Here is a 57,671-nt window from a genome sequence, read left to right as displayed (position 1 = left end):
CACACACTATAGGATACTAGTGATTGTATACAGAATAAATGCAGTTTAGATAAAGTTCAGATAAACTTTATTTTCTTTATAAAAAATTTAGAAATTATCATATACTGCCATTGCATTCAAATTTTGATCGTTCAACTTATCATTTCTATAACTAAATATGTTTTATTGTTACTTTTTCTTTCACTTTAGCTGGTATTTCATCACCTTGCACTTCTTCCCATTCCATACCATAACTTCCTTTAGATCTAATCTTTAAATATGCTCCTATTCTTAAATGTTTTGAAGCAGTCATCGCAATCTTTTGCTCTTGACCAGATTCATTATATCCTTTGAATTTATATTCCCATCTAGCAAAACCTTTGTTTTCGGCTCCATATTTACCATCATTATCAACAACAGCATAATAAATACCTTCTTTAATAAATGGATTGAGTTGATCTACAATAGATCCACCCTTCACTATAAGTAATGTAACTCCAACTATAATCAATGCGATAAACGCGCTTATTTTTTTCATGAAACTTTCTATTCTCCTCTTCTCAGATACTTCCACTTAAAAGACTTCCTCTAAATCAATTGTGGCACTATTACTTATTAAAATGTAACCAAATTTCCTAATGCTCTTCTAATTAAATTGGCAATAATATAATAAATTGAATAACCCCATTTTCATGTTTTTCTCGAATTTCTCCTTTGTGCAATTCAACAATGCTTTTTGCAATTGCAAGCCCCAAACCTGAACCTTCTACAGCTCTACTTCTCGATTGATCTTTTTTATAAAAACGCTCAAACAAATTCTCTAATTCTTTTTTTGTAAATTCTTCACTATGATTAGCTATAGAAATTTTGATATGCTGCTCTTCTCTTTGAAGTAAAACCCGAATTTCTGCTTTATCTATACTGTATTTAATTGCATTTATTAAAAGATTTTCAAACACACGCACCATTTTTTCTGAGTCCACCACAGCATATATACGATCTTCCTGAAATTCTTTTACAAAAAAAAGATTATGCTCCTCCGCTTGTGGTACTAGCTCTTCTATTAATTGATCAAGTAGTTCATTTATACACACTTCTTGCGAATCTAACGCCATATTTTCATCTGTTAGTTTTGTATACTCAAACAAATCTTCTATTAACATCTTCAACTGCTCTGATTTTGAAAAGGCAATTTTTATATACTCATCATGCTGTTCTTTATTTTCATATTTCGCATCACCTAGTAAACGTAAATACCCCATAATAGAAGTAAGTGGTGTTCTTAAATCATGTGATACATTTGTAATCAATTCACTTTTTTGCTTCTCTATTTGTTTTTCCTTTTCTATATTAGCCAAGAGCTTTTCTGCCATTTGATTAATATTAGAAGTTAATAAACCTATTTCGTCTTGACCTGCCTGTTTGATTTTATATTGTAAATTACCTTTCGAAAATTCCCTTACTCCTTCTGCCATCGCTTCAATCTGATTCATTTTCCTTTTCGTTATATAAAAGAAAGATAGTATAAAAGTGATAAAACCTAGTAAAGATGGAAATGGACTGCTATCATTCACTATATACTTCACATTTCCTTGTGGTATACCACTTGCAATAATATACATATTTTTCGTATTAACAGTAACCGGATAAAAAGTTGTAAACTCCTTACGCTTTTGTTCAGTTCCATCTTGAATTAAATTTTGCGCCTCTACATATCGTACTTGATCCATTTTAAAATCCATCACATTACGCATCGTCTCATGAAGATTGATTTGTTCTTCCGGCGCTCCCTTTGTTTTATAAACGACTTTCCCATCCTCGTCTATTATTAAAATCTTTAGTTGATTTTGTTCATTCAATTGATCAAGCAGTTCTTGTATATTAATTTCCTTACCTTCCTCGGTCATACTTTCAACAAGCCTTTGTGTCTGTCCATCAATGGCTTCCATACCTGATGCATAATCAATGATAGAAATTTTATTCGCATCCTCAAAAAAAGAAGATGAAGACCATCCTACTAATACACCGAGTAACGTACAAAAAGTAAATGTAGCCATTAGCTGTATCCGTATGCTCTTTTCCAAATAACTCACTATTTTACCTGTCATTTTTTTTAAAACTTGATTCATCCATATTATCGGTTCAAATATCTTTCTCAATCTTGTAGCCAACTCCCCATACTGTTTTAATGTACCGAGGATTCCTTGGAATCGCCTCTATCTTTTCACGTATTTTCCGAATATGTACCATCACAGTATTATCAGATTGGAAAGCTTGCTCTTTCCATACTCTTTCATAAATTTGTGCTGCATTTAATACCATTCCTTGATTTCGTACAAGCAATTCTAATACCTCAAACTCTCTCGGTGTCAATTTCACCTCTTCATTTGCAATAATGACCTGCCGTGTTACTATATTAACTTTCATATCTCCAATCTCTATTTCATTTTCATCTTGTACACTTGTCCCACTCATTTTCATATATCTCCGAAGTTGTGATTTAATACGAGCAATGAGTTCCAGTGGATTAAATGGTTTAGCTACGTAATCATCTGCCCCAGTTGTTAATCCTAAAATCTTATCCATATCTTGCGTTTTTGCCGACAGCATAATAATAGGCATTTCCGCTATTTCTCTCACTTTCATACACATATGAATACCATCTATTTTCGGCATCATAATATCAAGGACGATTAGATGCACGTCTCTTTTCTTTACTATTTCTAAACCTTCTTCACCATCTCCAGCTTGTAATACTTCATAACCTTCATTCTTTAAATAGATAGTGATAAGTTTTCTAATTTCCTTCTCATCGTCCACGATAAGTATCGTTCCTTTACTCACAAAATCTCCTCCAGCATCATTTACCAAACTATGAATGTTGCTTTATTTCACTCACTACGGCATTCTTCTTATGCATATACATATAAGAAATACTACAAACTACAATAACAATGCCACCAAAATATATACCGTACTCGGTCGCAAGTGTTACTATTACTTCTATATGCTTTCCAAATATAGAACCTAGTAAGAAATAAACTAACGTCCATACAAATCCTGTTACATATGAATAAATCGCATACGTTTTAAAAGACATGTTATTCATTCCTACTAAATACGGTACGATATGCCTCACAACAGGTATAAAATAACTTATAACTAATGTATAATGACCATATTTTGCTATCATCTCTTGCGATTTTAAAAGATACTTCGTCTTTTTCTTTTTCATCAATTTATTAAGTATTTTTATGCCAAAAATTTTCCCGAGTATATACCCTAAAGAAAGGCCGGATACAACGCCTAAATACGTTAGTAAAAAGGCGGGAATCAAATCCAATATACCCATCGATGATACTAATCCACCGCTCATTACAATCATTTCATCTGGAATCGGCATACCGATAATACCTAACCATAAACAGAAAAATAAAGCCCAATAACCATACTGCTCAATGTATGACATTAATTCATTTAGCTCCATTATGCATATGCTCTCCTTAGCTCTTTTTTACAGCTAAAGACGTAAGCTGGCGGGAAATTGAACCACACTTTTTCTAGTGTAATTTCAGGGAAGAAATGCTGTATAAATCCTTTTTTCACAAGTGAATATTGAAATGTAATAAATTCTCCATTCTCATGTATCGTTTCCATTACGCTGTTTAAAATGCGCTTTGAAACCTCTTCTGGTAAAGAAGTGAAAGGCAATCCTGATAAGATATAATCAATACATTCTATATTCAATTGTTCCCTATACTTCTTTATATTTTCCGCTGAGCCATGTATAACAATCACATTCTGCTCATCTTTAAATTTTCTCTTTAACTCTTTGAAAAATACTTCATTAATTTCAATAAGAAGAAATAATGTCTCCTTCTTCTTTCTCTTCATAATTTCTTTCGTAAAAGCTCCTGTACCCGGCCCTAGCTCTACAATGCATTTCGCTCTATTAAAATCAATTACATCTACCATCTTCTTTGCTAATATTTTTGAACTTGGCGCAATTGCACCAGTATGTTTCGGATGTTTAATAAATTCATGTAAGAATGTTATGAGTTGCATGTAACCTTCTCCCCATTCGTTCAATAGTTTTTAACTTGTTTCTAAGTATAACTATCGTTTCTTAATAAAAATTGAGGAAGTTTCTTAAGATTTTATGAAGAATAAAAAAACAGCTATCCCTATTACGATAGCTGTCCCTTTATTACTTCGCACTCACGATTTTATAATAAGAACGAACTGTGATGAAGTAATATCCAATATAAATAACACTATATACTCCAATACTAATTAAAAGCGGAATCATAATTTCAAATGGCAGTATGTTCCCTAAACCTTTTAATGCAAACAAGCTGTGCAGAATTCCGATTACTAGTGGAATTGCAAAGATAAAGCTCACTTGTTTTGCAATAGCTTTTTTCATTTCTTGTTTCGTTACCCCGACTTTATGAAGGACAATGTAACGATCACGGTCAGCACTTGCTTCTGTAAGCTGCTTAAAGTAAATGATTGAGCCTGTCGCTAATAGGAAGACTAAACCTAAGAATAGTCCGATGAACATCATTAGTCCAGTTGCTTCCAGTCCCATATGGAAACCAGTATAGAAGTCTCTAAATGGTGGTGCCATTTCTGATACACCAGTTGGCATCACTTTTGCTAATTTTTCCGTTAACACTTTACTGTTTCTTTCATCTTTTACATCAATATTTTTTACAATACGTGTTCCAAATGCTTGTTTCGCTTGTTCATACATTTCATCTGAAACGACAACAACTAGTTCACCTAAGTTTGTAATTGCATTATTATTTGCACCTTGGATTTTCAACGTCTTCGTTTCATTTTCAATTTGGAATACCGCTTTATTTCCTTTATATTCGGGGCTAAACTCATACCCTTCCATATAAGAACTATCATATATAAATGCTTCGCCAGTAGCTACATTCACTGTTTCCGCATCAATTTTTTTAGCAAGCTTGTTAAATTCAGATTGAGACATAAATTGATATTTCTCTGAAATCGTGTAATTCATATTAAGAATGAAATCAACTTTATCTCCTTCAAACTTCCCTTTTACAGGAACTGTCTCAATTTCAACTTGATCTTTGATCGGATGATCTTTCTTCTCTTCTGCAAAAATCGCATTTACTTTCTTATCAAGCTCTGCATCTTTTTTCTCGTAAGAATAACTGTATGGCATAGCTGCTTTTGATTGTGTAAATGTGTTGTAATACATCGTAACTGACGTACCAACCGCTGTTAATGTTACCGCACTTAAAATAGAAATCGTCGCAAGTGACTTTGCATTTCCTTTAATACGATATAGTAACTGTGACGTCGTTACCATATTCATACCGTTATAAAACGATGATTTATTATTTCTTGCACGTTTCAATACGAATACTGTAAAGAACATAAATAGTAAATACGTACCTAATACTGTCGCAAGTAATATATAAAGTGCGACTGCCATAAAGTTTGCATACATAACTGCTTTCATAAACATTAACGCTAAGAAATAACCTGAGCCGATTAAGAAAACTGAAATTAACGCCATAATGACAGATCCTTTTGGCATTGCTTCTCCTTCACGTTCTGCGCGGAAAAGTTCAATTAACTTAAAGCGATAAATTAAACGATATCCTTGGAGTGATGTATATAAAATAATCACAAAGAAAATAATTGCTGTATCAATAATTGCTGCCATTGGTACTTCAAAATGAACGTTTAAATTTAATCCCATCATATTTACTAATAACTCAAGGAATAATTTCGAAAGGACACTACCGATCGCAATCCCAATTACTAATGACATTAATCCCATTAACATATTTTCATAAAAGAGCATTTTACCAATTTGTCTTTTTCGAATACCTAATAACGAATATAAGCCAACTTCTTTTTTACGTTTACGTGTAAAGAATCCGTTCGAATATATAATAAACACTGCTACGAAAATGATAAGCATCACACTGGAAACTTGAAATGCACCACTAATCTTTTTAGAAGCTTCTGCTGCTTTTTCCATTTGTGAATTATATTGCAGTGCTTTAAATGTAAAATAAATAACAATACTAAAAATCATAGATGCGAAATATACAAAGTAGTCTTTAAAGTTCCGCTGTATGTTGCGGAGGGCAATGCTAGATAAGGTCATCAGCCATACCTCCAGAAATAGAAGACATTACGTCCACGACTTTTTGGAAGAACTGTTTACGCGTTGATTCACCGCGGTGCAATTCTTTATATAGTTCACCATCTTTAATGAAAATAACTCGTTTACAATAACTTGCTGCAAATGCATCATGCGTTACCATTAAAATTGTTGAGTTATCATATTCATTTAATGACTTCATACTTTCAAGTAAATCTGTTGCAGATTTAGAATCAAGCGCTCCAGTTGGCTCGTCTCCGAAAATCATACTTGGATTCGTAACAATTGCACGTGATGCTGCGCAGCGCTGCTTCTGTCCACCCGACACTTGATATGGGAACTGACTTAAAATATGATCAATACCGAATTTCTTTGAGATTTCAAGAACGCGGCGATCAATCTCACTCGCTTTCACCTTTGATAACGCAAGTGGTAAAGCGATATTCTCTTTCACTGTTAACGTATCTAATAAATTATAATCTTGGAAAATGAAACCTAAATGATCGCGGCGGAATAACGCTAACTTATCATCATTCATCTTCACAATATCTTTTCCATCAATTAAAATTTCACCGTTCGTCGCATTATCAATTGTAGAAAGAACATTTAGTAAAGTCGTCTTACCAGAACCAGAAGGTCCCATAATTCCAACGAATTCACCTTCTTTTACTTGTAAGTTAATACCTTTTAACGCTGCAAATTTATTACCACCCGTGTCATACACTTTTTCGATATTTTTTGCTTCTAACACTGTTTTCATCTCGACATCCCTCATTTCTTCTATTCTCTATTTTCAACTATATACACTCTCTACTCTTGCCACTATCGATGTTTCTTACACAAACATGACAGTTATGTAAGGCACATAAGTAAAGACATCAAAAAGTTAACATAATGAATTAAAGTACTTTGCTACTATAACATTGGGATATCATACCATCCATTCATTCTCCTTACAGGAACATTACAATTTTGTAAGGTAAAAAATGCACCTACAAAGTTGTGCACGAAATGTCGGATGGGGTTATTTCGTTCCTGTTATTCTATGTACAGAGGAGGTCATAATATGGATTCACTTAAAAATATGAATAATGCAATGCACTATATTGAAGGTAACCTTACGAATGAAATTGATTTTAAAGAAGTTGCGAGGCTAGCTCTCTGTTCTGAGTATCACTTTAAAAGAATGTTTTCGTTTTTAGCAGGCATATCACTATCTGATTATATTCGCTGTAGACGTCTTACTCTCGCTGCCTTTGAACTAAAAAACAGCAATGTAAAAGTCATTGATGTCGCTATAAAATATGGCTACAACTCACCAGATTCATTCGCTCGTGCATTTCAAAACTTGCACGGTATAACACCTTCAGAGGCCCGAAATAGTAGCCATTCTTTGAAGGCTTATTCACCAATGACCTTCCAGTTATCCATTCAAGGAGGAAATGAAATGAATTATCGAATTGAAGAAAAAGAGCCATTTCGAATTATAGGTATTACAAAACGAGTATCAATCGTTTTCAATGGTGTAAATGAAGAAATCGCTTCTATGTGGAAAAGTTTAAACCCAGACTCCATTCAAACATTAAAGTCCCTTTCAAACATTGAACCTACTGGAATTATTAGTGCCTCTACTAATTTTTCTGAAGGGAGAATGGAGGAAAAAGGAGAACTTGATCACTATATTGGAGTAGCCACAACGAAAGATTGTCCAGAGCAATTCGCGCAACTTGAAGTCGCAGCTTCAACATGGGCTATATTTGAAGCTGTCGGTCCATTTCCTGATGCATTACAAAATGTGTGGGGACGTATTTATTCTGAATGGTTCCCTTCTTCGAACTATGAACTAGCGGAAGGACCAGAGATATTGTGGAATGAAAGTAAAGACGTATCCTCTCCGAATTTCAGAAGTGAAATATGGGTACCTGTTTTAAAAAAGTAATATAAGAATCTAACCTTTCCAAAATAAAGAAGCTACTCTTCCTTTTTAAAGGAAAAGCAGCTCCTTTATTTTATACTTCTTCTCGACTCGTTCTTATACAAGAAAATAGTAATAATCGTAAGCACTATAATAACTGCAAAAGTAAATACTCTGTAGTTCGAGATAGTAGCAGTACCAATTAACAAGGCAGGTATAACCGCCACAATTAAGCCGCCAAACATACCAACAAACGATCCTATACTTTGTTTTACTACTTGAGTTTCTGATATCCAATCATAATAACCAAATCGATTATTAATGAAAATCCCCCATACTGCTGAAAATAATGAATATATTATCGGTGTTATGACGATGAAAAGAGAACTCCAAACATCTAGCTTTAACCCGATTATTAGTAATACAGCACTAATAAGTGATGCAGGTATACTCAATGAAAGATTCATAAGAATCTTACTATCATAAATCACCTTTGGCGCTATAGGCAATGATTTAATAATCCATACATTTTTTCCTTCTAAAGACAATGACACACATGTTGTACATGTCATCGAAATCGCTGCTGCAATAGCAAATGGGGCAATTTTTTGCAACAGGGGCTCAATTCCAGGATACGCTATTAATTGGCTTGGTCCTACTACAACTATAGCTAGCGAGAAAGCTAGCGCCATCACGACTCCCATTCCACTATTTATAACATACACTGTAGAAGAGAAGAAACGTGTCAGCTCTTTTTTATACAATGCGACCAATACACTCTCTTTTTTCATGCTATTAATCTCATAATTTGAAAGCATATGATAAGTGGTGATCCCTGTGTTTATTTGCTTATATTTTAACGAAAGTATTTTTATAAAAAGATAATACCAAATCACTGATATCCCCACAAATAAGATGAAAGCTAACATATCAGCATTAACAATTGCTTTTTGAAACATGTTAGCTAATGGATACACTTTAGTTAATTGCTCCGAAACAATTGCACCAATTCCGTTCATATCATTAAGGCTATATTGAGCATTTCCGTTTTTTAGCATAAAGGAACCGAATGTAATAATTACTATAAAACTTAAAATCGTAGTTATTTTATTCGTATTTTTAAATTTAGAAGCGATTGCCGTAATCGAAGCTCCAAAGATTGCTGCGATTGTTGTTGGGATTAAAGATGCGATAAACATACTGATGAACCACATAAAGTAAAAAGAAACTGATGGATTTTCATGTATACAATACACAACTCCCATTGGTAGCATGATTATGATTGAAAAGATTGTATTCAGCAGGTATAAATACAAAAATCTACTTGCAATAACAGTACTTACGCGAATCGGCAATGACATTAAAAAGTCGTAATCCTTAAAAGCAAAAATTTCTCCATTTGCCTTAAATATAGTGAAAAACAACGTTAATACACTGCTAATAACTAGTGCATAGACGGGAATAATTTCACTCATTCCTAGTTTTACCAACCCATATGCCGAAGCTCCGCAATATAACATTAACATGACACCAACTAGAGCAATAGATGCTGTCAGCAAAATCTTATTCTGCTTCTTTTTCTTATCTTTTTCGTATTTAAAGGTGTTTAAACCGAGCTGCGTTATCAACCGAATTTTCAAAAGACCTAAACTATTAGTATTCATTAGCAAGCTCCTTCATAAAGAGCTCTTCCAATGAGCCTTCCTTAATTAAAGAATTTACTTCTCCTGAAAGTGCTAATTTCCCTCTATTAATCATCGCTACTTTATTACATAACTTCTCAGCTACATCTAAAACGTGCGTAGAAAAGAAAATCGCACTTCCTTTTTCACAAAGCTCTTTCATAATACCTTTCAATACTACGGCTGCCTTTGGATCAAGACCAACGAAAGGTTCATCTAAAACTAATAATTTTGGTTTATGTAAAACCGCCGATATAATCGCTACTTTTTGTTTCATACCGTGTGAATAAGAAGATATTAAGTCCCCTAAGTACGGTGTAATCTCAAAAGCATCCCCATACTTCTGTATCTGTTCTTCCCGATCCCTCGCAGGCACTTTAAACACATCCGCAACAAAGTTCAAATATTGAATTCCTGTTAATTGCTCATATAAATCTGGATTATCAGGAATATACGCCATTACTCTCTTACATGCAATCGGATCCTTTTTTACTGAATGTCCATCAATAAAAATTTCACCCTCTTCAAAATCTATAACTCCTACTAACGACTTAATTGTTGTACTTTTCCCCGCACCGTTATGTCCAATAAATCCAAAGATATCCCCTGCTTTAACAGCAATATTCAAATGATCAACTGCTTTCTTACCGTCTTTATATGTCTTGCTAAAATTTATAATTTCTAACATGTAAATCCCCCCAAAATCACCTTTTCGATTGAATTTTCAGACCTTAAAACGAAAAATTTACTCAGTGAGCTTTTCATTATTCCCACTGAGTATTAAAATCCCTTAACACATAGAAACTATAAATATAAAATTTGACTAATATAACTCACATTTGTATTTCTTTTTTATACAAAACGTAAGAATATAAATTCGTTATAATGACAGCAACTACTATAATCCCAAGCATTATATAAGTTCTCCAATCAGCCGGAGCGAAAACACTTATAATCATAATAACTCCTAACGCCACAAATACTTTTCCGCTAAACCGATGTGTTTTCCGCCATACTTCTTCATTACTTAACGTCCATGGATTACGCATCCCGACAAAAAAGTTTGGCTTACACTGTGGTAAATAATTACCCATTACTAAAAATAAAACACCAACTAATAATTCAGGTACCCGATTAATGAATAAGTTATATCCTAATCCACTTGTAATAATATCTATATTTCCTACAAATAGTAGCAATAGTACCCCATTATTCATCATCATAAAGGCTTTAGAAAATTTCTCGTAATTTGCTTTCCTTGGATCAATCTTTGGTATCACATTTAGAAATATATATAATGCAATCATAATTCCGACCATAGAAACCATTCCGTAAAATTTAGACGAATAGCCATCTACCTTACCGCCGCTCCAATGTGTCGCAATTGTATCCGGCAAATGCGGCCAAGCAAACGCCCAAGCTAAACAAGTTATAACGATTAATAAGATTGCAAAAAGATGTTTTTTCATTTCCCCTCTTCCCCCTTATTCGTAAATGTAAACACCCAAGTCAACAAATCTTGAAAGACCGTTGTGTTTAAAGAGTACACAACGAATTGCCCTTTCTTTTCATCTTGAATAAGTTCAGCATTTTTAAGTGCGTTTAAGTGGTGTGAAATACTTGGTTTTGTCATATTGAAATGTTCAGCGATCTCACCAGCGGTTAGATCGCCTTCTTTTAATAAATCTAAAATTTTTCGCCTTGTTGGATCTGCTAATGCTTTGAATGCTTGATTCAATGTCTTTCTTCCCCTCATTAATTAGACATTTAGATATTTATCTAAATGTTAAAATGATTTTAGTTAATTGTCAATCATCTATACGCCCCTTTTTATTTGGTACCCTACGCCAATTACTCTATATTGAATAAAATCTAAAGATTACGCAGGTTAAAAAGGAAAGCAGCTCTTCTGTTTCTTTTCTTAATAATACTTTTTCTGGAACTTCTACAACTGTCTCATCACTTAGTTGTTGTTTTTCAAATAAGCGCAGCCTCTTCCATATGTGTTTTCTCCATTGACTAATCTGTTTGTAAACAATTCCATTCAACCAAAATAGAAACGGTCTAGATTGATCATATGTTGAAATAGATTTCCAAAGTTGAAAGTAGATTTCATTTACGATTTCATTTGTATCATGCCGATTTTTAACTATAGCAAAGACGGTTTCATAGACTCTCTGACTCGTTAAGTTAAATATAAATTCAAAAGCCTCCTCGTCACCTTTTAGTAAACGCTCTATCCAAATATGTATATCTTCATTACTTGCCAAGTAGTGCCCCCTCCTTAACGATGTTCTCACTATATATTGGACGGTAAGCAAAATAAAGTTCCAAATTTCATAAAAAATATAATACTTTTTATTCATTCATATATTTAAAAGGAAAATATATTGAATTATTCCTATAATACTTTTTACTTTTCTAACTTTTAACCTATACTGTTTACTAGCTTATCTTTCAACATAATGAAAAGACTTGAAACACATGATACACTATAGCTACAATTGTTTTTTTTGAGGAGGAATATACATATGTATAAAATTTTAATCGTTGAAGACGATCCAAATATTTCATCATTACTGCAATCTCACATTCAGAAGTACGGTTATGAGGCTGTTGTAGCGGAGAATTTCGATGATATTATGGAATCGTTTAACGCTGTGAAACCACATCTTGTTTTACTTGATGTAAACTTACCGAAATTCGATGGTTTCTACTGGTGCCGTCAAATTCGTCATGAATCTACTTGTCCAATTATTTTCATTTCAGCGCGTGCTGGTGAGATGGAACAAATTATGGCGATTGAAAGCGGTGCGGATGATTACATTACAAAGCCGTTCCACTACGACGTTGTAATGGCGAAAATCAAAGGACAATTACGCCGTATTTACGGTGATTATGCACCAAATATTTCTGAACGTATCGTTGAAGTAGAAGGGTTAAAACTATTTCCAGAACGTCCAGAAATTCATTTTGGATCTGAACAAGTTCTTTTAACGAAGAAAGAAGCTATTTTAGCAGAAATGTTATTATCAAAATTCCCTCGTACAGCGAGCCGTGAAGATTTATTAGCTGCGCTTTGGGATGATGAAAGTTTCGTTGAGGAAAATACATTGAACGTAAACATTACGCGTCTTCGTAAAAAGTTTAATGAGCTTGGTATTGAGAACTCTATTGAAACAGTACGTGGACTTGGATATCGCTTTAACGCAACTTGGAGTGAATAAGCATGAAGCTATTTTTACGTGATCATTTTGCATTTTTCCTACTGTACGTATTAAACTTCGGTATCATCTTCGTTCTTTATGATGCAGTAGATGGATTTCAAAACAATAAATTTTACTTCGTTGTTTTAAGTTTATACTTATTTATTTGTTTCCTCGCTTATCGTTACGTTCGCAATCGTAGAATGTACCATAGATTAAGTGAGCAACCAGAAAAAATGGAAGATGCGTTTATTGAAAGAGCGACTGCTCCGATGCCTCACGGTGTCAATGAACTCGTGCGTACGCAGTACCGCCTCTTCCAAAAAGAACTACAATCGTATGAAGTAAAACAACAAGAACATCAATTATTTATTAACCATTGGGTACATCAAATGAAGACACCTGTTTCTGTTATGCAGCTTATGGTGCTAGAAATGGAAGACGAGCATTTAATTCCAAAGTTTAAAAAAGAATTAGAGCGTCTAAACCAAGGGCTTGATATGGCTTTATACATGGCTAGGTTAAATAACTTCCATGAAGATTTCCATGTCGAGACGATTTCATTAAAAGATACGGTAACAAAAAATATTAACGGATTAAAAGAACTATTCATTCGTAATGGTGTCTTCCCTGTTTTAGAAGTCCATTCTGATTTAAAAGTTGCTTCTGATGCGAAATGGCTAAAATTTATCATCTATCAGTTAATGACAAATGCTGTTCGTTACTCTGGTGAACGCGGAAAGAAAGTTTTCTTATCTGCTTATCGAAACGGAAAAGATATTATTTTAGAAGTTCGTGATGAAGGTGTTGGTATTCCGCAAGAAGATATTCGAAGAGTATTTGAACCGTTTTACACTGGGAAAAACGGTCGCGCATTCGGAGAATCTACTGGTATGGGACTTTATATTGTAAGTAAAATTTGTGATTATTTAGGTCACTCTGTCAAACTAGATTCTGAAGTTGGTAAAGGAACGACGATTAAAATCATCTTCCACAACGCTGCAAATAATCAAGCAGAACATACGGAGAAGGTGACCGAAGCATGATCGTAACATATGCAAGCAAAATGTATGAGAACTCAATCTCATACATTTTTTGCAATACAACTACTTCTATATCTTCTAGCCGGAGGTATAATCTATGACATTTTGGCAATTTGCATTTAAAAATGTAACGCGTAATTCAAGAGCTTATTTTGCTTACTTTGTAAGTAGTTCCTTTTCCATTGCTGTGTTCTTTTCATTTGCTGTTTATTTGTTTCATCCGAAATTACAAAATTTTAGCATGACCTCTGAAATTTCAGGATTAATGATATTTTCAGAAGTAGTAATTGTATTTTTCTCTTTCTTCTTTTTACTATATTCTATTGGTACTTTTTTTAAAGTTAGAAAAAAACAATTTGGTATTTTGACCATTTTAGGAATATCGAGAAAACAATTACATCGTCTTGTTTTTATGGAGAATATGTTAATCGGGATTTTATCTATCTTTTTCGGCATGCAGTTTGGAGTTGTTTTTTCTCAATTTTTTTTATTAGTAACAGCCAAACTTACGCATGTTCCAGGAATATATTTATACGGTCCTACTAACGCGTTTATTCTAACAACCATTGTTTTCCTTAGTCTTTTTATCATTGTATCTGCATTCACACCAATGCTTATTCGTACAAAAAAAGCGGTACACCTTTTAAAAACAAATGGTGGAAAACAAAAAGAAAGAAAACCCTCCATACTTGTTTCATTATTTGGTGCGATTTGTTTATTTGGTGGTTATGCGTTAGCTGGAAATCCTAAATATTTCGTATCAGTAAGCCCGCAAATCGGTGTTATATATATGGTTTCAAGTATTTTCGTTATCCCAATGCTTGTTACAATCGGAACATATTTCTTCTTTTCACAAATTAGTTTCTTACTGATTTATATTTTAAAGAAAAGAAGGAAGTTTTATATGAAACGGATTAATATGCTTTGGATTTCGGATTTAGCGAGCCGTATTCGAACGAATATTAATATGCTTTTTATTGTAGCGATGCTATCTACGATCGCTTTCACAATGATTACGTTTCTATATGGATTCGGGAAATTTATTAAGCTAGAAGTTAATAGAACTTCTCCTTTTCCAATTTCTTATTTTTCTTATGATGCGAACCCTTTTGTTACAGAGCATTTAAATTGGCTTGAGCAACAATTACAAAAAGAGCATTTCCCTTATCAAAAAATAGAAGCTGATATATATGAAACACCACTAAAAGAAGATAAAGATATAGCCATTTATAATGACGTATACGCAATTAAGCAAAGTGACTATAACAAACTTGCAGATTCTTTACGAATGAAACAACTATTTATGGATGATAACGAAGCATATGTGCTAACAGGGACATCTTATATCACCATATTCAACGAATTTGAGCAAAGCTACAAAAGAGATTACATTACACTCTCTAGTACAAATACGAAATTACGAGTGAAAGGCTATGAGCATGTAAACGCAATCCCATCTGACTTTTCATATCAAACGATAGTGTTGCCTGATATTATCGTAAATAACTTACCTAACACCGTAAAACATATATCAGCATACAATTACAAAATTCAAAACTGGGAACAGACATATGAAATTGCTGATAATTTTATAGAAAAGGTGCAAAAAGATCGAAATAAATCCCAGTATGAAGGACCTCTTATTCGATCCTTTGAATCAGCAGGATCGTTATACAAAATAACATCTGGTAGTGCCGCATTCTTCTTAATCGGGACATTTTTAGGAGTTATCTTCTTCATTGGAGCTGGTAGCGTTCTTTACTTTAGAATGTATACGGATTTGACGAACGAACAAGAGAAATATATAACGATTTCTAAAATCGGTGTAACAGATACAGAGATGAAACGATCTGCAACCATTCAACTTAGTATTTTATTTTTCATTCCGTACATTATGGCATCCATTCATACAATGTTCGCAACAAAAATGCTACAAGATGTAATTGGTTTATCTCTGTTCAAAGAAGTTTCAGCCGTTCTTATTATTTTTGGATTCGTTGAAATCGTATTTTTCTTATTTATTCGTTCACTTTATATGCAAAAATTATCACAGTACACGAGTGGACAAAATATTTAAAACAAACTTGATGAAAAGAGTATTTCTTATGCTCTTCTCATCTTCACCCCATTAGGAGGCTAGGTGAATGACATTTTGGCAGTTTGCATTTAAAAACGTGACGCGGAACGCCAGAGCTTATTTCGCCTATTTTGTAAGCAGTGCGTTCTCCATCGCAATCTTTTTCTCATTTGCAGTTTATTTATTTCATCCTAAATTGCATATGACAGACGTGAATTATTCTCTGAACATATTAATGACAATTTCAGAAGTTGTCATTGTGTTCTTTTCATTTTTCTTTTTACTGTATTCAATCGGTACGTTTTTAAAAGTACGAAAAAAACAGTTCGGGATTTTAACAGTACTTGGCATATCTCAAAAACAATTAAAACGACTCATATTTATAGAAAATATGTTAATTGGTGCTCTTTCTATATTTTTTGGCATTCAACTTGGAGTCGTCTTTTCACAGTTCTTTTTATTAGTTACCGCCAAAATTACACACGTACCTGGTTTATATTTATATCCGCCTACAAGTGCTATCGTTTTAACTATCATCATCTTTCTTGGGCTCTTCATTCTCGTATCATCTTTTACACCCATGCTCATTCGTACGAGAAAAGCCGTACGTCTTTTAAAAGAAGGAACAAAACAAAAAGAAAGAAAAGCATCCGTTCTCATCTCTCTATTTGGTGCGATGTGTTTAATATGTGGATATGCGTTAGCCGCAAATCCGCTGTATTTTATGTCGCTAGGTGACATCATTGGGCTTTTATATGCCATCTCTAGTATATTTGTCATCCCATCGCTTATTGCAGCTGGAACATACTTTTTCTTTTCACAAATTAGTTTTTTACTTATTCGTATTTTAAAAATGCGAAGAACGTTTTATATGAAACGAATTAATATGCTTTGGATTTCTGATTTAGCATCACGCATTCGTACGAATATTAATATGCTCTTTATTGTGGCGATGCTATCGACGCTCGCTTTTACAATGATTACATTCTTATATGGATTCGGGAAATTTACAAAGTTTGATGCGATTAGACAAAACCCTTTCCCGTTTACTTATTTATCACATACTGAAAATACATTAGCTGATGAACATTTAAACTGGTTAGAGCAGAAATTTAATGAAGAGCACTTTACTTATACAAAATTTAAAACAGATATATATGAAGTATCTTCAGCTGAAGATAACACACAGCTCTATTACGCAATTAAACAAAGTGACTATAATGTACTTGCTAAGGCGTTAAATTGGGAAAAACTCACGGTGAATAAGAATGAATCTTATATCCTTATGAAAGACTTAGATGATCAAGTTATTGGAACACTTCACAATAAAGACAAGAAAAATACTCTTACACTTACTCAAAACAATTTACAACTACAAGTGAAAGAATATAAAAGTTATAACCCATTCCCAAACAGCTTAATATACCAAGTACTCATACTATCTGATGAAAATGTAGAAGCCTTATCCACCGTTTCCAAACAAATGAGTGTATATAACTTCAAGGTTACAGATTGGGAGAAAGCACATAATATCGGTTCAGCGTTTATAACAAAAATCGATAACGACAATGCAGCGATTCAAGCAGAGCATCCACCGTTCCATGCAAGTGAAGCGAGCGATTCTCTATATAAAACAAAACTAAATGTCGCTTCGTTCTTCTTAATTGGTACTTTCCTAGGGGTTATTTTCTTTATCGGTGCTGGCAGTGTTCTTTACTTCCGAATGTATACAGATTTAACAAATGAGCAAGAAAAATATATAACGATTACGAAAATTGGCTTAACTGAGACTGAAATGAAACGTTCAGCGACAATTCAGCTTGCGATTCTTTTCTTCGTGCCTTACATTATGTCATCGATCCATACGATGTTTGCGACAAAGATGCTACAAGAAATATTACATCTCTCGTTTTTCGCTGAGATTACAGTCGTACTTATGATTTTTGGAACGGTTGAAATTCTATTTTTCCTTTTAATTCGTTCCTTCTATATGCAAAAATTATCACAACACATTAAGTTTTAGAGAATAGAAAGGTGATTATTATGGAAGAAGTATTACACATAAAAAACGTCTCAAAAGTGTATGAGGGAAAAGTACCTCATACCGCTTTAAAAAATATAAATTTACACGTAGATAAAGGTGAATTTGTTGCTATCATGGGGCCATCTGGTAGCGGTAAATCTACGTTTTTAAACGTTATTTCTACAATTGATTCCCCTACTTCTGGTGATGTCGTTATTAATGGAAAAAAACCGCACACATTTCGTAGAGAGAAGTTAGCCATTTTCCGCCGCCAAGAGTTAGGATTTGTTTTCCAAAATTTTAATCTACTAGATACACTAACAATCGGTGAAAATATCGTACTACCTTTAACATTAGATAATGTTCCGTTAAAAGAAATGGATGAAAAGCTTGATAACATTTCAAAAAAGCTTGGAATTGATCATATTTTGGACAAACGTATTTTTGAAGTTTCTGGAGGACAAGCACAGCGTACCGCAGTAGCACGTGCTGTTATCCATCATCCCTCACTTCTACTTGCTGATGAACCAACAGGGAACTTAGATTCAAAAGCAGCAATTGACGTAATGGAGCTATTTACGAAATTAAATAAAGAGGAAGATGCAACGATTTTAATGGTTACGCACGATCCGTTTGCAGCAAGTTATTGTAACCGCGTCATTTTCATTAAAGATGGCGAGCTTTACAACGAACTACACCGCGGATTATATCGCGAGAAATTTTATCAAGAAATATTAGATGTTCTAGCGTTATTAGGAGGAAGACGTGGATGACATTTTGGCAATTCGCATTTAAAAATGTCTCGCGTAATTCGAAAGCATATTTCGCCTACTTTGTCAGTAGTGCCTTTTCTATCATGGTTTTCTTTTCATTTACTGTATACGCGTATCACCCGCGGTTACAGAGTGTACAAAACTTTCAAGAACGTGATCCTCTAATGAACTTAGCTAGTACAGCACAGCTTGTGATTGTTATGTTCTCGTTCTTCTTTCTCTTATATTCAATTGGAACATTTTTAAATGTACGGAAGCAGCAATTCGGGATACTCACAATTCTCGGTATCTCACAGCGACAATTAAAAAGACTGTTATTTACTGAAAATATGATAATCGGGATATTGTCTATCTTTATCGGCATTCAAGGTGGCCTTGTATTTTCTAACTTTTTCTTATTAGTCACTTCGAAATTAACAAGTGCTAAAGGTCTCTATTTATATTGGCCAACAGAAGCGATTATCGTGACAACCGTAACGTTTATCATTTTATTTTTAATCGTTTCTACGTTTACACCAATGTTTATTCGTACTCGAAAAACAGCCCACCTTATTAAAGGGAACAAGAAAATACCAGCTGAAAAAAGACCATCTATACTCATCTCTTTATTTGCTTTAATTTGTTTAGGGCTATGCTATTATATCGCTGGTTATCCGCGAGGCTACGTAACGGAAAAAAATGTGCAAAATGGATCTGTCTTTTTTATTATGTTATCTATTTTACCGCTCGTAGTAGTCGGGACATATTTATTCTTTTCACAAACATTTCTTCTTTTTATCTATATTTTAAAGAAGCGTAGAAAGTTTTATTTGAAACAAATAAATATGTTATGGATTTCGGACTTAGTTGCTCGTACCCGTAGTAATATTAACGTACTCTTTATCGTTTCTATGCTATCTGCACTTGCATTTACAATTATTATTGGGTTATTCGCCGCTAATAACAATACGAAGGCATCAGTACTAGAGCGATATCCCGTCCCCTTCACTTATACATCAGAAGGTGACAATTCCCTTGAACAAAAGCATATTTCTACAATTGAAACGGAGCTTACAACTAGTAATTTTCAGTACAAAAAATATAAGTTTACAGTATTAAAAGATACAGCTTCCAAAGAAGATATTATGCTTATGAAGATGAGTGATTATAACGCAATTACTAAACAATTGAAAAGACCGGAAATAACAATCGATTCTACAGAAGTTTATATTATTTCTCGGCACTCACCAGAACTTCTCGATCTCGTATCTAATCCATTTGCAAAGCAAAATACGATTACACTCGGGTCTAATAAAAAAGAATTTCATATTAAAGGGTTTATTAATAAGGGAATCGAACCATCCTTTGCATTCCCACATTTAGCTGTCGTACAAGATTATGTATTTGATAATATGATTCCTCATATTGAGACAACCGTAATCTATAACTACTTCGTAGAAAACTGGGAAAATGCAATAGTTCCAACCAAAAATATGTTACGTGTTATTAGTGGTGATGCACGTGAGTTCTACAAAAAGCATACAGAAGAGAACGCTCAAGTTCCTTTCTTCATACATACGGCTACGGATGAACTCATTTACGGTAAAGGAAATGCAGTTGCTCAATTCTTTATTTGGGCATTTCTTGGTTTTATCTTCTTTATCGGTGCGGCTAGTGTCTTATATTTCCGTATGTATAATGACTTAACAACTGAAAGACAAAAGTATATTACGATTACAAAACTTGGCTTAACTGAATTAGAAATGTTTCGCTCTGCAACCATTCAATTAGGAATTTTATTTTTTGTTCCTTACATCGTTGCTGGTGTTCACACGTTATTTGCGGTTAAGTTTTTACAAAGCATGTTTTCTTTCTCCTTACTAAAAGAGACATGTATCGTACTCACCTTTTTCGGGATTATCGAGATCATTTTCTTCTTCTTAATCCGTTCTCTGTACATTAATAAATTATCACAGCATATAAAAATATGAATAAAATGGCCTTGTGCGTATTGCACAAGGCCATTTTCAATAGTTTTTAATTAGCAGCAATATCCACCATAGCCGCCAGCATAACCGCCGTAACCACCGTATCCACAAGAGCCGCCTCCGCCGAAGCAGCTAGCACCGATGATAATTAATAAAATAAACAATACGATTAGAAGCGCAAAACCGCCTCCGCAACCATTTCTGCGGTTACAATCATCATGTCTGTGTTCACACTTTTCGCTCATTACCCTATTCCTCCTTTAGTATCATTCATAACAAGTTCCTCTTGTTCTAAATGAGGGGATTCCATTTATATTATGTTTTCAGGGCGAATAGGAAGCTTGGCTTACCTAAAAACGGGCTTGTTTTAGCAATTGGGCTTAATCAAAAAAAAGATACCTATTCAGGTATCTTTTAAAGAAACATATTCAACAAAAGGGCAAAACCGAATGCAATAAATGACAACAATGTTTCCAGCACCGTCCACGTTTTAAATGTTTCCTTCACCGTTAATCCTAAATACTCTTTTACAAGCCAGAAGCCTGCATCATTTACGTGAGAAAACATTAATGAACCTGCACCGGTTGCAATAACGAGAAGCTCTAAATTCACACCAGACATGTGCTGAATAACCGGTGAAACAATTCCTGCTGCTGTCGTTAGTGCGACTGTCGCTGAACCTGTTGCAATTCGAATTAATCCAGCTACCATGAAAGCTAATACAATTGGTGATAACGAAATATGTTCTGCCATTTGTGCAATAGCCGTTCCAACGCCGCTTTCAATTAATATTTGTTTAAATCCACCGCCTGCACCAATAATTAAGATAATGGAGCCGACCGGTAATAAACTTTCATCCGTTAATTTTTTAATTATCTTTTTATTAATTCCTTGTCTTATTCCAAGTAAATAAAATGCTGCGAAACATGAAATAAGTAAAGCGATTACTGGACTCCCTATAAAAACAAAAAATTCAGTTAACTTTTCCGGTAATGAAATATATGGTGCAACTACTGATAAAATCATCAATACAACTGGTAATAAAATAATAAAGAATGATACTTTACGACTTGGCAAATCAGTTGATACTGTCGTAACTCGAACAAGCTCCGGTTCATTTTCCGGTATAACCCTCTTATGTACCCACTTTGCAAATATTGGCCCTGCTATAATAGCCGTTGGTAACGCGATAAGTAATGAATATAAAAGTACCTTTCCTAAGTTCGCGTTATAAATACCGATTGCTGTCATGGCACCTGGATGTGGTGGTACTAGCCCATGTACGATAGATAATCCCGCAATAACAGGTAACGCAATTAATAATATATTTTGCTTCGTCGTTTTTCGAATGGAAATAACAAGTGGTAATAAAATGACGATCCCTACTTCAAAAAAGACAGGAATCCCTATAACAAACCCTGCAAATAACATAGCCCAAGGTAATTTTTTTACGCCGAAAAATCGAATAAAGAAATCTGCAACTTGCATGCCTGCCCCTGAATCAGACATCATTTTCCCTAATATAGTTCCAAGTGCCAAAATACCAACTAAATGTCCTAGTACACTACCAACACCAGTTTCATAGGCAGCCACTATTTTCGTTAAGTTCAGTCCAGACATAATAGCTAAAAACAAACTCGCAACTGTTAAACTAATAAATGCATGCCATTTCCACCATGATACCCCTAAAATAACAATTGTGATCGCAAGTAACGTGACGATTAATAAGTATATATCCATCTCTCATTCTCCTTACTTTTATCCCGATTGGTGTGGGCTAATAATTAGTGGGTGATGCCCTCCTCCACTAATTAAAGTTTTACTTTATAAAAAAAGAGGGAACATCCCCTCTTTTTATACGTCATAATTCACTACATAATGCTGCATTTCTGTATTGTAGTAGCCTTCGCTATATTCAATTACTTCGCCAACTTCATCATAAGAATAGCGCATACGTTTTAATAACGCTGTCCCCTCTTTTTCACCTAGCGCTTCTGCAACGAAGCTAGGCGCAAGCCCAACAGCGAATTCATCTCTGAAGTTTTCTAAATGTATACCTCGGTCTTCAACTAAATCATAAAGCGATTGTAAATCAAAGTCCGATAAATCTGTACTTGCCATGTGTGCTGAGAAATAGTGCGTATAATGAATGTACGGTGTATCATTTAACGTATATAAACGTTCGATACGGAAACTCTCTTTCCCGAATAATCGAAATGGCACTGTTCCTTCCTCATTATGTACGACTTCTGCTTTTAGCAATTTCTTCTGTACTTTATATCCTTCTTCCACTAACACTTCTGTAAATTTCTTACCCTTTGACAACTTTGTCGCCGAAGTATTACGAATTACTTTCGTTCCTTTACCGCTTTTTTTTTCCAAGTATCCTTCTTGAGCGAGTTCTTTAATGGCATTTCGTACTGTAATCTTGCTAACTTTGAACTCTTCCTCTAATTGCGGTTCTGAAGGAATATTCGTATGAATCGCATATACACCATGTAATATGCGATCACGAATAATATTTTTTATTTGTAAATATAATGGTCCTTTTTTCCTCGTTACGTTCACTGTTACACCCACTACCTTTCTACATCACCTACTGATGCCGTCATTGCCCGAAGTATATCTTTCTCTGATGACATTGGCGTATCACCGACGATTGTATGTACTAGCATTCCAGCTGCTGACGCAAATGAAACAGCTTTCTCTGGTGCGAACTCTTTTATCTCGCCATGAATAATTCCGCTCGTATAAGCATCTCCAGCACCTATTCTATCATATACAGAAAACGTAAGTGTTTTTGCAAAAGTGAACGATCCATCTTTACATATAAACCCGCGAAGCGAATGTGTATTATCACTGTTAATAGAGCGATGAGTACCAGCGATTGTAGCAATATGATACGTTTCAGCTACCTTTGGAATGAGATCCAGCAGCTGCGCCTCACGCTCCATCTCTTCTGTTTTCATCCCAAGAACGAACATCGCATCTTTTTCATTCATCATAACGATATTAGCAAGCCCTAGCATTTCTTCATAATGCGGTTTTGCCTGTTCATATCCGTCTTCTCCCCAAAGTGAGGGACGATAATTACAATCAAAAACGACGGTTCCTCCGTTTTCTTTAACTGCTCTCGCTAAAGATTTCATATGATGACGCACAGTATCATTCATTGCAAGTGTAATACCGCAAAAATGAACGATATCAATTTCCTTTGCGATTTCTTCAAATTGATACATTTCTTCACATGCCGTATTGAAGCTACTTTCTAATCGATTCGAATATGTAACGCGGCTTGCACGTGCACCGAATCCATTTTCTAAAAAATACATACCTACATATTTACCACCTCTTGAAACAAGAGAAGTTTGAATCCCTAACTTTTGAATGTAAGATACAGCTGCATCTCCAACCGAATTTTCCGGTAAAGTTGAAATAAGAAGCCCTTCATGCCCTAAGTGAGAAAGTGCCGCTACAACGTTCACACCTGTACCTGAAAATGAGTAATTTAACGTGTTAGCTTGCGACAACAATTCATATCCAGGTACTTGCAGGCGCATCATTACTTCACCGAACGCTGCAATTTTCTTACGCATATTGATCAACTAGCTTTTTCACGACTGCTAATAATTCACGAACATCTTCTACTTTCGTATTACCAGTTTCTTTATCAATAATAGAAGAGTATACGTGCGGGATAACTTGCTCTACATTTGCCTCAAGCGCAATACGTACAATTGTTTCAAAGTTTTCTTTATCAATTCCACCTGTTGGCTCTAATGCGAATCCTTCTTCTGCACAAGCTTTCGCAACTGCGCGATATTCTTCTTCGTGAGCTAGCCCTTTCATCGGGAAGTATTTCAATGAATTTCCGCCCATATCACGTACAAGTGCGATCGCTGTTTTAATTGGAACGATTGCTTTTTCTTCTCCAGCCGCACTAATTGGGCCAGTAGAAATATTTACGTAACCTACTTTTCCTGTTGGTGATACTAAACTATTAATCCAGCTATCCTTTTCGCCGAGATTTGCTCGCGTTGCTCCAACTGAAGGGAACACTTGGTTAATATGGCTACCAGGATAATGCTTCGCAATTTCAGCTACAACTGCTGCTTGGCGATTATCTCCTGCGCCTAGTCCGATTGATACAGCGTCATCAATTTCTTTTCCGTATGCTTTCATAGCTGTAACAGCTTCTTCTACTGTTGGGTAGTCTTTTGATAACACTCCCACTACTACATAACCTTCTGCTGCTTCAAAAATATCTTTTGCATTTTCTATATTGTTTGCTAATACATTTAATGCTACGTGGCCTTTATAAAAACGTTTTTGAATGTTTGTCATTTTAGTTTCCCCCTACGATTTCTCTCAATTTTTCTTCAATCACATGTATGTCATCACCTTGAAGTGGACGTGGATCAATATCAAAGAATCCTTGTCTTACTCCGTAATCACGTGTATAAATGGCGATTTCCCCTTCGCGTAATGCAGTCACAACTTCTTTTGCTGATTTGTTTAACTCTTTCTCGTTAATATGAATACGAGCTCTAAAGATTGCTCTTCCTGCTTCATCTTGAACGATCGTTACATTTACACCATTTAATTCTTTTAGCGGCATAAGTACTTGTAATAGCTCTTTTTCTTGCTCGCTCTTATCTTCTTTTACTCCGTACTCATCAAGCGCTTGAAGTAAACCGAAAGTCGTCTCTTTCCCAACTTTCATACTTCTTCCGATGCAATGTAATTGTACTTTCAGCCACTCGATGTATTTTCGTTTCCCGCCAACAATACCAGAAGTAGGCCCTTCAATCGCCTTTGAACCGCTATAAATGGCAAGATCTGAATACTTCACATATTTTTGAATATCTCCTTCAGCTGCTGCATCCACGATAAGCGGTACGTTATTTCGCTGCGCAACTTCCCATGCTTCTTCAACAGAAATCATATTTTTTTGCACTGCATGATGTGATTTCACATACAGAATCGCTGCTGTATTTTCACCAATTGCATCTTCAATATGCTCTGCTTTCCCTTCATTTGCATAGCCAACTTCAACGAGTTTACCGCCGCCTAAGTAAATCATCGTTTCAACAGGTGCACCGTATTGAACGTTATGACCTTTTAACATAATCACTTCGTTTTTCGCGATTACTTCCTGATGAAGTCTTTCACTTTTACGGCGATTTCCTTCCGTAACGATACCAGCGATAGAAAGCGCAATTCCGCTTGATGCTGAATTTACAACAACTGCTGCCTCTGAATCTAGAATTCTCGCAATATGGTCTCCTGCTTTATCTACTAAATCAGCAATTTCTACATAATTTTGTCCACCATGTTTCATCGCATCCATCACTGTATTTGCCGGAGCGGATACACCTAAAATACTCATTCTACCGCTCGCATTAATCACTCTTTTTAATCCGTACTTAGCATTCAATGAATGACCCATTAATTACAACCCCTTTTGTATCAATTCTTCTTTCAGCAATGCGCTGATCCCCTTCTGAATCAATTAACGTAACCTTCTCATCTTTCACCGTAAATAAAGTTAAGTTTGCAATATCTCCTTCTTGAATGCGGCCAAGCTCTGGTTTCTTAAGCCATTCTGCTGCATTTTTCGTAACCGCATCAATCACTTCTTCTAGCGGATAACCTAAGTAAAGGAATTTCGAAAGAACGTGAGCCATACTGTAAACTGGACCGTGTATACGGTTCTTCCGGTAAATATCTGTACTAATTGTACGAAAGGCAATACCGTAACGCTTCGCTGCTTCTGCTACTTTAAAAGAAAAACTAGCGTTACCGTGACCAACATCTAAATGCACACCGCGATTCACTGCATCTAGTAACACAGGTAGTGGTTTACCTTCTTCATCAAATAAATTATTTTCTTTCCCGTTTAAATAATGTGTAATGACATCATCTTTTTCTAAAAGAGGTACAACTTCCTCAATGCGAGGAGGCGCTGAACCGATATGTACCATAATCGGTAATGATGTTTCTCGAGATAAAGCGCGCGCTACATGCAGCGGTTCAATTCCACTATCACAAACGACACTTTTACTCATTCTCGCCTTTAACCCAACGATTACATCTTTATACTTTTCTACTGCTTCTATCGCTTTCTCTTTATCTATCCATTCCATATTGGATAATTCATCAATTCGTTTCAAACCGATGCGAGAAATATTTAAAAAGGCAAATAAATTTGTCTTTGCCTGCTCTCTACTTTTTACTAAATCTGCAATGCGATCAGCACCGCAACTACCCGCATCAACAATTGTCGTTACCCCTTGCTTAACGCCAATTTCATCCACCTCATCGCCATACGGATCAAACTCTGGAAAAGCATGAACGTGCAAATCAATCCAACCACTCGATACGTAAGTACCAGAGTAATCAAGAACCTTTCCACCCTCGCCAGCACCAGCTTTCGTCACCTGTGCGATTTTGTTATTTTCAATTACAATGTCAATCTCTTCCCCGTTCACACGTTTCACATTACGTAGTACGAATCGTTCTGTCATTGTATTTCCACCCTTTTCTATAAGAAGCCATAAGAATACGCTTACATTTAAGTTTCATTTTTTATATCTCTTTCACACGCTTAGCGTAGCACAAAAAAAGGGAGAAGTAAATATAACGTTATAATGTTTAAAAGTAAATAAAAAGATGCTCCTCCAAAATGTTGATAGTACAGGAAATTATATCAACGATTTTTCGAATATATCTATCATAACTTACAATATATCAACGATTTTTTAATTATATCTATCGTAACTCAAAATATATCAACGATTCGACAAGGAATATCGATTTACCGACAAAAAACGTCAATTCCTTTCTTATATAAGAAAAGGCTGTCCCAAATGGCACAGCCTTTTTCTCTATTCCTGAACCGTCACAATAACCCCATCCATATTGTTACCGGAAATTTCATACTGCTTGTTTGCTGGAACGTTCACTTTCGTATTCTCAGAAACTTTATAATAAGAAACAGTATATTTCTTACCTTCTACTTCAGTTGAAACCTCTTTTTCCTCTTTTAAAAACTCTAAATATTCCTCTAGTGTAAAATTCTTTTTTTGCATAATTGCGCTATGAGGTAGGCCGACATAACGGATATGCCATGGCTCATATTGAATTCCAGTAATGTTACTTTTATTTTTCGGATAACGTAATACAAAGCCATGCTTCCATACGTTCTCTTCAATCCATTTTCCTTCAGGCGCTTTCTCCATTTTTTTTTGAGTAGACCCAATGTCCAGTGATAATCCTAAATTATGTTCACTGTATCCTGCTGGAAGTGCATAATCAGATCCCATTTTTTCATATAGCTGTTTTTGCTCTTGGAAATCTCTATAACCACTACTAATCAAAAAATGGTTAACACTTTCTTTTCCAGCCGCATCGACAACGTTCAAAAACTTTTTCACAACATCCTTTGATAAACGAAGATTTCTATCAAATATTACATAGCCTCTTACTAATTCACTATTATGATTTATATTTATAATATCAGACCTAATACTATCTTTTTTTACTGGATAATCCCTGTTAACTAATAATAAATCACCCTTATAAATTTGTTCCTTCGTAATCTCTTTCCTCTCAGTGTTTGCCGCCTTTACTAGCTCATCTTTCCCGACAATTTTAACATCGATTTCCTTTTGAAATAAAGGTGATATATAAACGCCTACACATACTGTGCATGCTATAAAAAAAGAAATAAATACCCACTTTTTCATTTCTAGTTCCTCCTTAACGTAACTTACGTATAGAATAGAAAAAACTATTAAAATAAAAAGTGGGGTAAAGTTTAAATTTTTATTAAATTGTTACATTCTCGTCTTTTGGCAATCGTACTTCAAATATCGTTCTAACTACATTGCTTTCAGCAGAAATCGTACCATTATGCTGCTCGACAATATTTTTCGCAATGAATAGTCCAAGGCCTGTCCCGCCACGGTTCTCAGTTCTCGCTTTATCACCTGTGTAAAACATATCAAAAAGATACGGTAAATCTTCTTCTGGAATGCTATCTCCATAATTCATAATTTGTACGACAACTTCTCTATTATCAACATACCCATTCATATCAACAAATTGCCCATCATATCCGTAACGAACGGCATTTGTTAACAAGTTTTCAAATACTCTAGCTAACAATTTTCCATCACCGTGCATCGGTAAATGAGGGTCCACATTCAATCTAGCTTCTAAATGATGTTTTTCTAATAACGGATACAATTCCTCCTCTAACTGTATAAGTAACTCACTTATATCAATCGGCTTTTTATCCAGCTTTAGCATGCCATAATTCATACGTGTAATTTCAAATAGCTCATCAATTAAACTTTCCAGTCTTTGCGATTTTGTATATGCAATTGTGGAGAAATGTTTAATTTGTTCTTTTGTTAAATTTTCATCTTTAAGAATTAAATCTAAATATCCTAACACGGATGTTAATGGCGTTCTTAAATCATGAGCTAAATTTACAACAAGCTGATCTTTACTACTTTCAGCAAAATCTCCTCTTTCAACAGCTTCTTTTAACTTTTCACTTGCAACATTTATTTCACGCGCGATATTTCCAAACTCATCATTTGATGAAACTTGAACTTTATTCGTAAAGTTACCGTTCGCAAGATGATGAATCCCATTAGAAATTTCATCAAAGTATTTTAAATACGGTTTTGTCAAAAAGAAGAAAAAGATAATAGACAACGGAATAAAGAAAATTAAAAAGAAGTTAATGTCTCCAAATTCCCTTACCATTGACCTAAATTGTGCTAAAGGCTCTTCGTAGCGAACCATTGTTTTATAATACAGCTGCAATCCTTTATAAATTATATAAGTTACAGTTGCTGCAAGCACCATACTTAACGCAAATAAGGCAATCATTTTAAATCGAAAACTTTTCATCATATTAGCCATTGAAAGTATAACCTACTCCCCACACTGTTTTTATTAATTTATCCTTTCTTTTATCTTCTCCAAGTTTCTTCCGCAAAGTACGAATATGTACCATTACTGTATTTCCACCTTCATAATAATCATCCGCCCATACGTGCTGAAAAATATTTTCCACATTGTATACTTTCTTCGGATGACTCGCTAATAAATATAAAATATCGAACTCTTTCGGCGTTAATTCAATTTGCTCACCATACACATCAACCGTCCTGCGCTCAGGATTAATTACGACTCCGCCTATTTCTAAAGCAGATTTACTCTCCGCTACTTTCGGTTGATTTAACGTAAAAAACCTACGCAGTTGTGCATTTACACGTGCAACTAATTCTATCGGTGTGAAAGGCTTCGTCATATAATCATCCGCACCTAGTACAAGACCTGTCACCTTATCAAAGTCCGAAGTTTTCGCGCTTAAAAAAATAATTGGCATATGATGTTTCGCGCGAATTTGACGCGTCACCTCATAACCATCCATTTTCGGCATCATAATATCTAAAACTACCAAGTCGATTGGCTGCGCTTCAATAATATGAACCGCCTCTTCCCCATCCGCTGCTTTCACAACATGGTACCCTTCTTTTTCTAAATGTATCTCAATTAAGTCAGCAATTTCCGCCTCATCATCAGCTATTAAAATTGAAATGCGCTTCATTTTACTCCCCCTTTTTCATTCCATTTTTATACGCTCGATTGTAAACTAGTCTATCCAATTTGTACAATACGAAAAGGCTACTCGTTACAGTAACCTTGGTAAATAAAATTATATCAGCGATTATTGAAATATATCGACTTACCGACAATGAACGACAAAATCCTCTCGCTACTTGCGGGCATCCTAATGAAACTTCCATTTACCGTTCAAACACAATCCGCTGCTTCGTGATTTCCGCCAGCCTTCCGCGATCTACTTCATACTCAGCATCAACGCTTTGCGGCACCATCACTTTCCCGCCCTCAAGCGTCACTTCCGGTGAAATAATATCCCTCTGCCAATGTCTACTAGAAGCAGATATGTCGCCTGGAATCGTAAAGTTAGGTAATGAAGCAAGAGCAACATTTTGCGCTCGTGAAATCCCCATCTCCACCATACCACCGCACCAAACTGGTATGTTATGCTCCATGCAATAATTATGAATTTGAACCGATTCTGTTAATCCGCCCACTCGCCCTGGTTTAATGTTAACGATGCGGCAACTACCAAGTGTAATCGCAACGCGTGCGTCTTCTAAACTATGGATACTTTCATCTAAACAAATCGGCGTTTCAATCTTCTTCTGCAGCTGTGCATGATCGAGAAAATCGTAATCTGCTAGCGGTTGCTCAATCATCATCAATTGAAATTCATCTAGTCGTTTCAGTTTCTCTGTATCCGCTAATGTATACGCTGAATTTGCATCAGCCATTAACGGGATGTGCGGGAACTCTTTACGAATCTCTTTCAATAATTCGTAATCATGCTCTGGCTTTATTTTCACTTTAAAACGCTCGTACCCTTCTTCTGCGTACTTCTCGATTTGTTTTAACATAACCGGAATCGTATTGATCCCAATTACAACGCCGACTTCAATTTCAGGGCTAGCTCCTCCAAGAACTGTCGCTAGCGATTTCTTTTGACGCTTCGCATATAAATCCCAAATAGCCCCCTCTATTCCGGCTTTTGCCATTCGGTTTCTTTTTATATGTTGAAATAGACCCGGTACCTCATTCGGATGAGAAATTTCAGCCTTTAATAAATCAGGTAACAAAAAGTCTTGCAGTACATGTAGTGCTGTCTTCACCGTTTCTTCCGTATACCACGGTTCAGAAAATGCAACGACTTCCCCAAATCCGATGTACCCGTCTGTATCCTCTAATTCAATAACAATACTCTCACGCTTTTCGTAAGTCCCGTAGCTCGCAGCAAACGGGATTACGAGTGGCATTTCCGTTATATACAGTGTCGCTTTTTTTATTTCCACTACATCTCCTCCACTAATTGTCTTAGCTCTCGTCTTAACAATTTTTTCGAAGCATTTCGTGGTAATTCCTCTAAGAAACACGCTTTTTTCGGCACTTTATATTTCGCTAATTTCTCCTCGCAAAAATGAATAATTTCTTCTTCTGTTACCTCCCCATTTTTTACAACAAAAGCAGCTGGTACTTGTCCCCATTTATCGTCAGTCATACCGACGACACCTGCTTCTGCTACCATCGGATGAGAAAGCAACACTTCTTCAATTTGGGCCGGATATATATTCTCTCCGCCAGAAATGATTAAATCACTGCGTCGATCTAATACGTATAAAAATCCTTCTTCGTCTAAATAACCGAGGTCACCAGTATGAAGCCATCCATTTTGAATGGTTTCGCGCGTCGCATCTTCACGGTTAAAATAACCGCCTGTTACGTTCGGTCCTTTTACTACGATCTCGCCTTCCACTAACGGCGGCACTACTACACCATCTTTTTCAATACGAAGTTGGCACTGAAATAGTGGTTTCCCGGCAGACCCTACTTTCGTTAACATGTAATCCGCGGATAACGTACAAATTTGCGACGACGTTTCTGTCATACCGTACGTTTGATATACAGGAATTCCTTTATCTACACATGTTTCGAGTAACGGTTTCGGCGCTGGTCCTCCGCCAAGTAACATACATCGTAAAGAAGATGGATATGTCTCTTCTCCAAGTCTCTCTAATAAGTCAGTTAACATTTTAGAAACGACAGAAATAATTGTTACGCCTCTCGTTTGAAGTGCTTTATGAATAAAGTCAGCATCATATTTCGGAACGAGTAAAATGCGCATTCCGTACATAATATTTTTCATTAAAAGAGATAACCCGCCAACGTGGAACATCGGCATACAGGCTAACCAACAATCATCATCACGAAGCCCTAAATTAAGCGAAGAGCCTACCGCGCTTGCCCAGTGATTACCGTACGTTAAAATAACGCCTTTCGGTTTCCCAGTCGTCCCAGACGTATAAATAATTGTCATCGCTTCTTCTAAAGTGAATTCTTCTTGTATAGAGGCTTCCGCCTTCGGTCCATTCATCACTTCGGCGAATGGATATACAGGAACATCTTTAGCTTGAAAATCTTGATCCGTTACTAAACATACAACCTCAGCATCCTCCATTTGCCAAAGTAGCTCTTCTCTTGAAAGACGCGTATTTAAAAGTACAGCTACTGCCCCTACATAAGATAGGGCGTGAATAACTGTAATCATCTCCATACCATTTTTCATCAGAACAGCCACCTTTTGCCCACGCTTCACTCCTACATACGTGAGGTGTTCACAAACAGATACTACTTTTTCATGCAGCTGCACGAAAGTAACTTTCTCTTCCTCTATTTCAATTGCAGTGCGATCTGGTGTTAAAAATGCACGTTGCTTTAACCAATTTGGCATCGTCTCCATCATACATTCTCCTTTCATGAAAGAAAGAGACTTGATATGACATCAAGTCTCTTAGTTGTTTTGTTTCCGGTTTGATCTCATCTAGCTGCGCCTCCTAGCCCCTTCCGTCTAAGAACCTTCCGCACGAGAAAGTAAAGTACACTTTCTGTGCGAAAGAACCTTAGCCTACGAGGCTAAACAGTCGGTCGTTTCACGCCTTCCTACGAGGCAAAAAGCGCCTCTATGTCAGGAGTTCCAACGCCCTCTTGTTCTATGCGAGCCGCTTCCGCTTTTGGTTTGATCACGGGAAACGAGGGAATTGACCGAAGTCCGGACTGCGTTTTTCTTTGAACGCGTCGCGACCTTCTTTTGCTTCGTCAGTTGTGTAGTACAATAACGTTGCATCTCCAGCTAGTTGTTGAATACCAGCTAGACCGTCTGTGTCTGCGTTGAATGCAGCTTTTAGGAAACGAAGTGCCATTGGGCTGTTTGCTAAGATTTCTTGTGCCCATTGTACTGTTTCTGCTTCAAGTTCTTCTAATGGTACTACTGTGTTTACTAAGCCCATATCAAGCGCTTCTTGTGCACTATATTGACGGCATAGGTACCAAATTTCGCGAGCTTTCTTGTGGCCTACCATACGAGCTAGGTAACCAGCTCCGTATCCACCGTCAAAGCTTCCTACTTTAGGACCTGTTTGTCCGAATACAGCGTTGTCTGCAGCGATTGTTAAGTCACATACGATATGAAGTACGTGTCCACCACCGATTGCATAACCTGCTACCATTGCGATAACTGGTTTAGGAATTGCACGAATTAGACGTTGTAAATCTAATACGTTTAAACGAGGGATTTGGTCGTCACCTACATATCCACCATGACCGCGAACTTTTTGGTCGCCGCCAGAACAGAATGCACGTCCACCTTCACCTGTTAAAATGATAACGCCAACATTTGCATCATCACGAGCGTGTGCAAAAGCGTTGATTAACTCCATTACCGTTTTTGGACGGAATGCGTTATGTACTTCAGGACGGTTAATCGAAATCTTTGCGATACCATTGTATGTTGAATAAATAATATCTTCGTAATTGCCTTCTTTTACCCATTCAATAGCCATTACAACTACCTCCTTGTATATTTCTGATTTCATCTATAAGCGTGGCTTCCTTCTTGCTGAAAAAAGTATCACTGCATAGTTTTTAGAAATCCCTTTACTATTGTATCAAACTTTTCCGGTTGTTCCACATGAATTGCATGGCCAGCACCATCAATTTTGACAAATTTCGCGTCAGAGACGCATTTTTCGATATTTTTTAATATGCGAAAGAACTTTTCATCATGCTCCCCGTTCATTAAAAGAACAGGCATTTTCAAGTTGTGTAGCTCATCCCACCATGAAGGCTGAGCCCCTGTTCCCATGCCGCGTAAGCTATTGGCAAGTCCTTTTGGATTGTTAGCAAGTCGTTCTTTTCGCACTGCTTCTTGTACGTTTTTTGCTAAACTTTTTTGCGTTTCAAATAGCGGAATATTTTCCCACATTAATACAAAACTTCGGATGCCTTCTCGCTCAATTTTATCAGCAAGTCGCTCATCCTTTTCACAACGTTCTTTTTGGTCCTCTTCACTTTCAAGCCCAGCTGTACAATTTTCTAATAAAAGAGAATGTACATACTCTGGATATAGACATGCCAGAGTAATCGCCAGTCTACCGCCCATTGAATAGCCAAGTACGTGCGCTTTTTCAATATGAAGGTAATCTAGTAGTTCTTTCATTTGCAATGCCGCATTTCGAATATCATAATGATTCACATCTTCGGGACTTTCTGTTTTTCCATGCCCAACAAGATCTACTACAATAACTTGAAACTGCTCACTCCATGAAGGGATAAAAGAACGCCACGTTTCCATGCTTCCCGTAAAACCATGAAGAAGTAGAAGTGGTTCCCCGCTTCCGACTACTTCATATTCATACGATACACCTTGCAGCGTTACGTTCATTTCGATTCACCTTGTAAAGATGTAGTAATCACGTCCATCGTTTTTGCCCATAATGTCCGGTGCAGTATTAAGTTTTCATCACGGTTCGTACAAATTTCCACAACGTGTAAACCTTCTGTAGTCGTTCCTTTTTGTACCTCTTCTCGGAAGCTTTCCCAACCATTTACACGGCTAAATGAACCACCGTACATTTTAACAACGTGTTCATAATCAAGACCAATTGGTGTTCCAAATAATGATTCGAAATGTTCCTTTTTCTCATACTGTGGTAAGAATGAGAAAATACCGCCACCGTCATTATTTACAACGACAATTGTTATATTTAATTCATGTAATTTCGCGGCTAACAGTCCATTTAAGTCGTGATAAAAGGATAAATCACCGATCACTAATACGAGCGGATCGCAAATAATGCTCGCTCCTAAAGCTGTCGAAATGATGCCATCAATCCCATTCACACCGCGGTTTGCCATAACTTGAATATTTTTATCCAATGTGAAGAAGAATGAATCCGTATCACGAATTGGCATACTATTACTCGCAAAGAATGTTGCCCCGTCTGGTAGTACGCGGACAATATCCGTAATAACTTTCCCTTCAAATGCAGTATCATATGTTTCCATTTCACGAAGCGTTTCCTTCGTTTTTTCGTTTATATGTTGCCACATTCCGAACCAATCATTCTTTTTCATAACTGGCATTTTTTCTATTAATGCACTGCAAAATACAATATCATTTGCTTGGACAACTTCTGTCGCAACGAGAGCTGGATCTCTCCATTGTCCAGATTCATCAACAACGATATGAACTGCTTTCGTTTGTTTTTTTATGAACTGCGTTAATGATTTGGAAACAGGCATACCACCAAAGCGAATCATAACTTCTGGCTTCCACGTTTCTTTTAACAGTTCATTTCGTAAAAATGTATCATAACAGTCGATTACCATCGTTTTATCGTGATGTCCGCTACGAATATTAGAAAGCGGATCTGCCAATATTGGATATCCAGTTTTTTCAGCTAATTCTGCCGCAAATGCTGCGAGTTCTGAATGACTATCGTCTCCACAAATAATAAGCCCCTTCTCCATATGTGAAAGGCGCCCTACAAGCGAATCTACATATTCACTCGGCATCGTCACGTTCCCTTGCTGAACTACTCCTGTATATTCCCCGCGTCCTTTATCCCATAAACCTTCTAATGAGAAATCCGGGATAAGCGGTTCGCGTACTGGAAAATTAAGATGAACAGGTCCTTGCGGCGCTAAACAAGCATTCGCTATCATACGCTGCGTTGTCATGCGAGCGTAATGATACATCGCTTCACTCGCTTCTGGAAGAGCCATCTCTGTAAATTGCTTCACAAATGTACCGTATAAATTGAATTGATTCATCGCTTGTGGTGCACCGACATCTCTTAATTCATGCGGTCTATCTGCCGTTAAGACGATAAGCGGCACTCGTGAATGAAAAGCTTCACATACAGCTGGATAGTAATTAGCTGCTGCCGTTCCTGATGTACACAATAATGCAACAGGACGTTTTTTCGCTTTTGCGATACCGAGCGCAAAAAATCCTGCAGATCTTTCATCTACATGTAAATATGTGTTCATTCCTTCGTGTTGTTCCATTAGTAGAGCTATCGGCGTTGACCGTGAGCCTGGACTAATGACAACATCACATACATTTAGACGCGTCAGTTCATCCACGAACGCGCCTAAATAATATGATAATGCTTCTATATGATTGTTCATTTCATTAATTCCTCCAAAGCACCAAGCATCGGTCTAAACTTCAAACTTGTTTCTTCATATTCAAGTTGCGGTACAGAATCAATTACAATCCCGCAACCGGCAAATAAGGATGCTTTCTCGCCATTTAATAACCCGCAGCGGAGTGCAACCGCAAACTCACCATTTCCTTCATCATCTATCCAGCCAATCGGTGCGCCATATAATCCTCTGTCTAACAATTCAACATCACGAATCAGTTTCATCGCTTCCAAACGAGGTGTCCCGCCAAGAGCTGGTGTTGGATGTAATTCTTCTACCATTGTTAAAAGACTCGCATCGCCTTTTGCCTCTACAGGCGTATATAAATGAATTAAGTTTTTCGTTGTTAATAAGCCCGGACTTTCCGGAATATTAACGGATTCGCAGTGCTCATTTAATACCGACCTAATCATATTCACAACATAACCGTGTTCAGCTAAATTCTTTTCATCATGAAGAAGCGCATTACTATTTCGCTTACTTTCTTCTATAGATTGACCATGACCAGTTGAACCAGCAAGACACATCGAAGTAAACTTCTCATCTTCTTTGCGAATTAACCTCTCTGGCGTCGCTCCTAAGAAGCATGCTCCTTTATAATCAAAAGAAAATACGTAACAATCCGGTTGCCCAATGCGAAGTGCTTCTAAGACAAGAGCAGAATCAATATGATGATCCATCTCTACTTTTAACTCCCTCGCTAATACAACCTTCTGCACGTTCCCCAGCTTCATTTCATCTTGTACTTTCTCAATGGCCTCCATCCAGCCTTTCGGATCCACTTCTACTTTAGAAGTAACTGTTAATTTCGATCCTTCTAATGCACATTTACTCTCCCAAAAAATTTTCTCTTCTAAAGAAATCATTTCGTTAGAAAGAGTCTCTGCACAATCTGTTGCTGAGACAAATGTATTCATCGTTAACCATGCTTTTTCATTTTTTACAGTTAATAAAAATGCTGGTAGTGAAAATGTCGTATCATCAAATTCTTTCCATAAGTCCGTTTTCTCTTTTTCTTGGTCAAATGAAAATCCACCAAATAAAAGAGGACCTGTTCCAAATTCGTATTTTTCTCTTTGTACAAATGCTTTCTCTTTTACTTTATCCCACTCGTCACGAGCAGTTTGAAAGCGTTTGTGAGAAGCAGTTGCTATAGTGAAAACAGAGCCAATTCCAGCAAATATTACATGCTGAGCCGGGTCTGCAAAATAACATCTATTTTCGAATGCAATCCTTTTTCCTGCTGCATAAAACAGAAGCGGATCCATCCAGTCTATTTGTTTTACGAAGCTAACCAATATTTTTTCATCAGTTGCACGCTTAATGGCTGCACTAAGAGCTTCTTGCAAGCCTATTTGTTTCGTTTGAATCACAATTGTCTCCCCCCTATGGGCGAAAAATAGTCATAATTACGCTTGATTTTAAGATACACCTCAAACGAAAGGCCTGTCAACGTTTAGCATTTCTGAGAAATTCACCTTCTCTTCCTAGAAAATAAACGTTGACACTAAATGATGCTTTTTCTACACTTAGTTGTGTACAATATGTGACCAAAGGAGGATTCAACATGGAAATGAACGTCAAAACGAATTCCTCTCCTACGGCGCCAAAGCCAAGTAAGCAAACAGGCTGGCGCATCTGGTGGAGTTTACTACGTCCCCATACATTAACAGCCGCTTTCGTACCTGTTTTCATCGGAACAGCATATTCGATGCAGGTCGGAGGTATAAATCAAATACATCTTCCTCTTTTCCTTATGATGCTTCTTGCTTGTCTTCTCATTCAAGCAGCAACAAACATGTTTAATGAATACTTTGATTATAAAAGAGGACTTGATCACGAAGGTTCAGTTGGTATCGGCGGCGCTATCGTTCGCGATGGCATTCAGCCAAAAACAGTGCTTAACTTAGCATTTGGATTTTTCGGCATCGCAATACTATTAGGTGTTTATATTTGTATGAATTCTAGCTGGTGGCTTGCTGCAATCGGTCTTGTTTGTATGGCCGTTGCTTACCTTTATACAGGTGGCCCACTTCCAATTGCATATACACCATTTGGAGAGTTGACAGCCGGATTATTTATGGGTGTCATTATTATTGGGATTTCATTCTTTATTCAAACTGGCACTGTAACATCAGAAGTCATTTTACTATCTATTCCAAGCTCCATTTTAATTGGTGCCATTTTACTAGCTAATAATATTCGTGACTTGGATGGCGATAAAGAAAACGGTCGTAAAACGTTAGCAATTCTCGTTGGACGTGAAAGAGCTGTCGGTGTACTTGCTTCAATGTTCATCGTTTCCTACATTTGGACAATTGCTTTAATTATCGTGGGCATCGTATCACCATGGATGCTTATCGTATTTTTAAGTGCACCGAAAGCATTTAAAGCGACGAAAGGCTTTATCGGCAAAAGCATTCCAATGGAAATGGTACCTGCGATGATTGCAACAGCAAAAACAAATACAATCTTCGGTTTCCTAATGGGAATCGGATTATTACTTGGATATTTCCTATAAAGTGAAACTTTAATCAATGGAGGGTTTGTTCATTTCCACTGATTATCAGCCCTCACCAATCGGGCGTTTACGGGCAGTTGATCTCTCACCTAGCTTCTTTGCTCCAGCCGAATTTGTAGGTGGGAGTTTTACTGCCCGGCAAATAGCGGGGTAAGAAGGAGCTGCTTATGCGGCTCCTTTTTCATATCTGAAATTCACCTCATAATTCCTACTCTCAACGCTCATACTATGTAAAGAAACTGAATTGTAGGAAGGTGGACGACTATGTTAACTCCACAACAAATAGGTCAATTTAAATCCATTTTAGAAAAACAAAAACAAGAACTAGAGCAAACGATACAAACTCATGAAAATACAGATCGTGCTTCTGAACGCGATTCAGTAGGAGAACTGTCTAGCTATGACAACCATCCAGGTGATATGGCTACAGAATTATACGAACGAGAAAAAGATTTCGGACTCATCGAATTTTGGCATAAACAACTAGATGATACAAAACATGCTCTGCAAAAAATTGAAGCGGGTACGTACGGCATTTGTGAAGTATCTGGTGAGGAAATCCCGTTTGAAAGATTAGAAGCAATGCCAACCGCGACAACATGTGTTCAACACGCGACAAATAAATTAAATATGGAGACGCGTCCAGTTGAAGAGGAAGTATTATCCCCTTCTTTCCACAAGCACGATGAAGACGACTCTGTTGAGTACGATGCGGAGGATGCATGGCAAGATGTCGCAAATTACGGAACGTCTGAAACGCCGTCCGATTTAGAAAGACAAGATTCAAAAAACTATAATGGCATGTACGTAAATAGTGAAGAAAACGTAGGCTACGTGGAGGATTTCGAAAACTTCATCGGTACGGATATGTATGGGAAAAACCCACAAGTTTTCGCTACAGAGGAACATGAAGAATATGAACAAATGCTTGATGACTTTGAAGAGCGTACCTTTAAGGGCGAATTATCTTCAAATGAATCTAGTTCCAAAGAATAAAAAAAAGCATTCCGAAAATCGGAATGCTTTTTATCGCTAGCTAATTAGTTTTTTGTAACGTTAGCTGCTTGTGGTCCGCGGTTTCCTTCAACGATTTCGAAAGAAACTTCTTGACCTTCTTCTAAAGTTTTGAAGCCGTCGCCTTGGATAGCTGAGAAATGTACGAATACGTCTTCTCCGCCTTCAACTTCGATGAAGCCAAAACCTTTTTCGCCGTTAAACCATTTAACTTTACCTGTTTGCATGTCATGTACCTCCTAAATAAAAATGAAACTATGAATCCACATGAAAAGGTGGATATAAAGGACATGAATGTATAACAAGCTTACAGCCTTTAATACAACGTGCTTTATTTCCGTACCACATTATGTAGCTCAATAGTGTTTTCACTATATCATGCTATGTCGAAAACGTCAAATGAGAACACTTTCATTCCATCATTTTTTATAATCCTAGTATAACCTTAAATTTTCATTCTACTTTTATTCGAAAATTAACAAAACTATAGTGTTCTAATTCTTTTAACTTCTGTACAATATAATTACTACATATTTATGAGGTGAAAAAATGCAAGCACATGAAATCGAATATAAGTTATATGGCGATGATATGCAATTTGTTGAAATTGAATTAGACCCAAAGGAAAGCGTTGTCGCAGAAGCGGGCGCAATGATGATGATGGAAGACTACATCGAAATGGAGACAATCTTCGGTGATGGTTCTGGCCCATCTAACGGTCTATTCGGAAAATTAATGGGAGCAGGTAAACGTCTCGTTACAGGTGAAAGCATGTTTATGACTGTATTTACAAATACGGGGCACGGCAAACGCCACGTCTCATTTGCTGCTCTTTATCCTGGTAAAATTATTCCTGTAGATTTAACAGAATACCAAGGGAAAATCGTTTGTCAAAAAGATGCCTTTCTTTGTGCCGCAAAAGGTGTTTCTATTGGAATTGAATTTACAAAAAAAATAGGAACTGGTTTCTTCGGTGGTGAAGGTTTCATCATGCAGAAACTTGAAGGTGACGGCCTCGCTTTCATGCACGCAGGCGGAACTGTATATAAACGTGAATTAAAACCTGGTGAGAAACTTCGCATTGATACAGGTTGTCTCGTTGCCATGACAAAGGATATTAACTATGATATCGAATTCGTTGGAAAAGTAAAAACAGCTCTATTTGGCGGTGAGGGTTTATTCTTCGCAACATTAGAAGGTCCTGGAACAGTTTGGATTCAGTCCTTAACACTTAGCCGATTAGCAGCACGCCTTACAAGCCCAGCAGCGCAAAGTACTGGTGAAGGTAGTGTATTAGGTGGACTTGGTCGTTTATTGGATGGGAAAGAGTAAAAAGGGCCCTTATGTTGGCATGGCCATCGACTAATATAATACTACAATTAAAACACCCTTGCTTGCAGTAATGCAGTGAAAGGGTGTTTTAATTTACGTCTACAAACGAGAAAAAGCAGATGAAATAAAGTAATAAGGTTTACTTCAGTAAAATAAGGTATATTATATTTGTTGAATAGATTCTCTTTCAAGACAAGAAAAGTAGGTGAACAAAGTGGGAAAATATCAATTAGATTCCAAAAGTCAGGTAGCTGTGGCAAAGTTTCATGAAAAACAGAAGCCTGCCAAATTTGATAAAAAGCAGCAACTTGAACAATTGCGTGCGGAGTATTTGAAAAAGAAGCAAAAATAAACAGATAAATAATATGTTTTGTTTCCCGAAATTTTCTGTATATAGTACGAACAAACACAAGAAAATAGGTAATTTATTCATCTTTCAAATATATACAGGCTATTTTTTCAAACCTCTTACAAGCCCAGCATTATAAAGTACTGGTGAAAGTAGTATATTAGGTGGCCTTGTTCGCCTTTTAGATGGAAAAGAGTAAAAAATGCCTCCAATGCAAAAAACATCGGAGGCATTTCTCTAAAGTTTATGAATATGGCATTTTATTTTTACTGCGGAGGGCTATACATACCATTTCGAATCATATAATACTCCATCGCGTCATTAAGCCATGCCTCTTCTTCTTCCGTGTAAGGAGATGGCATCATATTATTATATTGTTCTTCTACATTCTCTAATTTACCTAAAGAATACATTGTCTCTTCACCAACATACTTAAGAGTCGCCTTCATATGTTCATCAACCAATTTTTGCACTTCTGAATCCTCAATTTCTCTTCCAAATAACCTTTTCACTTCTTTTGCTAAACGCACAAACTCTTTATCAAGTGCTATGCCTTCTTCTTCCGGCTTATTATATAATCCATTAGCCAATTCTTTTGATACATATCCTTCAAGCCATAAACTTTGTTCGTTTTCTTTTTGAATGCTGTTAATTAGACTCATTAATATGTCACTATCCAACTCTTCATCTTCCTCAAGACATACCCTTGTTCGTTCAAGCGCCTTTATCGAAACTTCAATGTGTTTTTTCTTTTCTTCAAAGGCTTTTCTTTGTTGTTCCAACGTTTCTTTTAAACTTACATTCAAACTTGGAATTGTAAGCATGACGCGTATTTCTTCTAAACTATATCCTAATACTTTAAGACTGACTATTTTCTGTAGCTCTAATATATCTTTTCCTTTGTACACACGGTGACCAGAGCTAACGTTCTTTTCAGGTTTAAGTAGTCCAATTTCATCGTAATATTGTAGTGTCCGTATTGATGTGCCTGTTCTCTTTGAAAACTCACCAATTGAACAGCCTTCCTTTTTGCTCATCTTACACTCCTCCTAACAATATGTTTACAAAAATCATACTCCCTCACGTAACTGTAGGTTCAAGCTTTTTTCCAAAAGAATGAATCAAGTTCCTCACTGCATATATTAAACTATACCTTTTCTTAAGGAGGGCTTCCTTAATGCGTACTCCTTTATCCTTTGATAAAGACACTGCCATACTGTTAGCTTCTTGTTGTGAGTTAACGTATGAACAATATAAACAAAATGGTATTTTCGAAATACCAGATGGTTTTCAATATGTACAAGGGTTTCAAGGAAAGGCCATTCAAACAACAGAATGGTTCGGATTTATATTAGAATCTGAGGATACAATTATCGTTGCCTTTAGGGGCACTCAAACAGACCCAGATTGGATTATTGACTCTCTCGTCAATCAAAAACCTTATCCTTATGCTTTAAATGGTGGAAATGTCCATAACGGCTTTCTCTCTATTTATGAGTCTTGCCGTGATTCTATTATGGATATGCTCGTATCATTGCCAGCACATAAAAAACTGCTAGCTACTGGGCATAGTCTAGGTGGCGCGCTTGCCACATTACACATATTAGATGCACGTATAAATACTGCCTTCGCACAGTATGGACTTTATTCATTCGCTTCCCCAAAAGTAGGAGATATCGCTTTTCGAAATTATTATAAACTACAAGTAGCTAGTAGCTTTCGTTTCGTCAACTTGTTCGATGTCGTTCCACTTCTCCCTCCCCGAAACATAAATTTTAATGATCATGATTGGGAGTATGCACACGTCCATCACAATATGACATTTACAAAAAACACAAAATCCATTACAAATAATCATTCCATTACAACATACAAAACATGTCTGACTTCTCATTTTTAACCAGTAAACAATTGGAAATAAAATATTCATATACTATAATACTCTATGAAGTTATTTTTGGATGAGGGGACCTTACATGTTAAAATTTATCTTCACACTTTTTCTTATTGTAATTTTTACGGTCACAGGTTTCTTTACATTTTCATACTTTGCGACAGGAGAGTATGATGGGGCAGGTATAATATATACCACTATTCCATTTCTTTCTTAAGCAAAATAAATAAAACGAGCTAAAAAAAAGTAAGCTCGTTTTATTTATTAATATCAATTTTTGTTAGTAAATAGATAATATATCCCCCAACGTAGCAACCTCTTTAAAACTGTTTAACTGCATTACCAATACCCCAAATTTCATTGCTGTACTGCAAAATCGTTCGATCACTCGCAAAATGACCAGACTGTGCAATATTTAAAATCGACATTTCTAGCCACTTTGTTCGGTTCTCATAAGCTCTACCAACAGCTTCTTGTCTTTCAGCATATGGACCAAAATCTCGCAGAACGAAATATTCATCATTTTGAATAACGAGAGAATCATAGATCGCTTCAAATTCAGCACCCGATTGTGCAAAGAAACCATTTGTTAATTGATCTACTATTTTTTTAATGTGCCTATTGTGGTGATAATAGTCACTTGCACGATATCCACCATTTTGATGGTAATGAAGAACCTCTTCTGCTGTTAAACCGAAAATGAAACAGTTATCATCACCGACCCGGTCTTTTATTTCAACGTTAGCTCCGTCTAGCGTTCCAAGTGTAATCGCACCATTCATCATAAATTTCATATTGCCTGTTCCCGATGCTTCTTTACTCGCCGTTGAAATTTGCTCACTTACATCCGCCGCCGGGAATATATCTTCAGCTAAAGAAACTCGATAGTTTTCTAGAAAGATAACTTTCATATATTGACTAACATACGGATCATTATTTACTTTTCTTGCGAGTTCATTTATTAATTTAATAATTTTTTTCGCGTAATAATAACCAGGTGATGCTTTCGCTCCAAAAATAAAAGTACGCGGATAAAATGTAAAACTAGCATCCTCTTTCAAACGGTTATACAAATATAAAATATGAAGAACATTTAATAATTGTCGTTTGTAAGCATGTAATCTTTTCACTTGCACATCAAAAATAGAATTTGGATCAATCGTAATCCCCATTGTATTATGAATGCGCTCCGCTAAAATCTCTTTACGCTCTTGTTTTACCTCTGCAAACTTCTCTTGGAAACTAGCATCATATTGAACTGTTTGCAACGATTGAAGCTTAATCGGTTCTTTCTTCCACTCTGGTCCAATCGCCTCTGAAATGAGATTTGTTAACTGTGGATTTGCTTTCATAAGCCAGCGCCTATGAGCAATTCCATTCGTCTTATTATTAAACTTATCTGGATAAAATTCATAAAACAATCGCATTTCCCGCTGCTTTAATATTTCCGTATGAATTTTTGCTACACCGTTTACGCTATGGCTACCGACAATTGCTAAATGAGCCATTTTCACAAGATCATGCGCAATAATTGCCATGTCTTCAATGCGATGCCATTCATAAGGATAACGTTCCCAAAGTTCATGACAGAAACGTTCATTAATCTCTTCAATAATCATATAAATTCTCGGTAATAATGGTTTAAAAATGTGAATTGGCCACTTTTCGAGCGCTTCTGATAACGTCGTATGATTCGTATAAGAAATTGTCTGCGTCGTTATGTGCCAAGCTTCTTCCCATGTTAACTTTTCTTCGTCTAGTAAAATACGCATCAGTTCTGGAATTGCTAAAACCGGATGTGTATCGTTAATGTGAATCGCAATTTTTTCATGTAGTTGACGAAGGTCACCATATCTTTCTCTATGCATTCGAACGATATTTTGCAAACTTGCTGATACGAGGAAATACTGTTGTTTTAAACGAAGTATTTTTCCCTCATCATGCGTATCATCTGGATATAAAAACTCCGATACAGCCTCTGTTTCGCGCTTATATTTCAAAATATCTTTGCAGTTTTGCGGGAAAGGAACTGGTTCAGCATTCCAAAGTCTAAGTGTATTTACAGTACTCGTCTCATAGCCTACTACCGGCACATCATATGGCACCGCCATAATGACTTCTGCATTTGTATGCCTAAACTCTAAACGCCCGTCAATTTCTAGCGGTTCAACACTGCCAAAATAACTTACTTCTACAGCTTGATCATGTCTTCTTACTTCCCATACGTTTTCATGAAGAAGCCACTGTTCTGGAAATTCAACTTGATAACCATCAACAATTTTCTGATCAAACAAACCATGTTTATAACGAATTCCACAGCCGTGTCCTGGTAAGTTTAAAGATGCAAGTGAATCAAGAAAACAGGCTGCTAAGCGTCCAAGTCCACCGTTACCAAGGCCTGCATCTGCTTCCACTTCTTCTAACTCTTGTAACGAAATCCCTAGTTCAGATAACCCCTGCTCGCATACATCTCTAATACCTAAATTCAAGATGTTACTTCCAAGCAAACGTCCAAGCAAAAACTCAATAGACAAGTAATACATTTGCTTTTGCTCTCCTGATCGATAACTCTCGTTCGTTGCAATCCATTGACTATTCATATACTCACGTACCATATGGCCGAGCGTATTATATTGATCACGATTTGTAGAATCTTTGAAACTTTTCCCATACATCGTCTCTAACTTTTCTAGAAAAGTTGATTTAAAACTTTCAACATGAGTAAACATTTTTTCACCACCTACATGTTATTCCATGAGACTTTTATACAATTCCTTATAAGCAAGAGCCGATTGCCTCCAGCTATAATCTTCAGTCATCGCTTGTTTTACAAGCTGCTCCCACACTGGTTTATCGTGATAAAATTCAATTGCACGGTGAACCGTATGCAGCATGTCATGTGCATTAAAGTTCGTGAAACTGAAACCATTTCCTTCGCCTGTTTCTTCATCATAAGAATGTACCGTATCGTTTAATCCACCTGTTTCTCTTACAATTGGAATCGTACCGTACGCCAATGCGATAAGTTGTCCAAGTCCACACGGTTCAAACAGCGATGGCATTAAAAATAAATCGCTTCCCGCATACACTTGGTGCGCTAATTCTTCATTAAATCCGATATAAACTTTTACCTTCTCCGGATACTCATATGCCATCCACTCAAAGAATTGCTCATATTCCGAATCACCTGAACCTAAAATAATACATTGTACATCTTCTTCCATTATTTCGCGGAATACAGTGCGTACTAAATCAAGACCTTTTTGCTTCGTTAATCTCGTTACCATTGAAATAATTGGTGTATCCTCTTTTTCTGGCAAACCAAAATAACGCTGCAAAGCGCGTTTATTTTCACTCTTTTCATATAATGACTCTGCATCATACTGAGCCTTAATATATGAATCCGTTTCTGGATTATATACGCTCGTATCAATACCATTTACAATGCCACTAAGCTTATCATTATATTTTCTCAGTAATCCATCTAACTTCTCACCGAAAAATTCATATTGAATTTCTTCTTTATACGTCGGGCTCACCGCTGTAATTTGATCCGAAGCGATAATACCGCCTTTCATAAAGTTTATGTTTCCATAAAACTCTAGCTGCTCACTATGAAAATATTCATCACCAAGCTCTAACAAGTCGTACATCACTTCAGAAGGAAATACTCCTTGGAACTGCAAGTTGTGAATCGTATATACCGTTTTAATACGCTCATATAACGGGTTATCTTGATACTTTTCACGAAGTAAGAAATTAACCATAGCCGTATGCCAATCGTGGCTATGAAGAACATCCACTTCAAAATCAAGATGCGGAATACACTCTAACACTGCTTTTGAGAAATAAGAAAAACGCTCCCCGTCATCATAATGACCATACAGAGAATCTCTCTTAAAATAATATTCATTATCTATTAAGTAATACGTAATTCCGTCTTGCTCACCTTTTAAAATTCCGCAATATTGATTTCTCCACCCAAGCGGGACGTTAATTACTTTATGTAACGTACATCCATCTCTTAACTTTTGCGGAATGAGACTATAATTCGGAAGTATAATACGAACGTCCACTCCTAATTTTTTCAGCTCTTTTGGGAGCGCACCCGCTACATCAGCTAATCCTCCCGATTTCACAAACGGTACACATTCTGATACTGCAAATAAAATATTCACTTGTTGTCCCACTGCGCGAAAAGTTTTTATACTCCTCTTGCAGCTTCCTCCCTTCGAGTTTTCATTTAAATTAAAACTTTAATCAGTGGGAGAAAAAGCCCCCACTGATTCTTTAGGAATAACTATTAATCGTACTGTTTTGTACGCTTCCTTTTTCTACAACATATGGCTCATCGATGTTTCCTTTTAATACGACACCGTCGCCAATTTTCACGTCTTTATCAATAATAACACCGTCTATTATACAGTTATCTCCAATTTGGCTCTTTTGCATAATAATACTGTTACGAATAATTGAACCTTTTCCAATTTTAACCGAACGGGAAACAACACTGTTTTCGACTTCCCCTTCAATAATACTGCCATTTGCAATCATTGTATTTTTCACGACTGCACCCTTTAGATAACGAGTTGGCGGCTCATCTTTTACTTTCGTAAAGATCGGCGCTTCTTTCTTAAATAATTGCTTCCAAATAGCAGGCTGCAAAATTTCTAAGCTATGTTTATAGTAACTTTCAATCGAATCAATAATAGCTACATATCCTGTATGCTCATACGTAGCAATATGCAGTGATTTTCCGCGCTTTTCTCTCACTACATCAAATAAACTGTATTGCTCCACATCTTTATATGTCTCAAATAAATCTAACAATAATTGTTTCTTTAACACGTATGTTTGAAGCGAAACCCCTTCATGGCAAACTTCCGTAATATCAGCTGCCGTATGTATATGTCGCTCTAACACCGCCTGGAAATTTAATGCTGTTACGAGATGGCTATTCGTAATAACAACGTACTCTTCTCTGCTTCTTAGAAAATAATCAATATGTCTTCTAAAGTGTGCAAAAGACCCAAACTCATCTTGGTCACATTGGCAATTTGGCGGGAATAAAAATAGTCCGTCTCGTTTTCTATCTAAATCCCACTGTTTTCCTGAACCAACATGGTCCATTAGTGAGCGATTTTTATGACTTGTAAAAACCGCTACACTATGAATATTAGAATTCACCATATTTGAAAGCATGAAATCAATGAGTCGGTAACGGCCCCCAAACGGTAACGCCGCTAATGAACGATGCCCTGTTACTTTCTTTAAGGAAGGAAAACTTCCCGTTGCATTAATAATTCCTAACATTTTTTCTCCCATTCATTTCATCCCCCTTTTCTATTTCCCTTCAGCAATGAGTACTACATCGTCGACATTTTTTTCTGGACGAATAATTGTTCCATCTTCAATAACCATTTCCGAACCAACGATCGCTCTTTCAATCACAACATTTTTACCAATCTTTGCTCCTGGCATAACGACAGAATCAATAACCATACTACCTTCTTCCACCGTCACCCCTTGGAATAACACAGAATGCTTCACGTCCCCTTCAATGACGCATCCTTCGTTAATAAGCGATTCTTCTACTTTTGCCTTTTCTGCAATATATTGAGGTGGCTCATTTGGATTCACAGAATAAATACGCCAATTACGATCGTTTAAATTCAGTGATGTTTCATCGCGAAGTAAATCCATATTCGCTTCCCATAAGCTTTTCACCGTTCCAACATCTTTCCAATATCCTTCAAATGGATACGCCATTAGCTTCTTCCCTTCATCTAATAAAAGTGGAAGTACATCTTTTCCGAAATCATTACTAGATTCAGGATTTCTTGCATCCATCTCTAAATACTCTTTCAAAATTGCCCAGTTAAAAATATAAATTCCCATTGATGCAAGATTACTTCTTGGAAATTGTGGTTTCTCTTCAAACTCAACAATCTCCATCTCTTCATTTGTATTCATAATGCCAAAGCGACTCGCTTCATCCCAAGGTACTTCAATAACAGAAATGGATACGTCCGATTCTTTCTCAATATGGTAATCTAGCATCTTACTGTAATCCATTTTATAAATATGGTCGCCTGATAAAATAAGAACATACTCCGGTTCATACTGACTTAAATAGTTTAAATTTTGATAAATGGCACTTGCCGTACCTGTATACCACTTCACCCCTGAAGACTCCGCATAAGGAGGTAATACTGTGACTCCACCGTTTACTCGGTCTAAATCCCACGCATTTCCAATTCCGATATAATTATGAAGTTCAAGTGGTTGATATTGTGTTAAAATCCCAACCGTTTCAATACCAGAATTCGCACAGTTACTTAGCGTAAAATCAATAATGCGATATTTACCACCAAATGGAACAGCTGGCTTGGCTAAATTTTTTGTTAATGCACTTAAACGACTACCTTTTCCCCCTGCTAGTAACATTGCTACGCACTTTTGTTTTTGAGCCATCTTGTTTTTTGCTCCCCTTTCTCGTCTTCACTGGTCGTAATATGGATACGCCAAATGGTGGAATTGTAATCTCTACATGTGCTGCTTGATTATGGTACGGTTCTAGAATCATCTTAAGACGTTTCTTATTCACTTGCCCCGAACCGCCATATTGCTCAGCATCACTGTTTAAAATCTCGTTATAATACTCGAAATCTGGTACACCTACTTTATAGTTTTCATATGTAGCTTTCGTAAAATTACATACGACAACTAACGCATCTTCTTGTTTATCCCCTTGGCGGATAAACGAGAAAATACTTTGCTCATTATTATTAGCATCAATCCACTGAAAGCCTTCAGGTGAATGGTCAAGCTGCCAAAGTGGTTTTGAGCGCTTATACAATGCTATGAGCTCTTTAAAGTAATCATGCATATAACGATGCATTTCAAAATCATGTAAATTCCAATCTAAATCTTCAAGGTCTTTCCACTCATCAAACTGTCCGAATTCTCCTCCCATGAAAAGTAACTTCTTTCCTGGGTGAGTAAAGAAATATCCATATAATAAACGAAGCTGAGCAAACTTATCCCAGTAATCACCTGGCATTTTATTTAATAACGACTTTTTCCCATGAACGACTTCATCATGAGAAAGTGGTAATATGAAGTTTTCAGAGTACGCATATAGTAAAGAAAACGTCATTTTCTCATGAATGTGTTTCCTATATTCAGGCGCACACTCCATATATTTCAGTACATCATTCATCCAGCCCATGTTCCATTTGTAATTGAATCCAAGCCCACCTTCATACGTTGGAGTTGTTACAAGTGGCCAAGCTGTTGAATCTTCTGCCGTCATAAGAAAATCTTCATCCTCTGCAAACACTGCTTCATTTAACTCTCTTAAAAATGAAACAGCATGCTCATTACTTTGCTCTTGTCCTTCTTTATTCCAGTACAACATGTTCGCAACTGCATCTACTCTGAAACCATCAATATGGAAATATCTCATCCAAAATAACGCATTTGAAATTAAGAAATTACGTACCTCTCTCTTCCCTAAATCAAAATTGACAGTTCCCCATACTGGATTTTCTTGTACATCTTTATCTTTATATTCATAGGTCGGTGTGCCATCAAACAAATATAAACCGTGAGCATCTTTACAAAAGTGCCCCGGCACCCAATCTAAAATGACACCGATTCCATATTTATGACATTCGTCGACAAAATACATTAAATCATGCGGCGTACCAAATCTACTCGTCGCTGCATAATATCCCGTTCCTTGATATCCCCAAGAACGATCATATGGATGCTCAACAAGCGGCATAATTTCAATATGTGTAAATTGATGTTCCACCACATACGGGATGAGCTCTTCTACCATTTCCCTGTAAGAATACAGCGTTCCATCTTCTTTCTTTTTCCAAGAACCAAAATGTAATTCATAAACTGTCATCGCTTCTTTATAAATCGTTTTTTTCTTTTTCTTACGAGTCCAGTTTTTATCATTCCATTCATATCCCTTTATATCAAAAACTACAGATGCCGTATTCGGTCTTACTTCTGCATATACAGCATACGGATCTGCCTTTAAAATGACGTCACCAGCCAACGTTTCAATCGCATATTTATATATTTCTCCTTCTTTAATATGCGGTATAAACAAGGACCAAATGCCTTCTTCTGTCACTTGTAGCATCTTATGTTGCTCATAATCCCACTCATTAAAATCTCCAACAACACTCATTGCTTTCGCATGAGGAGCCCACACTGTAAATCGTACCCCTTGAATCTCATCTTCCGTCACAACATGTGCGCCAAAGATGTTATAACTTTCATAGTACTTTTCTGTATGAAACTCATCTCGTTTCACTTCTTCACAATTTATTACACTCAATATGCTCACCTCACTTAGATGACAGAATTTTTTATACTTTAACTATTTCTGCGAAAAACTGCAATATCCTTGTTAATTTATAAAAAATATTCGTTTTTTTCTTAAAAATGTTAGTTTTTCTTCACATTTCCGTGTAAAATATCGAATTTTGACGAATATTCATTGAAAACGCTTTATTATTCTTCTATATTTTTACCTATTATTTTTTCTCAACCTTTATTTTATTAGATTTATCCTATTTTTCATGCTATTTTTCATTCAAAATCAAAACAAAATAATCTGTCATAAAAAAATGTTTCTCAACATTTTTTGTCACAATTTTATTGAAATGCAAAATTCATAAGCATATACTCGCTCTCAATAAAGAACTTAGATCTTCCGTAACTATAATTCATAGTGGACTACTATGTTTACTTATTTATCCTTGTTGCGAACGGTCACTATGAAAATTTAACTAGGAGGGCTTTCTTATGTCATTAAAACAAAAAGTAGGAATGGGAGTTGTCACCGCTTCACTTGGTTTATCCCTTACATTCGGAGGTGTATTCGCCTATTTCAGTGATTCAGAAACATCGAGTAACTCATTTCAAGCCGCCTAACAACGAAGCCTTGGTACTGAAAAAGACGGTAAGCTGCTTGGCCAATATTATTATGCAAGACCTGACGAAAACCTTGCCGGCGATGTAAATGGTGATAAAGTAATCGATATTAAAGATGCTAAAATTATCGCTAGCAACTACATTAAAAAAGGACTAACTGTAAAAGACGGAGATCTTAATAAAGATGGAATTGTCGACGGAAAAGATATTCGCTTCGTTGAAAAGAACTTCTTGAAAAAAGGTCCAGATGCATCTAAATCACAAACACCTGTAGAAAAATCAAAAAGCGGTACACTGACAGATATTTTAAAGAAGTTAGGATTAACACCTAAAAAATAATCATAAAGAGCACTCTATATAAAATAGAGTGCTCTTTTCTATAAATGACCCTTATCCAGCAAAAGGGGTATATTGGGGATATACAAGGGAAACCGGAAAAGGAATTTATATTGAATTATATATAAATCCAGAAGTAAGAAGCAGGTCCCCACTTCCGGATTATTTAGCAATTAATTATAGTACTGGTGCCATAGTTTCTTTTAATACTTTTACAGAATGAGCGAATTTCGCTTTTTCTTCTTCATTTAGCTCAAGTTCTACGATTTCACGTACACCTTCGCGGTTAATAACAGCTGGAACACCTACGTAAGCATCTTTCTCACCGTATTGACCTTCAAGGTATGCAGATACAGTTAATACGCTGTTCTCGTTGTTTAAGATCGCTTTAGTTACACGAAGTAGTGACATACCGATTCCGTAGTAAGTTGCACCTTTACGTTCGATGATATGGTAAGCTGCATCACGTACATTTTCGAAGATTTTATCTAAGTCTTCTTGTTTGTACTGTTCGTTGTTAGCTAAGATTGTTTCTAGTTTTTGTACACCGATAGTAGCGTGGCTCCATACTGGAAGTTCAGTGTCACCGTGCTCACCAACGATGTAAGCATGAACGTTACGTGGATCTACATCTAAGTAGTCACCTAACATGTAACGGAAACGAGCAGAGTCTAAAGTAGTACCAGAACCGATTACGCGCTCTTTCGGTAAACCAGATTCTTTCCAAGTTACGTAAGTTAAAATATCAACCGGGTTAGTTGCGATTAAGAAGATTCCATCGAATCCGCTATCCATAATGCCGCGAACGATTTGTTTAAAGATCTTTGTATTTTTCTCAACTAAGTCTAAACGAGTTTCACCTGGCTTTTGTGGTAACCCAGCAGTGATAACAACTAGATCTGCATCTTTACAATCTGCATAGCTACCGCTCCAAACTTTTGTTGGTGATGGAGAGAATGGTACCGCATGGCTTAAGTCCATTGCTTCCCCTTCTGCTTTTGCTTCATTAACATCTACTAATACGAATTCTTCAGCTACACCTTGGTTGATCATTGAGTAAGCGTAACTACAACCTACAGCTCCTGTTCCTACTAATACTACACGATTGATACCTTTTTTCATGGTAATTTCCCCTCTCTATTGTTCACATATATTTTTTTATGATTGTTTAAGTAATTAATTAAAATACTAATTTAATGTTGTTTAACTTCTTTACATTCATATTGTAGCACGTATTATTGTGAATTACTTCACAATTTATGACCTATTTGTGAACTTTTTCACATAGAGTGTAAAGTTGTTAGATCAGGTGTGGAATCCATACCAAATTAGGTGTTTTCTTTAGATTGTGAATAAAAATGTATGATTCAATTACTCACTGTAACTAAATTCACTTTCTATAATAAAAATCCTAACATTCACAAAAAATGTAATCACATTATAAGATTAAACTGACTGATCACATCATTCCCTTACAAGATGGACGTCAATTAGCTTATATAGAATACGGTTAAATAAATGAATTAGCCTATACTTTATCACCTCCCTTTTAATCATTACTATATATTAAAAAATATCCGTTAAAATTATGCATTCTTTTCTAATAATAAACCATTCAATATAAGTGATAGGCTATGCAAAGCTTTAGACAACCGTGCCTCTGCATCTTCAGAATTCGCAATCCAACAAGCAAGGTCCACTAGTCCGCCATTTATATATCTTGCTAAAGCTTCACAATCCGTCTTTTCAATAATACAGTCCTTCATTAATTGCTGAAGCATCTCGGCCATCGTCACTAAACATTGTGACTGTGATGATTGATAATAACTAGTTCCTAATACTGCTGGTGCATCTCGAAGTACGATTCGCTGAATTTCTGGATTAAGTGCCATCGTTAAATATGCACGACAACGCCCAACAAACCCTTCCCATTTTCCTTCCGCTTCATCTGATACTTTCCCTAATTTATTATCCATTTCCATATCAATTTCTTTTACAACTGCTTCTAACAATCCTTTTTTATCACCAAAATGATGATAAATTGCACCACGTGTTAAACCGACAGATGCTGTAAAATCATCCATAGATGTATTTACATATCCAACTGTACCAAAAGCCTCTCTTGCTGCCCACAGCAATTTAGCACGTGTTTCAGTAATCATTTCTGCTCTCGTTTTTTTAATCATCTTTTCCTCCTACTTCTATTCATTCTCTTTATTCAAAATGAATTGCACTATAGTATCGTTCTCTATATAAAAGAATAACTCCTTTAAACATCGGCTCTATCCAGAGATAAAACATTTCAATTGACATACGCTCCGTATGTTAATATGATATTGGCATACGGTGCGTATGTCAATTATTTCTAGCTTACAAGATAATATAACTTCTTACCTATACCCTACATTGACTCACTGTCCCTTTTTATAGAAGGTATTAATGAAACAGAGGAGGAGTTAAAAGAATGAAGAATGTATATGTACACGTCAAATATTGTGGTGATTATCATGTTTAATTCCTACCGTGAGATTTTCAGTGCTCCTGGTACAAAAGGATTCTCATTAGCAGGATTTATAGCTCGTATGCCCATATCAATGATGGGTATTGGTATTGTTACCATGTTATCTCAAGTAAGTGGTGACTATTGGCTTGCTGGAGCTGTTGCAGCTACCTTTACATTATCATCAGCTTTACTAGCTCCTCATATTTCTCGGATGGCTGATCAATTAGGGCAATCTCGCATACTTCTTCCGACTACAGGTATTAGCGTTTTCTTTACAATCCTCTTACTTCTATGTACGAAATATGAAGCTCCTTATTGGACGCTATTTCTATCCGCTTTATGTGCAGGTTGTATGCCAAATATGTCAGCTATGGTACGTGCACGTTGGACTAAACTATACCGCGGATCCCATAAATTGCATACAGCATTTTCCTTCGAATCGGTCGTCGACGAAATTTGCTTCATAATTGGTCCTGTATTATCTGTCAGTTTAAGTGTTATGTTCTTCCCAGAAGCAGCGCCACTTTTATCATCTGTTTTTCTTACAATCGGGGTATGCCTATTTACTATGCAAAAAAGCACAGAACCGCCTGTACACCCTCGCGACATTACAAACAACGGAACAGTATTTAAAATTGGTTCTTTGCGAGTACTAGTATTCACACTCATTGCTATAGGTACTATCTTCGGCACAATAGATGTCGTTAGTGTAGCTTTTGCTGAGCAGCAAGGAAACACAGTAGCTGCTAGCTTTGTACTTTCTGTCTATGCAATCGGTTCATGCCTGGCAGGCCTTATTTTCGGTACTCTTAAACTCAATACCCCACCCTATAATCAGTTTTTAATAGCGGTCACACTTTCCATGATAACAATGCTGCCACTAGTTTTTGTAAACAGTATTACTTGGCTAGTAGTTATTGTTTTCTTTGCAGGGCTATCTGTCGCTCCTACTATGATTATTACTATGGGGCTTGTGGAAAAAATCGTACCTGAATCAAAGATAACCGAAGGAATGACTTGGGCAATTACAGGACTTGGAATTGGAGTCTCCCTAGGATCAGCGATAGCTGGTTTAGTTATTGATAACTTTGGAGCCCATGTAGGATTTAATGTGGCTATTATAGCAGGAGGCCTTGCCTTAACTATTGCACTTTTAGGCTACAAAACTCTTCACTCCGCATATAGTCATGTTGTTATTAAACAAGATGAACATTCAATAGAAAGTTAAAACATATTCAAAAAATAGGATTACCTTTTCTTATGTATGAGAAAAGGTAATCCTATTTTAAACTTATTATTTATAATTTGTCATAGCTTCTTCTATATCTATACACAACAAAAAAGAGATAGCAGATTATGCTATCTCTTTTAGTATGACCCGTACGGGATTCGAACCCGTGTTACCGCCGTGAAAGGGCGGTGTCTTAACCACTTGACCAACGGGCCAGTTCTGGCAGAGAAGAAGGGATTCGAACCCTCGCACCGCGTTCGCGATCTACTCCCTTAGCAGGGGAGCCCCTTGAGCCACTTGGGTACTTCTCTATAAATATGGCTCCGCAGGTAGGACTCGAACCTACGACCGATCGGTTAACAGCCGATAGCTCTACCACTGAGCTACTGCGGAACAATTATGGTGGGCCTAAATGGACTCGAACCATCGACCTCACGCTTATCAGGCGTGCGCTCTAACCAGCTGAGCTATAGGCCCATAATTGAAAAGCGGGTGAAGAGAATCGAACTCTCGACCAGAGCTTGGAAGGCTCTTGTTTTACCACTAAACTACACCCGCACAAAATTGAAAATGGTGAGCCATGAAG

The 57,671-nt window shown here is 36.4% G+C and carries 51 protein-coding genes, 5 tRNA genes and 2 pseudogenes; 16 read left to right on the top strand and 42 right to left on the bottom strand.

The genetic code is table 11. From position 1 onward, the window contains the following. Window positions 1-151: 151 nt before the first annotated feature. From CN409_RS26160 to CN409_RS26130, 7 genes are all read right to left on the bottom strand, one after another. Window positions 152-517, bottom strand: coding sequence for a YxeA family protein (locus CN409_RS26160; RefSeq protein ID WP_000723891.1), 366 nt, complete (start codon window positions 515-517; stop codon window positions 152-154). A 112-nt stretch (window positions 518-629) separates the two neighbouring features. Next, window positions 630-2,138: a sensor histidine kinase gene (locus CN409_RS26155; RefSeq protein WP_097981110.1), complete on the bottom strand. Its 1,509-nt coding sequence runs from the start codon at window positions 2,136-2,138 to the stop codon at window positions 630-632. Beyond that, entirely contained in the window at window positions 2,122-2,823 is a 702-nt protein-coding gene (locus CN409_RS26150; protein WP_097981109.1) for a response regulator transcription factor, read from the bottom strand. Before CN409_RS26150 ends, CN409_RS26155 begins: the two co-directional genes overlap by 17 nt. A gap of 28 nt (window positions 2,824-2,851) precedes the next feature. Continuing rightward, window positions 2,852-3,466, bottom strand: coding sequence for a DedA family protein (locus CN409_RS26145; RefSeq protein ID WP_000422376.1), 615 nt, complete (start codon window positions 3,464-3,466; stop codon window positions 2,852-2,854). After that, the gene (locus CN409_RS26140; RefSeq protein ID WP_001176071.1) at window positions 3,466-4,044 is read right to left on the bottom strand and encodes a class I SAM-dependent methyltransferase; all 579 of its coding nucleotides are present in this window, start codon (window positions 4,042-4,044) and stop codon (window positions 3,466-3,468) included. Before CN409_RS26140 ends, CN409_RS26145 begins: the two co-directional genes overlap by 1 nt. Window positions 4,045-4,186: 142 nt before the next feature. Next, window positions 4,187-6,136 (bottom strand): ABC transporter permease, encoded by a 1,950-nt coding sequence (locus tag CN409_RS26135; protein ID WP_000176146.1) that lies wholly within the window; start codon window positions 6,134-6,136, stop codon window positions 4,187-4,189. Beyond that, window positions 6,123-6,893, bottom strand: coding sequence for an ABC transporter ATP-binding protein (locus tag CN409_RS26130; protein ID WP_000859656.1), 771 nt, complete (start codon window positions 6,891-6,893; stop codon window positions 6,123-6,125). Before CN409_RS26130 ends, CN409_RS26135 begins: the two co-directional genes overlap by 14 nt. Window positions 6,894-7,199: 306 nt before the next feature. Between CN409_RS26130 and CN409_RS26125 the strand changes: the two genes are divergently transcribed. After that, the gene (locus tag CN409_RS26125; RefSeq protein ID WP_000377725.1) at window positions 7,200-8,072 is read left to right on the top strand and encodes an AraC family transcriptional regulator; all 873 of its coding nucleotides are present in this window, start codon (window positions 7,200-7,202) and stop codon (window positions 8,070-8,072) included. Between the two features lie 65 nt (window positions 8,073-8,137). Here CN409_RS26125 and CN409_RS26120 read toward each other — a convergent pair whose 3' ends face one another. From CN409_RS26120 to CN409_RS26100, 5 genes are all read right to left on the bottom strand, one after another. Then, the gene (locus CN409_RS26120; protein ID WP_097981107.1) at window positions 8,138-9,712 is read right to left on the bottom strand and encodes a permease; all 1,575 of its coding nucleotides are present in this window, start codon (window positions 9,710-9,712) and stop codon (window positions 8,138-8,140) included. Next, a complete protein-coding gene (locus CN409_RS26115; RefSeq protein WP_000889752.1) occupies window positions 9,702-10,418 on the bottom strand; it encodes an ABC transporter ATP-binding protein in 717 nt (238 codons plus the stop codon). The genes CN409_RS26120 and CN409_RS26115 overlap by 11 nt, the downstream gene beginning before the upstream one ends. A 145-nt stretch (window positions 10,419-10,563) precedes the next feature. Further along, the gene (locus tag CN409_RS26110) at window positions 10,564-11,199 is read right to left on the bottom strand and encodes an SdpI family protein (RefSeq protein WP_000716351.1); all 636 of its coding nucleotides are present in this window, start codon (window positions 11,197-11,199) and stop codon (window positions 10,564-10,566) included. Beyond that, the gene (locus CN409_RS26105; RefSeq protein ID WP_001070526.1) at window positions 11,196-11,468 is read right to left on the bottom strand and encodes an autorepressor SdpR family transcription factor; all 273 of its coding nucleotides are present in this window, start codon (window positions 11,466-11,468) and stop codon (window positions 11,196-11,198) included. The genes CN409_RS26110 and CN409_RS26105 overlap by 4 nt, the downstream gene beginning before the upstream one ends. A gap of 118 nt (window positions 11,469-11,586) precedes the next feature. Continuing rightward, on the bottom strand, window positions 11,587-12,000 hold the full coding sequence (locus CN409_RS26100) for a sigma factor (RefSeq protein WP_000157858.1): 414 nt from the start codon (window positions 11,998-12,000) through the stop codon (window positions 11,587-11,589). Window positions 12,001-12,261: 261 nt separating this feature from the next. Here CN409_RS26100 and CN409_RS26095 point away from each other — a divergent pair, with 261 nt between their 5' ends. From CN409_RS26095 to CN409_RS26070, 6 genes are all read left to right on the top strand, one after another. Next, the gene (locus tag CN409_RS26095) at window positions 12,262-12,957 is read left to right on the top strand and encodes a response regulator transcription factor (protein WP_000276738.1); all 696 of its coding nucleotides are present in this window, start codon (window positions 12,262-12,264) and stop codon (window positions 12,955-12,957) included. 2 nt (window positions 12,958-12,959) lie between these two features. Next, window positions 12,960-13,982, top strand: coding sequence for a sensor histidine kinase (locus tag CN409_RS26090; RefSeq protein WP_000765341.1), 1,023 nt, complete (start codon window positions 12,960-12,962; stop codon window positions 13,980-13,982). 94 nt (window positions 13,983-14,076) lie between these two features. Beyond that, complete coding sequence (locus CN409_RS26085) at window positions 14,077-16,056, top strand: ABC transporter permease (protein ID WP_000145076.1); 1,980 nt, start codon at window positions 14,077-14,079, stop codon at window positions 16,054-16,056. Window positions 16,057-16,123: 67 nt separating this feature from the next. Continuing rightward, complete coding sequence (locus tag CN409_RS26080) at window positions 16,124-18,079, top strand: FtsX-like permease family protein (RefSeq protein WP_000145001.1); 1,956 nt, start codon at window positions 16,124-16,126, stop codon at window positions 18,077-18,079. 20 nt (window positions 18,080-18,099) lie between these two features. Continuing rightward, complete coding sequence (locus CN409_RS26075; protein WP_000393250.1) at window positions 18,100-18,852, top strand: ABC transporter ATP-binding protein; 753 nt, start codon at window positions 18,100-18,102, stop codon at window positions 18,850-18,852. After that, window positions 18,849-20,822 (top strand): FtsX-like permease family protein, encoded by a 1,974-nt coding sequence (locus CN409_RS26070; protein WP_097981105.1) that lies wholly within the window; start codon window positions 18,849-18,851, stop codon window positions 20,820-20,822. Before CN409_RS26075 ends, CN409_RS26070 begins: the two co-directional genes overlap by 4 nt. Window positions 20,823-20,872: 50 nt before the next feature. Here CN409_RS26070 and CN409_RS26065 read toward each other — a convergent pair whose 3' ends face one another. The 16 genes from CN409_RS26065 to CN409_RS25980 all read right to left on the bottom strand — a co-directional run bounded on the left by CN409_RS26065 (window position 20,873) and on the right by CN409_RS25980 (window position 38,320). Continuing rightward, the gene (locus tag CN409_RS26065; RefSeq protein ID WP_001290406.1) at window positions 20,873-21,064 is read right to left on the bottom strand and encodes a YjcZ family sporulation protein; all 192 of its coding nucleotides are present in this window, start codon (window positions 21,062-21,064) and stop codon (window positions 20,873-20,875) included. Between the two features lie 169 nt (window positions 21,065-21,233). Continuing rightward, window positions 21,234-22,559 carry a gluconate permease GntP gene (gene gntP / locus CN409_RS26060; protein WP_000356190.1) on the bottom strand — a complete coding sequence of 442 codons (1,326 nt, stop codon included), beginning with the start codon at window positions 22,557-22,559 and terminating at the stop codon, window positions 21,234-21,236. A gap of 114 nt (window positions 22,560-22,673) precedes the next feature. Then, window positions 22,674-23,399: a GntR family transcriptional regulator gene (locus CN409_RS26055; protein WP_000539293.1), complete on the bottom strand. Its 726-nt coding sequence runs from the start codon at window positions 23,397-23,399 to the stop codon at window positions 22,674-22,676. Next, window positions 23,399-24,415, bottom strand: a complete 1,017-nt coding sequence (locus CN409_RS26050) for a sugar kinase (RefSeq protein WP_097981102.1) — start codon at window positions 24,413-24,415, stop codon at window positions 23,399-23,401. Before CN409_RS26050 ends, CN409_RS26055 begins: the two co-directional genes overlap by 1 nt. Continuing rightward, window positions 24,408-25,163: a 2-dehydro-3-deoxy-phosphogluconate aldolase gene (gene dagF / locus CN409_RS26045; RefSeq protein ID WP_000181897.1), complete on the bottom strand. Its 756-nt coding sequence runs from the start codon at window positions 25,161-25,163 to the stop codon at window positions 24,408-24,410. The genes CN409_RS26050 and dagF overlap by 8 nt, the downstream gene beginning before the upstream one ends. Window position 25,164: 1 nt before the next feature. Continuing rightward, complete coding sequence (locus CN409_RS26040; protein WP_000510079.1) at window positions 25,165-26,268, bottom strand: DgaE family pyridoxal phosphate-dependent ammonia lyase; 1,104 nt, start codon at window positions 26,266-26,268, stop codon at window positions 25,165-25,167. Further along, window positions 26,246-27,346, bottom strand: coding sequence for an amidohydrolase/deacetylase family metallohydrolase (locus tag CN409_RS26035; RefSeq protein WP_000139936.1), 1,101 nt, complete (start codon window positions 27,344-27,346; stop codon window positions 26,246-26,248). Before CN409_RS26035 ends, CN409_RS26040 begins: the two co-directional genes overlap by 23 nt. A 360-nt stretch (window positions 27,347-27,706) precedes the next feature. Next, the gene (locus CN409_RS26030; protein ID WP_000759400.1) at window positions 27,707-28,567 is read right to left on the bottom strand and encodes a D-Ala-D-Ala carboxypeptidase VanY; all 861 of its coding nucleotides are present in this window, start codon (window positions 28,565-28,567) and stop codon (window positions 27,707-27,709) included. 82 nt (window positions 28,568-28,649) lie between these two features. Beyond that, window positions 28,650-29,756, bottom strand: a complete 1,107-nt coding sequence (locus CN409_RS26025) for a sensor histidine kinase (protein WP_000002603.1) — start codon at window positions 29,754-29,756, stop codon at window positions 28,650-28,652. Next, a complete protein-coding gene (locus tag CN409_RS26020) occupies window positions 29,749-30,447 on the bottom strand; it encodes a response regulator transcription factor (RefSeq protein WP_000822507.1) in 699 nt (232 codons plus the stop codon). Before CN409_RS26020 ends, CN409_RS26025 begins: the two co-directional genes overlap by 8 nt. 199 nt (window positions 30,448-30,646) lie before the next feature. After that, window positions 30,647-31,753, bottom strand: a complete 1,107-nt coding sequence (gene menC / locus CN409_RS26010; RefSeq protein WP_000403313.1) for an o-succinylbenzoate synthase — start codon at window positions 31,751-31,753, stop codon at window positions 30,647-30,649. After that, a complete protein-coding gene (locus CN409_RS26005; protein ID WP_170955810.1) occupies window positions 31,753-33,198 on the bottom strand; it encodes an o-succinylbenzoate--CoA ligase in 1,446 nt (481 codons plus the stop codon). The genes menC and CN409_RS26005 overlap by 1 nt, the downstream gene beginning before the upstream one ends. 280 nt (window positions 33,199-33,478) lie before the next feature. Continuing rightward, entirely contained in the window at window positions 33,479-34,297 is an 819-nt protein-coding gene (gene menB, locus CN409_RS25995) for a 1,4-dihydroxy-2-naphthoyl-CoA synthase (RefSeq protein ID WP_000963888.1), read from the bottom strand. 68 nt (window positions 34,298-34,365) lie between these two features. Beyond that, window positions 34,366-35,178, bottom strand: coding sequence for a 2-succinyl-6-hydroxy-2,4-cyclohexadiene-1-carboxylate synthase (gene menH / locus CN409_RS25990; protein ID WP_001103351.1), 813 nt, complete (start codon window positions 35,176-35,178; stop codon window positions 34,366-34,368). Next, window positions 35,175-36,929 carry a 2-succinyl-5-enolpyruvyl-6-hydroxy-3-cyclohexene-1-carboxylic-acid synthase gene (gene menD, locus CN409_RS25985; protein ID WP_001059211.1) on the bottom strand — a complete coding sequence of 585 codons (1,755 nt, stop codon included), beginning with the start codon at window positions 36,927-36,929 and terminating at the stop codon, window positions 35,175-35,177. The genes menH and menD overlap by 4 nt, the downstream gene beginning before the upstream one ends. Further along, entirely contained in the window at window positions 36,926-38,320 is a 1,395-nt protein-coding gene (locus CN409_RS25980) for an isochorismate synthase (RefSeq protein ID WP_000616702.1), read from the bottom strand. Before CN409_RS25980 ends, menD begins: the two co-directional genes overlap by 4 nt. A 194-nt stretch (window positions 38,321-38,514) precedes the next feature. Between CN409_RS25980 and CN409_RS25975 the strand changes: the two genes are divergently transcribed. Further along, window positions 38,515-39,468, top strand: a complete 954-nt coding sequence (locus CN409_RS25975; protein ID WP_000425770.1) for a 1,4-dihydroxy-2-naphthoate polyprenyltransferase — start codon at window positions 38,515-38,517, stop codon at window positions 39,466-39,468. 264 nt (window positions 39,469-39,732) lie between these two features. Next, window positions 39,733-40,464, top strand: a complete 732-nt coding sequence (locus CN409_RS25970; RefSeq protein WP_000957356.1) for a yteA family sporulation protein — start codon at window positions 39,733-39,735, stop codon at window positions 40,462-40,464. 44 nt (window positions 40,465-40,508) lie between these two features. Here CN409_RS25970 and cspD read toward each other — a convergent pair whose 3' ends face one another. Continuing rightward, window positions 40,509-40,709, bottom strand: a complete 201-nt coding sequence (cspD, locus tag CN409_RS25965) for a cold-shock protein CspD (protein WP_001193052.1) — start codon at window positions 40,707-40,709, stop codon at window positions 40,509-40,511. Between the two features lie 322 nt (window positions 40,710-41,031). Here cspD and CN409_RS25960 point away from each other — a divergent pair, with 322 nt between their 5' ends. Both CN409_RS25960 and CN409_RS32030 read left to right on the top strand, forming a co-directional pair. Then, entirely contained in the window at window positions 41,032-41,814 is a 783-nt protein-coding gene (locus CN409_RS25960; protein ID WP_097981099.1) for a TIGR00266 family protein, read from the top strand. Window positions 41,815-42,028: 214 nt separating this feature from the next. After that, window positions 42,029-42,166, top strand: a complete 138-nt coding sequence (locus CN409_RS32030; protein WP_000521641.1) for a hypothetical protein — start codon at window positions 42,029-42,031, stop codon at window positions 42,164-42,166. Window positions 42,167-42,429: 263 nt separating this feature from the next. Here CN409_RS32030 and CN409_RS25950 read toward each other — a convergent pair whose 3' ends face one another. Then, window positions 42,430-43,200, bottom strand: coding sequence for a MerR family transcriptional regulator (locus tag CN409_RS25950; RefSeq protein WP_000037218.1), 771 nt, complete (start codon window positions 43,198-43,200; stop codon window positions 42,430-42,432). Window positions 43,201-43,340: 140 nt separating this feature from the next. On the opposite strand from CN409_RS25950, the gene CN409_RS25945 reads away from it, so the two are divergent. Together CN409_RS25945 and CN409_RS32595 are read left to right on the top strand one after the other, a co-directional pair. Next, entirely contained in the window at window positions 43,341-44,063 is a 723-nt protein-coding gene (locus CN409_RS25945; RefSeq protein ID WP_001260110.1) for a lipase family protein, read from the top strand. A gap of 76 nt (window positions 44,064-44,139) precedes the next feature. Beyond that, a complete protein-coding gene (locus tag CN409_RS32595) occupies window positions 44,140-44,274 on the top strand; it encodes a hypothetical protein (protein WP_000911076.1) in 135 nt (44 codons plus the stop codon). Between the two features lie 103 nt (window positions 44,275-44,377). On the opposite strand, the gene glgP is transcribed toward CN409_RS32595, so the two are convergent. From glgP to glgB, 5 genes are all read right to left on the bottom strand, one after another. Continuing rightward, window positions 44,378-46,786, bottom strand: a complete 2,409-nt coding sequence (gene glgP / locus CN409_RS25935) for a glycogen phosphorylase (RefSeq protein WP_000494093.1) — start codon at window positions 46,784-46,786, stop codon at window positions 44,378-44,380. Window positions 46,787-46,804: 18 nt separating this feature from the next. Continuing rightward, entirely contained in the window at window positions 46,805-48,235 is a 1,431-nt protein-coding gene (gene glgA / locus CN409_RS25930; protein ID WP_002081949.1) for a glycogen synthase GlgA, read from the bottom strand. Window positions 48,236-48,347: 112 nt separating this feature from the next. Continuing rightward, complete coding sequence (gene glgD / locus CN409_RS25925) at window positions 48,348-49,382, bottom strand: glucose-1-phosphate adenylyltransferase subunit GlgD (RefSeq protein WP_000504159.1); 1,035 nt, start codon at window positions 49,380-49,382, stop codon at window positions 48,348-48,350. Window positions 49,383-49,400: 18 nt separating this feature from the next. Further along, window positions 49,401-50,531 carry a glucose-1-phosphate adenylyltransferase gene (gene glgC, locus CN409_RS25920; protein ID WP_000057602.1) on the bottom strand — a complete coding sequence of 377 codons (1,131 nt, stop codon included), beginning with the start codon at window positions 50,529-50,531 and terminating at the stop codon, window positions 49,401-49,403. Beyond that, window positions 50,479-52,416: a 1,4-alpha-glucan branching protein GlgB gene (glgB, locus tag CN409_RS25915; protein ID WP_097981098.1), complete on the bottom strand. Its 1,938-nt coding sequence runs from the start codon at window positions 52,414-52,416 to the stop codon at window positions 50,479-50,481. Before glgB ends, glgC begins: the two co-directional genes overlap by 53 nt. Window positions 52,417-52,886: 470 nt before the next feature. Between glgB and CN409_RS25910 the strand changes: the two are divergent. Together CN409_RS25910 and CN409_RS25905 are read left to right on the top strand one after the other, a co-directional pair. Beyond that, window positions 52,887-53,009, top strand: a pseudogene (locus CN409_RS25910) (TasA family protein); the annotation flags it as partial. After that, a pseudogene (locus CN409_RS25905) lies at window positions 53,000-53,354 on the top strand (dockerin type I domain-containing protein); the annotation flags it as partial. The pseudogenes CN409_RS25910 and CN409_RS25905, both read left to right, overlap by 10 nt. 174 nt (window positions 53,355-53,528) lie before the next feature. On the opposite strand, the gene CN409_RS25895 reads toward CN409_RS25905, so the two are convergent. Next, window positions 53,529-54,473, bottom strand: a complete 945-nt coding sequence (locus tag CN409_RS25895) for an L-lactate dehydrogenase (RefSeq protein WP_000715339.1) — start codon at window positions 54,471-54,473, stop codon at window positions 53,529-53,531. Between the two features lie 464 nt (window positions 54,474-54,937). Further along, window positions 54,938-55,537, bottom strand: coding sequence for a TetR/AcrR family transcriptional regulator (locus tag CN409_RS25890; protein WP_000592778.1), 600 nt, complete (start codon window positions 55,535-55,537; stop codon window positions 54,938-54,940). A gap of 321 nt (window positions 55,538-55,858) precedes the next feature. Between CN409_RS25890 and CN409_RS25885 the strand changes: the two genes are divergently transcribed. Next, on the top strand, window positions 55,859-57,082 hold the full coding sequence (locus CN409_RS25885; RefSeq protein WP_015945917.1) for an MFS transporter: 1,224 nt from the start codon (window positions 55,859-55,861) through the stop codon (window positions 57,080-57,082). A 146-nt stretch (window positions 57,083-57,228) separates the two neighbouring features. Here the strand turns inward: CN409_RS25885 and CN409_RS25880 are convergent. The 5 genes from CN409_RS25880 to CN409_RS25860 all read right to left on the bottom strand — a co-directional run bounded on the left by CN409_RS25880 (window position 57,229) and on the right by CN409_RS25860 (window position 57,643). Then, window positions 57,229-57,300, bottom strand: a tRNA-Glu gene (locus CN409_RS25880). Between the two features lie 5 nt (window positions 57,301-57,305). Continuing rightward, window positions 57,306-57,396 (bottom strand) — tRNA-Ser (locus CN409_RS25875). A gap of 7 nt (window positions 57,397-57,403) precedes the next feature. Beyond that, window positions 57,404-57,478: transfer RNA gene (locus tag CN409_RS25870), tRNA-Asn, on the bottom strand. A gap of 7 nt (window positions 57,479-57,485) precedes the next feature. Next, a tRNA-Ile gene (locus tag CN409_RS25865) sits at window positions 57,486-57,562 on the bottom strand. A gap of 10 nt (window positions 57,563-57,572) precedes the next feature. Next, a tRNA-Gly gene (locus CN409_RS25860) sits at window positions 57,573-57,643 on the bottom strand. Between the last annotated feature and the right edge of the window lie 28 nt (window positions 57,644-57,671).

This window comes from Bacillus sp. AFS012607 (assembly GCF_002558005.1).
GTDB classification, from domain to species: domain Bacteria; phylum Bacillota; class Bacilli; order Bacillales; family Bacillaceae_G; genus Bacillus_A; species Bacillus_A thuringiensis_S.
The sequence above is the reverse complement of the archived record's forward strand: the minus strand, read 5'-3'. Positions and strand labels throughout refer to the sequence as shown.

Bases quoted from the DNA above. Each gene is read 5' to 3' on its own strand.
- CN409_RS25960 (WP_097981099.1), top strand. From the start codon at position 41,032: ATGCAAGCACATGAAATCGAATATAAGTTATATGGCGATGATATGCAA.
- CN409_RS26135 (WP_000176146.1), bottom strand. From the start codon at position 6,136: ATGACCTTATCTAGCATTGCCCTCCGCAACATACAGCGGAACTTTAAA.
- CN409_RS26140 (WP_001176071.1), bottom strand. From the start codon at position 4,044: ATGCAACTCATAACATTCTTACATGAATTTATTAAACATCCGAAACAT.
- cspD (WP_001193052.1), bottom strand. From the start codon at position 40,709: ATGCAAACAGGTAAAGTTAAATGGTTTAACGGCGAAAAAGGTTTTGGC.
- CN409_RS26020 (WP_000822507.1), bottom strand. From the start codon at position 30,447: ATGAAGCGCATTTCAATTTTAATAGCTGATGATGAGGCGGAAATTGCT.
- CN409_RS26035 (WP_000139936.1), bottom strand. From the start codon at position 27,346: ATGACAGAACGATTCGTACTACGTAATGTGAAACGTGTGAACGGGGAA.
- menB (WP_000963888.1), bottom strand. From the start codon at position 34,297: ATGGCTATTGAATGGGTAAAAGAAGGCAATTACGAAGATATTATTTAT.
- CN409_RS26080 (WP_000145001.1), top strand. From the start codon at position 16,124: ATGACATTTTGGCAGTTTGCATTTAAAAACGTGACGCGGAACGCCAGA.
- glgP (WP_000494093.1), bottom strand. From the start codon at position 46,786: ATGTTTACTCATGTTGAAAGTTTTAAATCAACTTTTCTAGAAAAGTTA.
- CN409_RS26005 (WP_170955810.1), bottom strand. From the start codon at position 33,198: ATGGAGACGATGCCAAATTGGTTAAAGCAACGTGCATTTTTAACACCA.
- CN409_RS26025 (WP_000002603.1), bottom strand. From the start codon at position 29,756: ATGGCTAATATGATGAAAAGTTTTCGATTTAAAATGATTGCCTTATTT.
- menD (WP_001059211.1), bottom strand. From the start codon at position 36,929: ATGAACAATCATATAGAAGCATTATCATATTATTTAGGCGCGTTCGTG.
- gntP (WP_000356190.1), bottom strand. From the start codon at position 22,559: ATGGATATATACTTATTAATCGTCACGTTACTTGCGATCACAATTGTT.
- CN409_RS26030 (WP_000759400.1), bottom strand. From the start codon at position 28,567: ATGAAAAAGTGGGTATTTATTTCTTTTTTTATAGCATGCACAGTATGT.
- CN409_RS26160 (WP_000723891.1), bottom strand. From the start codon at position 517: ATGAAAAAAATAAGCGCGTTTATCGCATTGATTATAGTTGGAGTTACA.
- CN409_RS25950 (WP_000037218.1), bottom strand. From the start codon at position 43,200: ATGAGCAAAAAGGAAGGCTGTTCAATTGGTGAGTTTTCAAAGAGAACA.
- CN409_RS26050 (WP_097981102.1), bottom strand. From the start codon at position 24,415: ATGCGTAAGAAAATTGCAGCGTTCGGTGAAGTAATGATGCGCCTGCAA.
- glgC (WP_000057602.1), bottom strand. From the start codon at position 50,531: ATGGCTCAAAAACAAAAGTGCGTAGCAATGTTACTAGCAGGGGGAAAA.
- CN409_RS26145 (WP_000422376.1), bottom strand. From the start codon at position 3,466: ATGGAGCTAAATGAATTAATGTCATACATTGAGCAGTATGGTTATTGG.
- CN409_RS25885 (WP_015945917.1), top strand. From the start codon at position 55,859: ATGTTTAATTCCTACCGTGAGATTTTCAGTGCTCCTGGTACAAAAGGA.
- CN409_RS25970 (WP_000957356.1), top strand. From the start codon at position 39,733: ATGTTAACTCCACAACAAATAGGTCAATTTAAATCCATTTTAGAAAAA.
- CN409_RS26125 (WP_000377725.1), top strand. From the start codon at position 7,200: ATGGATTCACTTAAAAATATGAATAATGCAATGCACTATATTGAAGGT.
- CN409_RS26115 (WP_000889752.1), bottom strand. From the start codon at position 10,418: ATGTTAGAAATTATAAATTTTAGCAAGACATATAAAGACGGTAAGAAA.
- CN409_RS26090 (WP_000765341.1), top strand. From the start codon at position 12,960: ATGAAGCTATTTTTACGTGATCATTTTGCATTTTTCCTACTGTACGTA.
- CN409_RS25945 (WP_001260110.1), top strand. From the start codon at position 43,341: ATGCGTACTCCTTTATCCTTTGATAAAGACACTGCCATACTGTTAGCT.
- CN409_RS26085 (WP_000145076.1), top strand. From the start codon at position 14,077: ATGACATTTTGGCAATTTGCATTTAAAAATGTAACGCGTAATTCAAGA.
- glgD (WP_000504159.1), bottom strand. From the start codon at position 49,382: ATGGGAGAAAAAATGTTAGGAATTATTAATGCAACGGGAAGTTTTCCT.
- CN409_RS25975 (WP_000425770.1), top strand. From the start codon at position 38,515: ATGGAAATGAACGTCAAAACGAATTCCTCTCCTACGGCGCCAAAGCCA.
- CN409_RS26130 (WP_000859656.1), bottom strand. From the start codon at position 6,893: ATGAAAACAGTGTTAGAAGCAAAAAATATCGAAAAAGTGTATGACACG.
- CN409_RS26110 (WP_000716351.1), bottom strand. From the start codon at position 11,199: ATGAAAAAACATCTTTTTGCAATCTTATTAATCGTTATAACTTGTTTA.
- CN409_RS25890 (WP_000592778.1), bottom strand. From the start codon at position 55,537: ATGATTAAAAAAACGAGAGCAGAAATGATTACTGAAACACGTGCTAAA.
- CN409_RS26095 (WP_000276738.1), top strand. From the start codon at position 12,262: ATGTATAAAATTTTAATCGTTGAAGACGATCCAAATATTTCATCATTA.
- CN409_RS25895 (WP_000715339.1), bottom strand. From the start codon at position 54,473: ATGAAAAAAGGTATCAATCGTGTAGTATTAGTAGGAACAGGAGCTGTA.
- menH (WP_001103351.1), bottom strand. From the start codon at position 35,178: ATGAACGTAACGCTGCAAGGTGTATCGTATGAATATGAAGTAGTCGGA.
- CN409_RS26075 (WP_000393250.1), top strand. From the start codon at position 18,100: ATGGAAGAAGTATTACACATAAAAAACGTCTCAAAAGTGTATGAGGGA.
- dagF (WP_000181897.1), bottom strand. From the start codon at position 25,163: ATGACAAACATTCAAAAACGTTTTTATAAAGGCCACGTAGCATTAAAT.
- CN409_RS26040 (WP_000510079.1), bottom strand. From the start codon at position 26,268: ATGGGTCATTCATTGAATGCTAAGTACGGATTAAAAAGAGTGATTAAT.
- CN409_RS26070 (WP_097981105.1), top strand. From the start codon at position 18,849: ATGACATTTTGGCAATTCGCATTTAAAAATGTCTCGCGTAATTCGAAA.
- CN409_RS26120 (WP_097981107.1), bottom strand. From the start codon at position 9,712: ATGAATACTAATAGTTTAGGTCTTTTGAAAATTCGGTTGATAACGCAG.
- CN409_RS26065 (WP_001290406.1), bottom strand. From the start codon at position 21,064: ATGAGCGAAAAGTGTGAACACAGACATGATGATTGTAACCGCAGAAAT.
- CN409_RS32595 (WP_000911076.1), top strand. From the start codon at position 44,140: ATGTTAAAATTTATCTTCACACTTTTTCTTATTGTAATTTTTACGGTC.